Origin of the sequence: Tsuneonella flava, from assembly GCF_002870965.1 — a bacterium.
Taxonomy (GTDB): Bacteria; Pseudomonadota; Alphaproteobacteria; order Sphingomonadales; family Sphingomonadaceae; genus Tsuneonella; species Tsuneonella flava.
Window position 1 is genome coordinate 567,083 of the sequence record NZ_PHSO01000005.1, and the last position, 57,671, is coordinate 624,753.

Genomic DNA, 57,671 nt, shown 5'->3' on the forward strand with positions numbered 1-57,671 from the left:
AAGTGGTCGTCATCCCCGAACAGGATCGACGGGCGCAGGATCGTCGCTTTGGGAAACGCTGCCAGTACTTCGGCTTCGCCAGCGGCCTTGGCCTGAGCATAGCCGCTGGGCGATTCGCTATCGGCCCCGATGGCACTGACATGGACCAGTGCGGCTACCCCTGCTGCGGCAGCGGCCTGAGCGACAGTGCCGGCACCATCGGCCATTGTCGCTTTCAGGTCGCCCTCAAACGCGCCGACGAGGTTGACCACGGCATCGGCCCCGCGCACCGCAAATGCGACTGTGTCCGGCTTGGTCACGTCGCATGGCAGGAACTCGATCTGCCCCAGTTGCGCCAGCGGCTTGAGCTTGAATGCCCGTTCCGGGTGGCGGCTGGCAATGCACAGCCGTGCCCCGCGTTCCAGCAGCGCCTGCGCGACATGATCGCCAAGGAAACCGCTGCCGCCGATGATTGTCACCAGCTTGCCATTCAGGGGATCGCGAGATGCCATTGCTTGCCTCGATAGGGGTATAATTCAGACTGTTGTTATCGCCCTGCCAAAACCTACCGCCTCCTGCAACACCGCATCGTGCGTCAGGGCATGCGCGGTGGGTTTCTGCGGTAATGTGTAGTTCGTCATGCGATCGTCGTTGACAACCCCCCGCCACCCCAGCTATCGGCGCGCCCCTACCCGCAGCTGGCTTCGATGACCGGCTCGATTGTGTGCCCAGATGGCGGAATTGGTAGACGCACCGTCTTCAGGTGGCGGCGCTCGCAAGGGCGTGGAGGTTCGAGTCCTCTTCTGGGCACCATTTGTTCTTCTCACGTTCTCCCAAATAATCTATAAAACCCGCAGAAATCCTAGGGATTTGGCCCTTGGATCGTTCCGGATCGTCCCGCCTGTTCTCGGGGCTTCCAGACACTTTTGTGGGCCTTTTGAGGCCGTTTCGCAAAGGCCCAGATGAAAAGGCCCCCACATGCCGCTGACAGATACTCGCCTCCGCGCACTTAAGCCCAAAGATAAGCCGTACAAGGTAACCGATGAGCGCGGCCTATATGTTGAGGTCACGCCGACCGGCAGCAAGCTTTGGCGATTCCGATACCGGATCGGCGGTGCGCAAAAGAAGCTCTGCATCGGCAGCTATCCCGAAATCAGCCTCAAGCAAGCGCGAGACGTGGCCTACGAGGCACGACGAACTGTTGCTTCTGGCGGCGACCCGGCCTTTGAGAAGCGGAAGCGGAAAATCCGCGCCGAGTTCCTTTCTGCACAGACGTTCGAGGCAGTCGCACGTGAGTATATCGAACAGATGATGGTCCAGAATGGCCGTGCCGATGGCACGATCGTCAAGGCCAATTATTTCCTCGACAAGCTTGCGCCTGCCATCGGGAACAGACCCATCCACGAGATCGAGCCGTTCGAAGTCCTGGCTCCTCTCAAACGACTGGAAGCCACCGGTAAGCACGAGACTGCGAAGAAATGCCGCTCGTTCGCAGGCCGCGTGTTTCGCTACGGTGTCGCTACTACCCGCTGCAAATCCGATCCGACCAGTATGCTGAAGGGTGCTCTCGTAACGCCGAGAGCCACGCATTATGCAGCCATCCTTGAGCCCACCGAGTTAGGCGGGCTGCTGCGCGCAATCGACGACTTCACTGGCTACATGGTGACGAAGTTAGCTTTGCAGATCGCGCCGCATGTGTTCGTGCGCCCCGGCGAACTCCGGCACGCCGAATGGCATGAGATCGACCTTGTCGATGGGGTCTGGAAAATTCCTGCCGGTAAAATGAAAGCGCGTCGAGCGCATGCTGTCCCGCTTTCCAAGCAGGTTAGAGGCTATCTTACTGATCTGGCCGAGATGCTCGGCCGCGAAGGTTATGTCTTCCCGTCTGCGCGCAGCTCCAAGCGTCCTATGAGTGAAAACACGCTCAATGCGGCATTCCGTCGCATGGGATATTCGAAGGAAGAAGTCACCGCGCACGGACTCCGGGCGACAGCATCGACATTCCTGAACGAGTCGGGACTCTGGAATCCGGATGCGATCGAGCGCGCCCTGGCACATGGCGACAGCAATGTCGTGCGTGGCATCTACCATCGCGGCAAACATTGGGACGAGCGGGTGCGCATGGCTCAATGGTGGAGCGACTACCTTGATGAGCTCCGGACAGGAGGAAAGGTCATCGTGGGAAAGTTTGCGAAGGGTTGATAGGAAGAAGGAATTTTTTCTCAGCCAATGCAGGACCGAAGGCTCAGGATTAGCCCTATCAGGGACACTGACGCGAGCAAGGCGAACTCAATTCTGATGCCCCAGACTTTAAGCCAATTCCGCATCGTGCTGAGCCTCAGCTCGTAGAGCTTTGGCAGCTAAGCTGATCGAAGCGCTCAGCAACAGTCTTCCACGTTGCTATGCCTGCCTCGTTCCCTTCGTTGGATAGCCGCTGGATTTGCTGCGCGATATACGCGGTTCCCTCTTCGCCATGGTTCTTTTCGACCCAGAGCGCGACGGCCCACAATTCCTGATCGCGGTTCAGCACCATGGTTCTCGCCTCCCGGTCCAGGTTCGCGCCAGGCCTTCGCTGACCAGCTGATCGCCAAGCGAGCGGCCGCCGCGCGTTACAACCCGCAATTTGCGACCGTACTGATCCTCGTCTCTGCTACCGATGGTCCTCAGTTCAAAGGGCCCGCCATTCAGTAATTCGACAAGGCGGTGCGTCGCGCGCATGCCGAGCTGGTACTCATAGTCGCAACGAGGCTCGCTGATCTCGGGAGTGTCGATGTCGGCAATCCGGATCTTCACGCCATCAAGCCAGAAAGTATCTCCATCCACGACGCATGTGCGTCGGATGGATCCGCAGATGTCGAATTGTGGGGAGCTTGCTTGCTGGAATAAAGCCTGAGGCTGCTGATCGTCGTTAGCAAGGCTGGCATCATGGACTGGCCAGTTGAGTGCCAGCATCCCTCCAGCAAATACGATCGCGAATGCTCCCAAACCCAACGCGATCTCCTTTCTCAGCTTCCGGCGCTTCTGTGCCTTCAACGCCTTGCGAAAGTCGAACGGCTTACCGGGGGTCTCATTCACTAGCGTTGTCCGTCTTCATACCGGCACACTATTTCAGACAATAGCCGGAAATCAGGCAGTTTCGTCAATTGTAGGTACCAATTGCTTGCCAACGTCCCAACACAGACCGGACATATTGCGGCGTTTCACCATTTTTCGGAATACCGCGTGATCGGGAGACGGCACCTGGGCCCGCATTGTAAGCAGCCAAGGCCAGGTGGACCGCGTCGAACCGGTCCAACATATCGCGAAGGTACCTGGCGCCACCGTCGATCGATGCAAGAGGGTCATGACGGTTCCGGACGCCCAGTTCTCGCGCCGTGGCCGGCATAAGCTGAGCAAGCCCGGCAGCACCAGCTGGACTCACAGCCATCGGATTGAAGCGGGACTCAGCCCAGATGAGAGCACGAAGCAGGTTGGTCGGAAGCCCGTACCGGCGCTCAGCCTCGGCTATTGCCGCCATATACAGGCCTTCCCGGTAGGATACGTCTGCTGGCCCGGCCTGGTAGATCGCAGGAAGATACTGCCTTGCTGGCTGCCGGTCCGTCTTCGGCGGAACGATCGCGTGCTCGAACAAGGTGAAATCCTGGGCGCGGACTTGCTGTGAGGTGGTCGCGATCATCCCCAGACAGGCGACCGCTATCGCGGTCCGACGATTGAGGCAGGTCATCTCGAGTGGTGCTCCATTGATTCGAATCGCGATAGAACATAAAGAGAACATATGTCTGTAGGAAAGCCGCGAATGTTTGTCTTTGGGAGAGGAGAGGAACGCTGATGAGGGGCCACTTTGCATGCTGAGGAGCTCGCATGTCCCTGTCTGTCCAAACTCATCCCAACCGGTCGCTTGCCGAGACCGCCCGTCGCATTTGTGAATCGCGAGGGGGCAAATGGTCCGGCACAAAGGGCATGGCCTGTTGCCCCGCGCACGATGACCGCATGCCGTCACTCGGTGTGTCGCTCGGCCGACAGGCCATCCTCTTCCACTGTTTCGCGGGATGCGATCAGCAGAGCGTGCTGGCTGCTCTGGCGCGTGAAGGTTTCGAGGCACCGACGCTCTTTTCAGGTTCTGCGACTACCGAAGGTCCCGAGCAGACCCGAACGCGCAAACCCTCGGCGGCAGCGCTGAGGATCTGGCGTGATGCACAGCCACTGCGTGCCAGCCCGGCAAAGGCCTATCTGGAGAGCCGCGGAATCCTCGCCGCATCTCAGGCGCTCCGCTTCCATCCACAAACGCCACTTGGTCCGAAGGGTCGCACCCGCTTTTTGCTGGCTATGATTGCGGCGGTCAGCCTCGACGAGGGGCCGATCGCCATCCATCGCACGTTCCTTTCGGGCATTGCCAAGGCCGACTTCGACAAGCCGAAACGCGCGCTTGGCGCGCTCGGTGAAGCTGCTGTTCGCCTTTTTGCTCCGGTTTCCGGCAAGCTCGGCCTTGCTGAAGGGATCGAGAGCGCGATGTCGGCCTACGCTCTCACCGGCATTCCTGTCTGGGCGACTCTGGGGAATGAGCGCTTTGGCCTCGTCAGCGTGCCCGAGAGCGTGACCGACCTTCACCTCTTCGTCGATCATGATGCGGGCGGCGAGCTGGCTGCCTCGCGTGGCCTGGCCGCTTATGCCCGCGATGGACGGACGATCCACGTTCGCAAACCATCCTCACGCGACACCGACTGGAACGATGAACTTAAAGCATGGCTGCGCCGCAAAGCGGCGCGGTAGAGGAGAGAGAGCTTCTCGAATTCCTGATCCGGCAGAGGGCGTGTCCCGATGCCCTCATCAGGAGGACGAATTGCCATGTTTCAATCAGACCTGTTTCCCGCTGGCGAGCAGTTGCCGTCAGTGCCATTGGCTTACGCTGTCGGCGCCAAGATTGCCGAGCTTCTTGCTTCGGGACGTCATCTTACTCGTGCCGAAATTTCCGGGCTGTTCGCCGAAGAGACCGGCGTCATGGACTGGGGAAGTGCCTGGACCATCGACGACCACAACAACGCCGTAGAGATCGGCGCACTGCTCTGGCTTCGTGAGTCTTCTCGCATCGATCTGGCGACAAGGGTACACGAAGCCGAAGCGCGGTTCGACTGGCTCGAAGCAGCCTTGCCGCCGCGGCACGTACGCAGTGAAGGACAGGTCGAGCTCCAGCAGTTCTCGACCCCGCCAATGCTGGCCTGGCTGATGGCGAAGGCCGCAGCTGTCTGCGCGCAAGACACGCTCCTCGAACCGTCCGCAGGCAATGGTGCCCTTGCCCTATGGGGCAGCGTCCGGAAGGCCTCATTGGTCCTCAACGAGATCGATCCGGCAAGACGAGACGGCCTCAGCCACATCTTCCCCGCAGCCGCGATCACCAAGCATGACGGGGAACTGATTGCCGATCTGCATCGGGGCCCCGTTCCGTCTGTCGTGTTGATGAACCCGCCGTTCGCCCGCAGCCAGGAACGCGGCAAGGATGGCGAGACGGCGCAGCGCCACCTTCGTAGTGCAATCCGGACCGCCGCCAGTGGCGCGAGGATTGTCGCCATCATGCCCGAAGGCTTCAATGCTTCCACCTTCGCCGAGGCACAGGACGAAGCGTCGCTGCTCCTCGATGTCCGGCTGCAGCAGGCTTTTCGTCGGACAGGAACGGGGATCGTTGTTCGCCTGGTCGTGGTCGACAAGGTGTCGACTGCGCCCTCGTCAGCGATCACCGGAGATACTGCCGACCTCATCTCGCTCCACGAACTTGTCACGGAGCTACCGCCACGAGCGCGAACCTCCGCCAGCCTCCATCGACTGCCAGTCGGCAAGCCAGTGCGCTTCCTTGGCAAGACGTCGACCCAACGCACGCCGGTCCGGCCGGTGGCGCCGTTTGCAGCGAGACCAGCAGCCACAGCAAATGCGGTCGACCTAACCTATTCGGTCCTCGCCGACCCCGCGCCGGTGCCTGAACAGTCGGGCATTTATCTGCCTTACCGGCCAAGCCGCATCGCGTTCGAAGACGCGCCGGTCCATCCCACCCCGCTGGTGGAATCGGTCGCCATGGGTTCGGTCGCGGTGCCCCAGCCGGATGTTAGCCCGCGCCTTCTCGCAAATTGGCGGGCCGATGGCCTTCTGTCCGAAGCGCAATGCGAGACACTGGTCTACGCCGCCCAGGCATTCGCGCGCGATCTTCCGGGCCGATTCAAGGTCAGCCAGGAAGGCACCGCGCTGGAACTGTCCGAAGATGGTCACGAATACCGCCAGGGCTTCTTCCTTGGCGACGGAACCGGAGCGGGCAAGGGACGACAGATCGCCGCGGTTATCATGGATCGCTGGCTCGCAGGCGAGCGGCGTCATGTCTGGATCACCAAAAACGAGGCGTTGCTCGAAGATGCGCGCCGCGACTGGGAAGCGCTTGGCGGGCTGCCGCTCGACATCCAGCCGCTCTCGCGCTGGAAACTCGGCCGCCCCGTAACGATGTCCGAAGGCATCCTCTTCGTCACCTACCCGACGCTGCGCTCGGGGCGTGCCGAGGATACGCGGCTCGACCAGATCCTTGCCTGGGCGGGCGAGGATTTCGATGGCGTGATCGCTTTCGACGAAGCCCACGCCATGGCCAATGCGCTCGGCGGCTCTTCAATCCGCGGCAAGGTCAAGAGCTCCGAACAAGGGATGGCGGGCCTCAGGCTGCAGAACCATCTCCCGCGCGCCCGCGTGCTCTATGCTTCTGCCACCGGCGCTTCGGATATCGCCAACCTCGGTTACACCTCACGGCTTGGTCTCTGGGGACCCGAGACCGCCTTTCCGACCCACGAGGCGTTCATGACCGAGATCCGCGCTGGCGGCGTCGCGGCGATGGAGCTCGTCGCGCGCGATCTCAAGGCCCAGGGGCTCTATCTCGCCCGTGCGCTGTCCTTCGCCGGGGTCGAGTACGAAATTCTCGAACACAACCTGACCGAAGCGCAGGTACGGATCTACGATGCCTATGCCGATGCCTGGGCGATCATTCACCGCAACCTCGAAGCTGCGCTCGAAGCAACCCGCGTGGTCGACGAGGACAGCGGCGATACGCTCAATCGGAACGCCAAGGCTGCGGCGCTGTCGATTTTCGAAGGCACCAAGCAGCGCTTCTTTGCCCAGCTACTGCTCTCGATAAAACTGCCGAGCCTGATCCCCGCGATGGAAACAGCGCTTGGCGAAGGTCATTCGGTTGTCGTGCAGCTGGTCTCGACCGCCGAGGCCATGCTCGACCGACGTCTTGCCGACCTCTCTGACGAGGAACGCGAAGCGCTCGAACTCGATCTCAGTCCTGCTCAGTACGTTATCGACTACCTTGCGAAGAGCTTCCCGGTGCGCCTGATGCAGGTCTTCGCCGACGATGACGGCAATCTTCGCTCCGAGGCGATGAGCGACGAGGAGGGCAATCCCGTCTTCTGCCCGCGCGCCATTGCCGTGCGCGATGCGCTGATCGAGCAGCTTTGCGCACTGCCGCCCATTGCCACCGCGCTCGATGCGATTATCGAGCATTTCGGAACCGACGCAGTGGCCGAAGTCACGGGCCGGACCCGCCGGCTTGTCCTGGGCCGCGATGGTGAGCAGCGCCTCGAACGGCGTAGCCCCAGCGCCAATGTCTCAGAAGCGCAAAGCTTTATGGAAGGGACCAAGCGCATCCTGGTCTTCTCGGATGCGGGCGGCACGGGCCGCTCCTACCATGCCGACCTTGGCTGCCGGAACCAGCAGCGCCGTGTTCATTTCCTGCTCGAGCCGGGCTGGCGCGCCGACAACGCGATCCAGGGTCTCGGCCGCACCAACCGCACCAACCAGGCCTCGGCCCCGCTGTTCCGACCGGTAACCACCGACGTAAAGGGCGAGCGTCGGTTTATCTCGACCATTGCGCGAAGGCTCGACGCCTTGGGCGCGCTGACGCGCGGCCAGCGCCAGACCGGCGGACAGAACCTGTTCGATCCGGCAGACAATCTTGAAAGCGATTATGCGCGCGACGCGCTCAGTCGGTGGTTCCAGCTGCTCTATGACGGCAAGCTCGAAGCCACGAGCTTCGAGAACTTCGTCGAACGCACCGGCCTCCGGCTTGAAAGCCCCGATGGCGGATTGACCGACAATCTCCCCACGATCCAGCGCTGGCTCAACCGTATCCTGGCGCTGCCTATCGCGCTCCAGAACGCCATATTCGACGAATACCTTGGCCTCGTCGAAGCGCGGATCGAGGCCGCGCGTGAAGCCGGGACGCTCGACCAGGGACTGGAAACCGTGAGGGTTGATCGCTTCACGGTCCTTGCCGACGAACTTCTCCGCACCGATCCCGTGACCGGAGCGGAGACCCGCCTCGTCTCGCTCGAAGTAACGAGGCACCTTCGGCCTCTACGCTTGCAGCGCCTATTACGCATGCACGAGATCGGCAGCCCGCACGCGATCCCGATGCGCAATGCGCGCTCTGGCATGGTCGCACTGTCGGTTCCGGCCCGACGCCTCATTGCTGACGACGGGGCCGTGATCGAACGCCGCCGCCTGCTGCGCCCGCTCAAGTCCGCGAACTGGACACTTGAGGCACTCGGTGAGAGCCACTGGGAAGAAATTGGCGTCACCGCGTTCACGAGCGCCTGGCGGGCCGAGGAAGAGGAGGCCGCTGCTTCACCGGTGACCGAGCGCGTCCATCTCGCCACCGGGCTGTTGCTTCCGGTGTGGAAGCGCCTGCCTGGCGATCATGTCCGCGTCACTCGGCTCGTTGCCGAGGACGGCCAGTCGATCATTGGGCGTGAAGTGCTCGATATCGATCTCGCCGCAATCGCCGAGACCTTTGGTCTTTCCGGAGTTAGCGGACCGGCGCCTGAGCAGATCGGCAACCTCGTCATCGCCAGCGGCAAGCCGCTGGGCCTCGCAAGCCACGATGCCTTGACCGTCAAGCGATCTCTGGTCGGCGGCGAACAGCGGCTTGAACTGACCGGGTTCTCGCCCGATCGGCTCGACTGGTACAAGGGCAAAGGCTGCTTCACCGAGATCATCCGCTACCGCACGCGCCTGTTCGTCCCGGTGTCGAATGCCTCGTCGGTTCTCCCCGCGCTTGCCGCCGGAGCCCTCGGGCAGACCCCAATCTCGGAATGAGAGTGGAGGCAGCCCTTTGGGCTTGTGGGCCTCGTGATCCTCACCTGCGCCTTCATTCCATCAGGAGAACACCCATGATCCAGTCGATTCCTTTGAAGAAGCTCGTCCCGAGCCCGCGCAACGTTCGCAAGTCGAGCGACGTGCTGGCCGACCTCCAGCTGCGGGCAGACATCGCCGCGCGCGGCCTGCTGCAAAACCTCGTCGTGCGCAAAGGAAAGCGCGGCAAGTTCGAGGTCGAGGCCGGTGGTCGCCGGCTCGCCGCACTGCAGGCGCTGGCCGAAGAGGGCACCTTGCCTGACACGCACGAAGTCACCTGCCTCGTCATCGAAGGCGAAGAAAGCGAAGTGCGCGAAGCCAGCCTTGCCGAAAACTTCCAGCGTCTGGCGATGAACCCGGCCGACGAGGCGCAGGCCTTTGCTTCCATCATCGAGGCTGGAGCCAGCACTGAAGACGTGGCCCGCCGGTTCGGTCTCACGGTCCGCTTTGTCGAGGGTCGTCTGCGACTGGCGGGTCTCGCGCCTTGCGTCTTCGAAGCGCTCGCCGAAGGAACAATCACGCTTGACATGGCCAAGGCTTATGGCGCGATTTCTGACGTGGAGCGCCAGGCGCAAGTCTATGCCGAGCTGCAGGACGCCTGGTACCAGATCACTCCTGACACGATCCGCCGCATGGTGCTCGATGCCACGGTGCGTGGTTCCGATCCGCGGGCCGTGCTTGTCGGACGCGATGCCTATCTCGCCGCAGGCGGCCGGATTGAGCGCGAACTGTTCGACGATGATGCCAGCGAGAGCTGGATCGATGTCGCGCTGCTCGAAGACCTCGCGCACAAGGCCATGGAAGAGGCGGCGGAAAAGACCGCGCTCGAATATGGCCTTGCCTGGGTGCGCCCGACCCTTGGCACCTATGTCAGCCACGACCTTGTTGAAGGTCTCAGTCGCTTGCCCTGCGAGCCTGCGCCAATGACCGAGCAGGAAGCGCAGGAGCTCGGCGAGCTCGAGGCCGACTACGACCGTGTCGCCGCCGTGCTCGAAGACGAAGACAGCGACGAGGAGGAGATCGCCAAGGCCGAACAGGAACTCGTCGTCATCGACCGCGCCATGCGCGCGCTCAATGACCGGCCGCCGCTACTCGCCGATGAACTGAAATCCGAGGCCGGTGCCTTCCTAGTCCTCTCTCGCAATGGCGAGCCAACATTGGTCCCGCAGTACTACACCAAGACCGAGGTCATCACCGACGAAGGTGTGGTCGAGGCAGTCGAGGAATCCGGAACGGCGAAGCCAAAGGGGAGTTCATTGTCGCAGCGCCTGCTCGATGAACTCGCAATGCAGCGCCGCGACATCCTGGCAATCCATCTCGCCAACGACCCGGCACTGGCGCTCGATTTCATGGTCTTCACGCTCGCCGATGCCGATGGGCATGACTGGCGCGCCAAGAAAGCGTCGACCCTCGTCGGCTCGGTCGCGTCCGGCCCGGTCACCGGGTTCGAGGCCAAGGATGCCCCGGCAAGTGCTGCTATGGCCGAGTTCGCAGGATCGCTCGATGAAAGCTGGCGTGCTGGCGAAAACGACGTCGAGCGGTTTGCCAGGTTCCGGGCACTGTCTGACGAGACGCGCTCGGCCTGGCTCGGCCATGTCGTCTCTCGCACGCTGGTTGCCAGCCTTGCCTGTGACGGTGAGCGCTCGGTGCCACTGCACGAGGCGCTCGGCTCGCTCCTCGAAATCGAGACCGCGCATTGGTGGCGTCCCACGGCGGCGAATTACTTCGACAGGGTGGCCAAGGCCCGCACGCTCGAAGCGCTCGATGCCGCCGGTGGTCCCGATTTGGTCAGTCGCTACGCTGCCTCGAAGAAGGCTGAGCTTGCGAGCGCTGCCGAACGCATCTTCTCGGGCAACTTCATTGGCGAGCCCGAGGTTAAGGAACGGGCGCAGGCATGGGTGCCTTCGATCATGCGTTTCGCCGGTTCGGAAGAAGTCGAATTGGCAGACCACGAAGGAAACGAGGCGGTCAACGGCGAAGGAACTGACGAGATTGCCGAGCAGGCTGCCTGACCCCTCCTGACAGGTCCAGGTCACTCGGCGGGCGGTCCGACCCTCTAGGGACGGGCCGCCTTTTCGTTGCCAGATTATCGGCAGAAAACAGTCAGTCCGCTTGTGGATCAGAAAAAGGGGAGAACGAACTACTCATTGCTGGCAATCGATTCAGGCTGAAGGTCGATGGCCGATCACGCCAAGGGGACCGATCAGGCGCGAGACACCTCCGCTGTTCATATAGCCGCATAATTCTCCGTATCCGGCGCTTAGACCTTCTCCGCCGATCGCAACGGGGCGATGTTTCGAAGAAATTTCGGAGTTTGCCCATGGATATCGAAGCTATCGCACCGTTGAAACGGTGCGCAATTTACACCCGCAAGAGCACTAACCAGCGCCTCGAACATGATGTCAATTCACTAGTTACGCAGCGCGAAATCAGTAGCGCCTATGTCAAGAGTCAGCAGTACAAGGGTTGGGTCGAGCTACCCAACCGATACGACGATGGCGGCCATTCGGGGAGCGGAATGGATCGCCCTGCGCTCTCGCAGCTCATGCAGGATATCGAAGCAGGAGAGATCGACGTTGTCGTGGTGTACAAAATCGACCGGCTGACCCGTAGCCTCGCCGATTTCGTTCGGATGATCGAGATCTTCGATCGCCGTAACATAGCTCTGGTCTCCATCTCACAGGCCTTCGATACTTCCGACAGTATGGGCCGGATGATCCTCAATGTGCTGCTTACCTTCTCCCAGTTCGAACGCGAGCTTATCGCGGAAAGGGTGCGCGACAGCATCCGCACGCGCAAGCGGCACGGGAAAATGCACGGTGGTTTGCCGCCGTTCGGCTATGTTGCCACACCCGAGGGATTGAAGGTTGATGAGCCAGAAGCTGAGATTGTCCGGTTTATCTTCGACGAGTTTCTGCGGACACGGCGATACACTCGCGTCATGACGGCCGTTCGCGAACGGGGTCTTTGCAGCTCGGTCAAGTATTCGCCGCGGGGCAAGTCGCGCGGGGGAACGCCTATATCACCCAGTACCGTCTACGGCATCGTTCAGAACCCGATATATGTCGGCGAAATTCGAGGGCACGATCGGACCTATCCAGGCGAGCACGAGGCGCTCATATCGCGCGAAATCTGGGAGAAGGCGCAAGCGATCTGCAACGAGCGCAAGAAGCGAAAGCCGGACAATCGAGATACTGACCACTTTCTCGCGGGCCTGCTATGGGACGATCTTGGACGCCATATGCGGCTCGACCTGAAATGGCATTGGGGCAAGTTCTACAAGACCTACGTTTCGAGCAACGCCATCTGGTCGCAGAAGCTGTTTCTTCGGCAGTATCGTTCAAGCGCTGACGAGCTCGACGCGGTAGTTCTGGCGGCAGTCGCAGAGTTCTTGTGCGATCGGATCAAGCTAAGAAAGGCGCTCAAAGGGCTTGGTCTGTTCGGCGAAAACCTGGAAACATTGGCCGAGAAAGGGCCGGCAGCCTCCGACCGGCTGATGGCGACCGCGAAGCCGAATCTGCATGAGCTTTTCAGGGCAATCGCGCATCGTGTGGAGCTCGGTGAGGACCAGGTCTCAATCGAGTTTCGTATGCTCGAGGTACGTCGCTATCTCGAGTGGAAGAGCGATATGAGCTTCCGCGGGCGTCCATCGAACTGGTCTTGCAGCGATGCGCGCTACGATCATGTTGTCGCGGTAAGAGCAGTAACTGCCGAGCGTTGGCCATCCTTGCATATTAAACCGCGAAAAGCTTCGTGCACGGGGACGCCCGACAAGAAGCTTGTCGATCTCATTCGCAGCGCCCGAAAAGCGCAACGTCTCGTCGAAGAGAACCGCGAGCTCGACCTCGATGCGCTAGCAAAGATCCAGGGTTGCCGTACGGCGCAGTTCGCACGCCTAGTACGGCTTAATTACCTAGCTCCGGACATCGTTACCGCAGTTTTCGATGGCACGCAGCCCCCCGGCCTCAACAGGAAGGTATTGCTGAATTCCAACGTGCCGACCGATTGGGCGGTCCAGCGCAAACTCTATGGATTTCCAGCGCCCGAGCGTGCGATCGATCCTCGCAATCTGTTTGGTCGCGGGATGTGGCCGAGCGCGTCAAAGTAGAGGCCGTTAGGAGACCGTCAACTATCGAAAATTGTCGAAGAGTTACGGACGCAACAACGTAGGCTGCAGTCTATGCCGAACCTAGACTGTTCCACTGCTTCCAGCTCTGCAAGTGTTTGGCCATGCCCGGAAATGGAACTGCACTCATCGCAGACAAAATTTTATCAACCTGATCCCAACGGGGGTAGGTGGCTGCACGCGCGATTTGGCTCGCGAGTTTGTATGGGGTCATCGGCGGACAATCTTCATCCTTCAAGGCTACGAGCGTTGCCATCGCAATGAACAAGTTGCGATTGATGTCTGCAGACTTCCCAAGGAGGATGTTCAGCGGCTTCTCGACCGAAGAGACGTCGAAATCTGCCTTCCTGAGGGCATGAAGAAGCGTTCGGTTGTCGAGCGAGATATAGCTAAAGCCCGCTTCTGCCATGTCCAGGATGGCCGTTGCATATTGGCCCTCGTCAATGGCCCCTTGATCTCGGGCTCGCATTAGGATTGGCTGGAGCCAAAGGCCGTCGACATCGAGAGCAGCTTTCGCCCAAAGTCGAATGCCGAAATCGTCTGCTAAGATTGGCAGGCCTGCACCGCTTGCAGCCAAGGCTGGAGCGATAGCGTTAAGCCCCACCATATCCGCCATCTGACGAGCTTCTCGGTCCAACTCACGACTGGGTAAGGCGTCAACTATCTCGAGATTTTCCCTAGCCCACTCTAATTCGTCTTTGCGAACCTCGATCACCGATTGGATTTGCTCGTCAGTGTGCTCAGTCAAGACGTACTGACCATCTTGATACCCGAACGTCCCCATTTGGCGTCCGAGCATTCCTTCTGCCTCATGGAAGCGCTCAGTTAAGCGCTCGATTGTTGTGGCGGTTGCCTTCAGTGGTCCGCACACTGCCTTGATTGCCTCCTCCAATTTGAGGCGCTTAATAAGCACGGCCGTGACAGCATCAACCACGACACCATGCTCGTCATTTTGATCTATGATCTCGAACGCAGCTTCGCGCTCATCCGATGTCCCCTGACAAACTCGGAATGGTATCCCCGTTTCAGCGGGGAGACCGATTGAGCATTCAATTTCATCCTTACCTAAAAGCCCAGCCAACCAAACAATCGAAATTGGGTTGTCGCGATATATGTTGATTGTCTCCCGATTCCGCTCGCTTAGGCGTCGGGTCATTCGCTTCATTTCGAAAAAGGGATCTTCTGCTTCGGTGACGATCGACATTTGAAGCATAGCCCCCGAATTGGGAAAGCGATCATTGAAGCGAGAGATGGATCGATGAAAAGTGTCTAGATAGACCGACTTAACCTCGGCAATTGTCAGTTTGAAATTGCCATGAGCTCCCTCGACCTCCACCACATCCCCAGCGGCGTGACCCATCAAAGTCTCAGCCAAAGGATCGTCCGGGGAAAGCCATTCATCTCCAAAGACTGCCGGCTTCTGTTCCTCAACTCGATACCAGCGGTCTTCATTCTTGTCGGTCAGCACACGGCATACCGTAGCGACATCAATTTTTGTCGGAGAGAGGTCTATGCCCGATATGGTGATGTTGGAGAGAAACAGGCCATGATACCCGGTGTGGCAATCCACACTATTCCAGTTTTCAAGCAGCAATCGGTAGGCGAACGGTAGTGATTTCGCACCATCACCGTATGCCGTCGCAAGCCTGAAATACTGCATTCGGGCGAATGGGCTGCCTTCCAGACCAGCAAAGTCAGTTGCTTCGATATCCTTGCGGATTTTCCCCGTCAGACCCGAAGTCTGCCACAAACCAATGCGCAATGTCCGCATCTCAACGTCTTCGGGGAAGCTAGTCAGATACTTATTTAGGAGGGGAAGCGTTCGATCGCTTCCAATCTTGTTGGCCAGCGCGATCCGTACACGTCGGTACCATCTCTCTTCAGCAAGCCCCTCGGGAACGCGATCGAGAAGTTCGGATGCTGTGCGATGCAGGTCGCCATTCATCGCAGCAGCAATGCACAGCGAGAGTGGTTCATTCTCGTGATCAACCGCGACTCGATCTTTGAGAAGATCAACGGCGATTTCGTAATGTTGTCCCCGAAATGCCTCGTCCGCTAGTTCGTGAATTACGCCAAAGGAACTGTTTCCGTCGACAAGCTCAATTGCTGCATCAAGCGCCTCTGAATAAGCCGTCTCATCCTCTGCCAATCGCTCGATTTTGGCTCGAAACAAGAGAGGCAGTAGGTCTCCTGGGTGGTTTTTTGCTAATCCTGAGAAGAAGGCTCGGGCGCCATCAAAGTCGGCTTGCTTGCGGTACCATTCGAAATGCACCCCAAAGAATTGAAATTGAGGAAGGTTCAACTTTTCTGGGTACTGCTGCTCATCGAGTACCGCTTTGGCTTCGGCATAGCGATCGAGTTCGATCAAAGCTGCTGCGAGAGTTAGATCTCGCTTGCTGGACCTTTCCATTGGCTCAAGCAGCGGCACTGCTTTCGCTGCTTCGCCCGTTTGGACATAGTGCATAGCCACTTGCTCAACCAGCTCAACCTCATCTGGGTGGTCTGCGATGGCCCCTTCGAGGATCTCGAATGCCTTGTCGAACCGATCATCTAGCCTGCAGGCAAGAGCAGCATTGTGTGCGAGCGAGACCGGCACCTCGCCTTCGATTTCACGAAGGTTCGCAATTTGCCCGACAAGGACATCTGCCGCATGAGCTATGTCTTCACGGGAGATGGGCCCCGCTGGCTCTCCAACAATGAACTCGGGCGCTTTCTCTAGGCATTCATCGACAATGGCTTCGGCGGCAAATCTCTTGAGAAATTTGTCTTCGTGGTAAGATCGCGCCCCATCAATTGCCAATTTTCTCCACCCTTGGTCGCCCTTCATGCGCGCCACCGTTGATTTGAGGCCGAGCATGATCGATGAATCAAGAAGCTTTGACGGAATGTCAGCGAAGAGATCCTCTTTACCCTGCTGCGCACGCGCCTGAGCTAGAGTTTCGGCCATCTTTTGGTTTTCGGGGTTGCGCTTTAGGGCGCCTAAAGCCGTGGCTTCAGCTTCCTCGCTCTCACCCGACAGGAGAAGGCCTATGGCGAGGTTGCTCTCCGCATTCTTGTGCGCGGGATACTCTCTTGCCGCATCTACAAGAATTCGCCCCGCTTCCTCAAAACGCTCGCGCTTGATGGCTATGCCTGCCTTTGCGACATTCAGGCGATAGATCTCGCTTGGGCTTGCCTGCGCTTGCTCCTTGGCGACCAACCGATCAAGCAAAGGTATCGCGGCTATCACATCCCCTTCATCAATCATGTTTTGGACGAGCGTAATTTGCCCGTGCAGCTTAGTACTCTCATCCTCGTCTTGAACCGCCTCAGCGCTCTCCGTCGCAACGCTGTTGCCACCCGCTCTCAGTGATTGGAGCTCGGCGATAATACGATTGACTCCCTGATCCTGATACTCCCTCAGCTCTTCGACGATTAAAGGCGAATAGGTTGGGTCGAAGGCCTTGATGGCCTCAGGATGCTTGGCAACGTGTCCCTCGATATCTTCCCAGCTCCAAACGTCGACAGAGAAGTCATCGCGTTCCTCCGTCATGAGACGAGCAACCTCTTGAATTTTCGCGTCACGATCAGCTGTGGTGACGAGGATAAATTCCTTAAGCTTCGGCCGGAACTGCTCGGCCTTCTTTACCTCGTCTCGAAGCTCCTTCTCTGTAACCGGCTTCTCAAAATGCTCCTTGCACTGAAAGCCAACTGCAATCTTTCCCGGACGCCATCCGAAAACATCGACACCTTTTTGCCTTTGGCCTGTTCGCCCATTACCTTTAGCGGTCGGATCGCCCAAAACACATTGGGCCAATATTTCGATTTGGCGTTCGAACTCTTGCCAATCCTTTGGTTTTGGAATGCGAGTGGATGCTGTCGACATAAAGCGTTGATGAACCGAAAATCCTTGAATTCACAAGGGTAAGTTATCCCCAAATCGGGGATGGCGTAGAGGTGCTAACGAGACAAAGGAGAGGATTGAGCCCGCAGGGGAACGGTGGGAATATCCATTGGACTATGGAGCTTGTGATTGGAAGCAAGTCAGTGGCAGTAGCTCGGCACATGGTCAGGCCCCTTACAAGCCGAGCAAACGGCCACTCCCGCACTCTGAAAGGCGGCTGCTTTCCGCAAGATTTGATCTGGTCTCGAACGTCCGAAATTGGGGCGCATAACGACCGCCTGTAAAAGAGAGAGGAGGGAGCTTTGGTTTTCCTGAACCGGGACATGTCCGTCCCGGCGATCAGGAGAACTCCCATGACTAAGCCCAGCCGCACTGCATCGACTTCGCCAGCTCAGCGCATCACCGCCGCAATTATAGAGAAGCTAGAGCAAGGCACAAAGCCTTGGGTCAAGCCGTGGCGCGGAGTGCCCGTCTCGCGGCCCTTGCGCTCCTGCGGGACGCCTTATCGCGGCATGAACACTTTCTGGTTGTGGATGGTGGCCGATGGCTGTGGCTACGCCTCGCCCTACTGGATGACCTATCGCCAGTGTCAGGCGCTCGGCGGACAGGTCCGCAAGGGTGAGAAATCGACCATCGCGATTTTCTACAAGAGCTACACCAAGGAGGTCGAAAACGCCGAGGGCGAAGCGGACACCGAGAACCGGCGCGTGCTCAAGGCCTATGCCGTGTTCAATGCCGACCAGTGCGACGGCCTCCCTGCATTCTACCACCCCAAGCCGCTGTTTGCAGCACTTGAGCCCGAAGGACGCGAAAAGCGGCTCGATGCCTTCTTCACCCGGATCGAGGCAGACCTGCGGCATCATGGAGCCCAGGCCTATTACGAGCCGCAGCGTGACCGGGTCACCATGCCGCCAGCCGAACTCTTCGAAGCCTATGACCACTATTACGCAACGCTTGCCCACGAGCTGTCGCACTGGACGGGGCATTCTTCGCGGCTCGACCGCGATCTCAAGAACCGCTTCGGCAGCGATGACTATGCTGCCGAGGAATTGATCGCCGAGCTGTCCTCGGCCATCCTCGGGGCCGAACTGGGTCTTCCGGTCACCCACCTCGACCATCACGCCAGCTACATCGCGTCCTGGCTCAAGATCCTCAAATCGGACGAGCGCGCCATCCTGAGCGCTGCGGCCAAGGCCGAGGAAGCGGCCAGCCTGCTTCTCGAACTGGGTGGTCACCAATCCCTGGAAGGCGAGGCCGATGTCGATTCCGCCGATGCGGCCTGAGGAGCAGTGAGATGGGACGTTCCGTCAGCTATCCGACCGGCTCCGTGGTGGCCTTTCGCCTGCTCGATGACGGCGAAGAGGACGATGTAGACTGGGCCTACGAGTGCCTCGTCGACGAGGTCATCGATACTACGAAGGCGACCTTTCCTTCCTTTCAGCGCTTCGATGGATGGCGCGGCCGCGAGGACCGTATCCTCCTGCGAAACGCCTTCGCTGATTGCGGCATATCGACTTATTGTGGGCTCGCCGCGATCTGGCTCGCCGAACGCGATGATTCCCATTACTGGGAGGCGGACATCTACGTCCCACGAACTGCAAGGGCACGGCATTGGCTCGCCCAAGTGTCGGGAAGGTTCATCGACCTGTTCGGTGAGCTGCGCCTGGTCGGGCGGTTCTCGAATGGCGAAGCGATCTTCGAGCGCTCCCGATCCGCTTGCGACACCGGGTCCTGATCCTGCCTCATCCCAGTCCGCCGGGAGAGGCCCTTGGGCCGGTCGGGTCGAGCCGCAACCTGCGGCCCTTCGGCCCGTGTTGCCCGCGCCAGCCTAGGGCCGCAGGTTTCCCGCTACGCGGTGCGTCTCGCCCCTTTCCCCGGCCCTGATCGGGCTCCGGCGGACAGGCCCGAGGCAATGGTGCCTCCTGTCCTTGTCCCCGCGATCAGGAGACACCCCATGTACGACAGCTTCATCGATCAGTTGAGCGGCCTCGACCTTTCAGGCCTCAGCATCAGGCCAGCCCCTTTCAACGAGACCGACTTTCCCTGCGAGGATGCGATCGACCAGACGCTTGGTGCCGTATGGTCCGACCTCTTCGCGATGTTTTCCGACACGGCCCTGGAAGCTGATGCCGAGGATATCGCCTGGGGCATGGTCAATCTCTTTCACCGTGCTGCAAGTCGGAAGTCCGCTCAGCTCGACCGGGCCAGCGACGAGATCCGGGTCCTCCTCGCATCAGCCGATGGCTCCGAAGTGCACTCGAGCAATCTGGAAGAGCAGGTCGAACGTGCACAGGCTGCCGAAGCCAGCATGCTGGCCTTCGAGCAGATGCGCGAGGCTGCGGCAGCACTCTACCGCGACGAGACCGGTTCCTCGTGGAAGCCCGTTTCCGGCTCGCGCACGAGCCATTCGCGAAACCTCACATCGGCCGTGATCGATGCCCGCGATTTCCTTCGCGCACGCGCCGAGAACCGGCGTCATGCCCTGATCCCGGAGGGAACTCCAATCGTCTTTGCCGGTGGTCGTCAGAGCTTCGAGAGCGCAGAGGATGCGCGTGTCTACGCCGACAATATCTGGGCGACGCTCGACAAGGTTCGCGACGTGGTTCCCGATCTCTTCCTGGTCCATGGCGGCGACGGCAAGGGTGCCGATCGCCTGGCCGCGAGCTGGGCCGAGCGCCGCGAAGTGCAGCAGCTGACCTATTCGCTCGACCGTCGTCTCGGTGCCCGCGCCGGGTTCAAGCGCAACGAGCAGATGCTCTCGCTCAATCCGCGTTATGTTGTCGCCTTTCCGGGCAATGGCGTGACCGAACGGCTCGTCATTGATGCCAAGGTACGTCGGATCACCGTGGTCGATCGTCGTGGTCCGTTGGGCACCTCTCCGGGGTCCTGAGGGGTCATTCATCATCAGCATCTACATTGCCGGGATGTGCATTCGGCGCTGACCCGCCTATGGGCCGGTCATGCAACTTGACGATCTGCTGCAGCGCTACTTTGCCACCACCGACCTCTCCGGGGTTGCCCCCGACACGTTGTCAGCCGGCATCGAGCATTGCCGGGTCGATCTCGGCCTTGAGGAGGACCGGGGCAAGCGCTTTGCACTGTGGTCGTTCCTGCACATGTTCGGGTCAGCCCCTGACCTCGATGTGGCGTTCGAGAACGAGGAAGACCGGGAAGCCGCCCGCAACTTCATGGATCTGCTGGCGGCATCGGAAGGCGATGGGGTACGCTGATTGCAGCAGGGTCACGTGAGCCTTCAAGCCCGCACCCGATACCCATCCGGCTTTCTTCGCGAACAGTCCTGAACCAGGTCAGCTGAGGACAGCAACCCGTTCCTTTCCGGCCGTGTGGTCGCGCTTCGCGCGCCTGCCCGCACCACCCGTCATGAACAGGTTCCCCTTCGGCCCTTCTGGCCTGCGGTGCAGTCCTCCCATGCCCTGCTTCTTCTGGATGTTCGCAAGCCGGAGATGGTCTCCGGTTTGAGGAACTGAAGGACTTACACCATGACCAATATCGCAATCCTCACCGGCCGCATCGCTCGCGATCCGGACACCCGCGAGACCAAGGGTGGCACCAATGTCACCGGGATCACCGTCGTCACCGATCGCCCCGCACGCGACAAGGACGGCAAGACCTACAAGGACGAGAACGGCTACACCGCCAAGGAAAGCGAGTTCCATCGGGTGACCTGCTTCAACGGCCTCGCCAAGACCGTCGGCCAGTACTGCTCCAAGGGCCAGTTGGTCAGCGTGCAGGGCCGCATCCACTACACCCAGTGGGAGGACAAGGACGGGGTCACGCGCTACGGCACCGAGATCCTCGCGGATAAGGTCGACTTCCTCTCCCGCGGTAGTGGTTCGAGCGACGACAACGACAACACCGACGCTCCCGATATCGACTGACATCGATGCCGGTCGTCCCCCTTACGAAGAGGCTCTGCCGCAAGCGGCAGGGCCTCTTCTTCTGTGGTTAATGGGTTCCCGGCGCTGCATTCGAAGCACGGGTTGCACCGCGCCCCGTCAGTTTCTCGATCGCGGCATCCTCGCCGAGTTTCCCGAGTTCTTCGGCAACCTTCCTAAGCCCCTTCTTCGAGAAGCTTTCGAGGCCGCTTCCCAGGATGATTTCGCCGAGTTCCCTGGCCGCTTGCACTTCAAGTTCGCGTTGTTTGGCGTCGAGCGCCTCGCGGTCCGCTTCGAGCTTTTGCAGGGCTGCAATCGCGCTCCTGTTTCGGGGCATGTTTCTTGTCCTTTTGTCCCCCTCGCATCTGCTCCCCGGTTGTTTCCATGCCCGCGTCATCGGGGTGTAGGAAAGGCAATTCGCACCCAGCAGGCGTTCGATATTGGGGCGGAGGTGGTGGGTCCTGGCTCACGGTTCTCCCAGCATGATGGCCTTGCGCCTCCCGCCTCAAGGACGGCGGGGCCCCACCATTTTGCCCGCCACCGGATTGCATCCGGCAGCGATCAAAATCGTTTCCCCCACCGCCGCTATTGCGGTCGCCCATCCGGGCGATCCTTGACCCGGGATGCACAAGACCATCGCGCGCACCTCCTGTCGTCTCACGACAGAAATCAGGAGGATTATCATGGCTTATTCGATGCATTGCGCCCTTCCGTCCCGGAGCTATTTCGAGGCTCTGGAAACAGCCGAGAAGAGAGCGCTGCACAGCTTCTTCGATCAGCACGTTATCGAGGATGACGAGCTCGGGTACTTTGCCCTCGACGAGGGTGACTACAACATGTTGCCAGCACATCTCGCAGCGCGGGTGGTCCACACGATCCACGGTGGCATGCTCGACGAGTTCTGAGACTACCGACAGGGCGGGAACCGGGAACGGTTCCTGCCCTTTTTTCTTGTTCGCCGGGTAGTCCAATCAAGCACAAGAAACCGGCTCGGTCGGTTGCTCTGACGGTCGCCCACCGCAATGCGGCGGCGCCCGATATGTGGAGCGGGGCTGTGGACGCACTCTGTCCCGCGCATCTGGCGATGCGCTCCTGAGGGTGCGGCGTAATTTGTTCTTCGGCCCCGCGCGCACTTACGAACCGGCACCGGGTCGGGCGGCGGGAAGCTAGGGCATGCGACATGCCCCGCTTGCCTTGCTTCCCACGCGCCCTTGGCCGCTGCCTCTTTCGCAGGTGCTGTCTTTGGCGGGAGGAGTTGAAATGCTCTCGATCTGCATCCGAAGAGGTGCCAGGCCTGATTGCTCGCGCTCCAACATGGAGATCGGGAAAGGTCATCCTTGATCAATACCGCTTATTGCCTGGACCACCTCGCGCACTTGGGAACAAGGGAGCACACCCTACCCCGCGATTTCGGGATTTATCTCTATGTTATTGCTAAAGAATATGGTTTTGGGCGGAATCAACCCGTCTGCGAGTAGAGCGGCTTTGCGCTGATCCGCAGACAACTCACATCCATCTATCATGCTGAAATATCGTTCGAATCTTTCGATTGACTGCGAGTTGTTCACGATTTATTCTCATCGTCACCTTCCGCAAGGTGAGCCAGGTTCCGTCGGCCCGACAAGGAACCTGATTCATGACCCGACAAGATCGGCTTCAGACATTCGTATCTCTCTCCGTAGGCAACTGGGTTCGCCAGTGTGCCGCGGACCACGGCGTTAGTGTTAGTGTTTTCATCCGTGACCTCATTGTCGCAGCGTGGCAACGCGATAATGAGGCGAAAGAACGCCCCGCAGGGCTCGATCCCGCGCGCCAGGCAATCTTCATTTCGGTGGCGCTCGATGCGCTTTTAGCCAGCCATTCTGACGCGAGTTTGCGCGACCGTACTCACGAAGCGTACCGGCGACGCCTCGAGCGTCTTGGCCTTCCTGTCAGCGCGAGCATGGGAGGCCAATCCCATGAAGCATAATCTCCTGAACTTCACCCGCGGGAGCCAGCTGCTCGGCCACTTCGGTTTCATGTTTGCAGCGGGCCTGAAGGGTCCTCTGATTGTCACCGGCTTGGTTGCCGTCGGCACCTGCTATTGGGAAGTGCGGTCAGCTCTGAGCGATCACCAGATCTACCTGGTCTGGATGCATATCTACGCCAGTCTTTATGCCTTCATGGAGTTCGATCCGGCCAAACTGGTCAACCTTGAACTGCTTGACGGCGAAAGGGTCGGCCTCCCGTTTGGCATCGTTCGCGAGTTCCCGCCGATGCGCGAGGCGGTCGATGCGTTTCGCACGGCAGTGAAGCAGGGATTGCTGGTCTCGGCAGTACTGCTGATCCCGGCCTTCGTGTTCTTCTGGTGGTTCGCCGAGCGCTTTGGCGGTCGGTCAAAGGAGCGCAAGCACGAGCGCGGCGCGATGCTGGTTTCGCTCGACGAACTCGAAGAAGAAATCGAGCGTCACAACAAGGCATTCCGGGCCGAGGAACTGGGACGCAAGTTCGGCTGGAAGTGGCGGCTTGCGAGCTCGTCGGCGCTCGCCGAAGCGGGCCACTATCAACCCGCACATCTCGCCGGTGTAAGCTGGCCGTGGCGGCTCGAGCAGAGCCACGCCATGCTTATTGGCACAACCGGAACCGGCAAGACCGTGGCGCTCACCGAACTAGTTGCCGAAGCGCGTGAACGCGGCCAGCGCGCGGTCATTTTCGACCTCACAGGGGCTTTCATTGAGGCCTTCTACGATCCCGCGCGCGACATCATTCTCAATCCTGTCGATGTTCGGTGTCCGCTGTGGAGCGTGTTCAACGACTGTACGACGGAAGCTGAGTTTCATGCCGCTGCCGAGGCGCTCGTGCCCCATGACGGGGGTGGTTCAGAACAGTTCTGGGTGCTCGCGGCGCGCATGCTGTTCGTTGAGATGTGTCTCCATCTTGCCCGTAACGGAACTGCAACCAACGAGGCTTTGGCACGGCGGCTGATGACCGCTGACCTGTCCGAAGTGCATAAGCTGATGCGCGGTACCATGGCCGATCCTCTGACCGCTCCGGAAGCGGCTCGCATGGCGGAATCGATCCGCGCTGTGTTCAATGCGAATGCGAAAGTGCTCAAGCTTTTGCCCTCATCCGGACCGCGCTTTTCGGTCCGCGACTGGGTCAAAGGCGACTGCCAGGCGGGCTCGATCCTGTTCCTCTCTGCCCGCTATGTCGACATGAGCATCTCCTCTCAGTTACTCACGCTTTGGCTCGACACGGCGATGAATACGCTGATGACGCTCGAGCGCACACAGGACCTGCGGATGTGGTTTCTGATCGACGAACTCGGCGCCCTTCACCGACTACCGGCCCTCGAAAAGGGGCTGCAAACCGCGCGCAACTTCGGCGGAGCGATCGTCACCGGCGTGCATGCGTTTGCCAAGCTCAAGGAAGTTTACGGCGAGAACATGGCCATGACCCTGTCCTCGCTTGCGCGCACCAAGCTCATCCTGGCGACAGCCGATCGCGAAACGGCGACCTGGTGCTCCGATTTCATCGGCCACCGGCAGGTGCGCGACATGGAAGAAGGCTACAGCTACGGGTACAACAATGCGCGCGACGCAGTCAGCCTGACCCCCCGGCGGCAGATCGAGCCGTTGCTCCTGCCCGACCAGTTCATGAACCTTCCGCGGCTGTCGGCCTACATCAAGTTTCCCGACGGATTCCCCGCTGCGCCGGTATCGCTCATTCCGCGCAAACGTGGTCGTATTGCCGAGGGATTCATCGCCCGCGAGAAACCGCTCATAAAGCCTGACCAGGGTCCTGCGGCAGCGACGCTCCAAGCAAAACCGGGTTTGAAACCGAATGACGAACATCCCGCCTCGAATGACGACGGTGCCGGTAAGCCTGTCGATACAAAACAGCTCAAACTCGACTTGGAGGGGCAGCGCCGTGTCGCCGATCAACCGCAGGACCGGCAGGAGCCTGTGCCACTTGAAAAGCTGAATGCAGGGCGCGTTGCTGGTGATCTCGGTGCCGAAACCCGGTCCGATACGCATCTGGATGCAGGTCCAACACTACCTCTCGCCGCAGTGCAAACCGGTGAGGATGCACCAGCAATGGGCGCGGAACAGCATCCCTCCGAACCGGGAACCGCCGGCGATGACGCAGCTGGAAAGGGCGGTTCGACGCCCCAAGCTCGCGCGGTGACCAGTGGGCACCAATCTCTCACGCCGGTCGAGAAAGACCTGCGTGAAGGTGCGGTCGCAGATCCTCCGGAAAAGGATTTCGGCGAGTTCGAGCCCGACATGTGAAAGGCAAATGGGGAGGGATTACCCGGCGGCGAGGGGAGCCGTGACGAGGACCAAACTGGATGCTTTCCGTCGCCAATGTGCGCTCCCCTTCGGCTGCCGCGAGCTATTTCGCGGCAGACAATTACTACACCGGCGCCGATGCCGATCGTTCCGGAACCTGGGTCGGGAAGGGAGCGGAACGACTTGGCCTTGAGGGCCGCGTCAGTGCCGAGCAGTTCGATGCCTTGCTGCGGGGAGAACTTCCCGGTGGCATCCAGGTCGGCAACGCGGGCCAGGCCCACAGGCCGGGAACCGACCTCACATTCTCACTCCCGAAAAGCTGGTCGCTGCTCGCGCTGGTGGGCGGCGACCAGCGGATTATCGATGCCTATCGCGAGGCCGTCATCGAGACCTTGCGCTGGGCAGAAAAGAACGCGGCGCAGACCCGGATGGGCAGTCAGGCTGGTTACGGGAAGGTCGCGACAGATAACCTGACGATTGGTCTTTTCCAGCACGACACCAACCGCAACCAGGAGCCAAACCTGCATTTTCACGCGGTCGTGGCAAACGTCACGCAAGGCAGCGATGGGAAGTGGCGCGCGCTTCGCAATGACAAGCTTTGGTCGTTCAACACACTGCTCAACTCGATGACCATGGCGCGCTTTCGCTTGGCGGTCGAGAAGATGGGCTACGAGGCCGGGCCGGTTGGAAAGCATGGCAACTTCGAAGCCGGAGGCATTTCCCGCGAGCAGTTCATGGCCCTTTCGACGCGGCGCGAAGAAGTCCTCGACGCGGTACGCCAGCTGGGTGAGAACACCCCGAAAACCCGTGACATTGCTGTGCTCGATACAAGGAAAAGCAAGGCGCCCGTCAGGGACCGGGAAGGCCTTCTCGATGCATGGCAGCAGAGAGCCCAGAAAGCCGGGATTGACCTTGCCGGTTTGATCGATGCGTCGCAGATGCGTGCCGCAACGAAGGACATTCCCAGCGCGAATAAGGGCAGCCTTCTGCAGCGCGGAATTGCGAAGCTGAGAGAGTTCGCGCAGCGGATCAAGGGCGATCCGGCCGATCCACTGATCCCTGCCCATGTCCTCAAGCAGGATGCATCGACCATCGCGGCCGCGCAGGCTGTTGCTTCCGCGGTGCGCCATCTCTCGCAGCGCGAGGCAGCCTTCCCGCGTGAGGGATTGCTGAAGGCTGCGCTCGATTTTGGGCTTCCGACGACGGTCGACCACATCGAAACCCGTGTGAACGCATTGGTCAGAAGCGGCGCACTCGAAGCCGGCAAAGGCGAGCACAAAGGCTGGCTGGCGAGCCGGGAGGCGCTGGACCTTGAAAGCACAATTCTCGCGAATGTCGACCAGGGACGTGGTGCGGTGTTGCCCATCCTGGATCGGGCGGACGCTGCAGAGCGGGTTCAGGCTGTTGCTGCGCTCAACCACGGAATTTCGCTCAACGAAGGGCAGGAGAATGCGGCGAGCCTTGTCCTTTCGTCGCGCGACAGGATCGTAGCGATCCAGGGCATAGCCGGGGCGGGCAAAAGCAGCGTTATGAAGCCGGTTACCCAGCTGCTCCGCGAGGAAGGCAAGCAAGTGCTAGGGCTCGCCGTGCAGAACACGCTCGTCCAGATGCTCGAGCGCGATACCGGCATCCGTTCGATGACCACCGCCCGCTTTCTCGCGCAATGGGGCAGGCTGCTGCACGAGCCGGGAAATGCCACGTTGCTGAGTGAGGCTCGGAGCGCGCTCGGATACCATGTCCTGGTGCTCGACGAGGCCTCGATGGTGTCGAATGAGGACAAGGCCAAGCTGGTACGGCTGGCTAACCTTGCCGAAGTCCAGCGCCTGGTTCTCGTCGGCGACAAGCGACAACTTGGTGCCGTCGATGCCGGTAAGCCGTTCGACCTCGTCCAACAGGCCGGGATCGAGCGCGCCAACATGGATGTGAATTTGCGCGGCCGCGATCCCGTCCTGCGGCGAGCCCAAGCAGCCGCGCAGGAGGGACGCATCGACGATGCGCTCCGGGCTCTTGCTCCTTCAACCATCGAGGCTCGCGGGGACAGTGCGATTGTTGCTGCCGAAAAGTGGCTTTCGCTCAGCCCGGCAGATCGGGATCGGACCTCGATCTACGCTTCGGGACGGGCCTTACGGTCTGCGGTCAACGAGGCTGTTCAGCGCGGACTCAAGGCCAATGGCGAGCTCGGCCCACGATCGGGCCGGCTGACCGTTCATTCGCGGGTGAATGTGACACACGAGGAGCTGCGCTATCTTCGCACTTACCAACCAGGCATGGTCCTCAACTTTCGCTCGCGCGACAGCACCCAGAAACTCTCCAAGGGCGACTACACCGTCAAAACCATCGACCATGCGCGCAAGCAGCTCGTGCTTGAGGACAGGAAGGGGCGTCTTCGCAAGTTCAATCCCGCGCGATTGCGGCCGGGCGCAGTCGATAGCCGGCTGTCGCTCTTCGAACGCAAGGCGCTTTCCATCATCGAGGGTGACAAGATCCGTTGGACCGACAACGACCACAAGCGCGGGCTATTGAACGCCGACCAGGCCAGGATCGTGGCCATCGACACAAAGGGCGTCTTGGTGGAGACATCAGCGGGCAAAGAGCTCCGCCTGAGCCGCGGCGACCCCATGCTCAAACGCTTGGACCTCGCCTACGCCCTCAATGCGCATATGGCGCAGGGACTTACTTCGGATCGCGGGATCGCAGTGATGGACAGCCGCGAACGCAATCTCGCCAATCGGCAGACCTTCCTGGTCACGGTCACCCGGCTTCGCGACGGCCTTACGCTGATTGCAGATAATGCCGAGAAACTCGGCCGGGCCATCAAGTCCAACAGCGGCGAGAAAGCATCGGCCCTTGAAGTAACGCAAAGGCTCAAAGCGGCAGCGGCCAAGGGCCTTTCACAAGACAAGGATGTTGGCAGCGCTTCGCCTGAAAGTGACAAGCCCGAACTCACCAAGGAAAGGGTAAAGCCTTTCGAAATCGGCATTTGATAACCGACAGCCTGGACGATTTCCGCGTTACCAGGCACGATGCCTGTTCGAGAGAAGTGCGGAGCGTTGCCGGTGAAGGGTGTTTTCGAGATCAGCGGCAACTCGCGCTACGACGACTTCATCACCGAGCGGTATCATTTCCCCTCGCAATATCTTCCTCAGGCCCGCCAGCTCGAGAGCGACTGGATCCTTTACCGTGAAACCCGGGTATCGGGCGGCCGGATGGCTTATATCGCGACCGCCTTCGTTGAGCGGATCGATCCCGATGAGGCTGATCCAACCCATTACTATGCGCGCGTCAGGGACTATCTACCCTTCGATGATGCGGTCTCCTACCGCGACAAAGACGGACGCTTTGCCGAACGCTTCCTTCGCGAGATGGCCCGTCCTGGCGATGCCGGAAGGACGCTGCGCGGAAAATCGGTGCGCACGCTCGATGGCGATGATTTCGTCGCCATCGTCAATCAGGGCCTGAGCGAGACGCTCGACCCGGACAACCGGATCAGGCTCGAGCTCGACGAGCGGTACATCGACGATGCAACTGCCGCGCTCCTTGCCGATGATTTTGGCGAACGCCGGATCGAGCAGATCCTGGTGAACAAGAAAATCCGTGCCGCCAGTTTCCGCAATCAGGTTCTCGACGCTTATGACAGCACCTGCGCCGTCACGGGATTGCGGATCATCAATGGTGGCGGGAAAGCGGAGGCACAGGCGGCCCATATCTGGTCTGTCGCTGATGGCGGACCTGACGTTGTACCCAACGGCGTGGCACTCTCGGCTACCGCCCATTGGCTGTTCGACCGGCATCTCATTACATTCGACGACAACCTGTGCCTGCTCGTATCGCACAACAAGGTGCCGTCCGATCTGTTGAAGCTCTTCCCGCCTTCAGGACAGAAGATCAGGCTTCCGATCGATCCGCGGGATCACCCCCGGCCGGACTTCGTTGCCAAGCATCGCGCGCGTTTTGCAGGATTCTGATCAGGTCGGATCAGACCGCGCGCCCGAACCAGATGACACGGCCGACCACCTGAATTTCGGACCGGTCGACATCATCCCAGCTGGGATAGGCCGAATTATCGCTGCTAATCGTGATCTTGCGGCCACCTGGCTTGAGCGTCACGCGCTTGACGACCAGCGCATCGTCGGCGCGCAGGACGTAGATGCCGTCACGTAGCCGCGAACCCTGGTCCGACGCATCGACGAGCACTTCGTCGCCATCGCTGAGTGTCGGCTCCATGGAGTCACCCAGGACGTGGATGATCGAAAGGCTGGCACTCTTTGCTCTGGTGAGCCTGGCAAGCCAGCGTTCGTCGAAACCGAAGCGGGTATGGGCAGTCTCGCTTTCGGCAATCGCTCCGAAGCCTGCCGACGCATCGACATTGAGCACGGGTATTTCGATCAACCCATCACGCATGGGTGCAGGCGGTCCGCCAAGCACTTGCTCGTCGACCCCGAAGAAGCTGGCAAGCGTACGCCGGTCATCGTCATCCAGCTTGCGCGGCGAGCCGCGCTTGATGAACTGCTGAATATAGGACGAGTTTCGTCCGATCATCCGCGAGATCGAGGAATATCCGAGCCGTCGCTGCTGGATCAGGCGATCAAGCTCCTCTCTGACATGTTCCATCGTGTAGTTCCTTCTGGCGGTCTCAGGAGAGAAGGAAATCTCCTAGACTCGATGGAACCTTCCTACTAAGAACAAAACAGGAACACAAGTGCTGAGTGAGTCGAGGAAGGCCATGAAATTGCTGGATCGCATTGAGCGTCATTTGAAAGAATCGCACATGTCGGCGACACGGTTCGGTCGTCGGGCGGTTGGCGATCCGCGCTTCGTGCTTGACCTACGAGCTGGTCGCAGGCCGCGTAGAAGGACTATCGAGAAGGTGGAGTACTACCTGAAAACAAGAAATCCGCTTCAATAGTTCTTCGAAATTCACGAAATTCTCATGGGTTTGTCGCAACCTGCCTTGGCGCGAGCTCTGCGGTCCGATACCGTCTGGCTCATTCAGGGTTTCTCCGTCCGGTTGCATTTCGCAAGCTTGGCCTGCTTCCGCACCGGTTCGCAGGAGCCCGTTACCTTTACGGGCTTCTGGGGGCTGCATGGAAATTACCGAATGGCTTGGCCATGGGCTGATCTACTTCTTCACGGAAATCCCGCTCATCGGCGATGCGATGGCGGCATTTCTGGCAATTGTGCTGATCGGAACAGCATTCGCAATCGCGTACCGTTACAAGCGGCAATATCATGCCCCTCTTGCTGATGCGATCGACGCCCGCGTTCGCCTGCTCGACGAGATAACCGGCGGCAGCACCGCCGATGTCGATCAGGCGCGCCTCGAGTTCGCGCGCCGCTTCAATGATATCGATGCCCAGATGATGGAGGCGAATGACGCTGAGGCGCTTCCGCTGCGCAGAACCTGGGAGGAATATCGCGAAACGATCGTCGATCCCTCGGCCGATGTTCTCCAGAATTCCGCTCGTCCCGAACACTTCTTCGTCAATCTCGGCGACCGTCATCGGGGGCTGAACTGGTTTGCGAATACTTTCATCGCCATCGGCCTGTTGATCACCTTCCTGGGCATCATCGCAGCTCTCTCGACACTCGACTTCAGCGGCGGTGTCGATGCGATGCAGGAGCGGCTCAATGATCTCATGAAGGTAGCCGGAGCGAAGTTCTGGGCCTCTGTGGGGGGCATCGTGGCTTCCATCGTGCTTCGATCCTATGACTACCGCTTCGGCAAGCGTATCAATGATGGGCTGTCCATGCTGTGTGACAAACTCGAGCATGGAATGGCCTATCTGCCGCCGCAACGGATTGCGAGCGATCAGCTGGCACAGCTCAAAGAGCAGACTCCGGCACTCCGCACCTTTTCCGAACAGCTTGCCGCCGCCCTCGACGGGGCCTTGGAAAAGCAGATGGCGCCCATGATCACGCACCTGGGGTCGATCCAGCAGGGCATCGACAAGATCAGCGGTGGCGGGGGTGAAGCCGTCCGCGACGCGATCGCTTCAAGTGCCGGTGCCGAGATGGCGGGCCTCGCAGATGCCATTGGCGCAATGACCGTCTCGATGGCCACGATGTCCGAACGTATCGAAAAACAGACCGGCGAAGCTGACCGCCAGATCGAGGAAGCTGTCAGGCGCTTTGGCCAGGCTTCAGAAGAGATGCGGTCAGCATTTGGCGAGCTCAACCGCAGTTTCGGCGTCGTAGCGGACCGCATGCGCGAAGAAAACGAGCAGGCAAGCGAGCTTGCCAGACAGCGGATGGACGAGTTGCTGAGCAATCTTGGCAATACGCTCGACGATATGAAATCCGGCCTCGCCTCGGCGGCCAGCCAGATGGGTGAAGCCTCGGCACGCGCGGCGAATGACGCGGCCCGGATCGGCCAGGAGGCAATGGAAAAGTCATTTTCCGAGTTCGTCGAACGGTTCAACCAGACCGGCGGCCCGCTGGTAGGCAGCATGAAAGACGCGGGCGATGCCATTTCTACGTCTGCGGACCGTCTCTCGACCGCACAAAGTGCTATCGGAGATCACGCGCGAGCGATCGAGCAAGTCGCCGCTCGCTCGAGCGATCTGGCGACGGCGTTCGGAACCGTTGCCAACGACGTTGAGGCGGCAACCGCGCCTGTACGCCAGTCGGCAGTCTCAATAGCCGAAGCAGTCAAATCGGTTGAGACCATCGTTTCCCGAAATGCGCAGTCATCCGAGAGCGCTCGTGACGAAATGCGGCAGCTTGCGGCAGCGCTAAGCGAAACCGCGAGTGCGGCCTCCTCTGCATGGTCGGAATATCGTGCTCGCTTCGAGGATGTGGACCGCGCTCTTGGTGACGCAATCGAGAAGATCTCGGATGCTGCCGGCAACCATGCGTCGAACCTCAACGAACGGGTCGGCCAGATCGATAAGGCTTTGGGCGATGGTGTGGCGCAGCTCGCCGGCGCACTCGAACCCCTCACGACCCTGCGGGATACCGTTGAGGAACTTGCCGGCATCCTTGCAAACCAGAACAGGGAAGCCGCTGAATAATGGAAGGCGTGGTTCGCCGGAAGCCGCCTGAAGAGGGCGAAAGCTATTTCATGTCTATGACGGACATGATGGTCGGCCTGCTTCTTATTTTCATCATCCTGTTGGCCTACTTTGCCCTCAATCTGCAGACCAAGACCGAAGAGCTGACCGGCGCGAACAGGACCCGCGCCGAGATCCTCAACGATCTGCAGCAGTCCTTGAAAGACCGAGGGCTCCAGGTAGAAATCGACACAAAGACCGGAGTTCTGAGGCTCCCTGACGATGTCCTGTTCGACAAAGGCCAATGGGAACTGACGGAGAGGGGGCAGGCCGCCATCAGCAAAGTTGCCAGCGCCATGGTTGAGGTCCTGCCGTGTTATACCGCCTCCGATCTTTGCGAAGGCGAACGCTCGCCGCATTTGATCGATGCTGTCTTTGTCGAGGGGCACACGGACTCCGACGTCATGTCTGGTGGCATGAACAACTATGGACTTTCGGTGCGCCGGGCAGAGACGACCTTCACCATGCTCCAGCGCAACCAACCGGCCCTTCGCGGTTTTCTCAATAGACCGGCGGGAGAGGACGGCTCGGCACCGATCCTAAGTCTGAGCGGCTACGGTCCCGACCGTCCCGTCGATCGTGGAGATTCCGAAGAAGCCAAGAAGCGTAATCGTCGGATCGACTTGCGCTTCCTGATGACGACGCCAAGCGCCGGCCTCGACCGCGATATTTTGAGGCAGGAGCAATGAGTTCGCTGCGGTCTGCAATCGCGAGAATGGAGGCCCTGGCATCGGCTGGACTGGCTAAACCTCCGACGACACAGCCTGAGTTGCAGCGACAATTGGCAAAGCTCGATGCATGTGTGGGCGAAGCAGAGCCCGTCATTGAGCTTAAGCCATTCCTGCGAGGAGCGGCCGATACCGGCGCAAACGGGTTAGCGCGGTTTCAGCTCAACAGGGTCCTGCGCGGCGCATGGTGCGACCCGGAGTTCGATGAGCTGGGTGTGGCGGCGCTCGAACGGGCCGATGTCGATCATCGGCGCAGTTCCGACCAGGCCGTGATCGATGGCTACCTTACCTATTTCCCGACAGGCCGCTCGATCATGCCAATGCTAGCAGAAGCTGCATCCCGCGCTGCCGTTCGGCATGACTGGGCATGGCGCGAGCGCGGCGCACGGTGGCATCTGTTCAAGCCGCAGATGGGACCAGCCAAAGTGGCGCGCGATTTTGTTACACGCGATGCAGACGGCATTTTCCATCTGATGCGCGAGACAGGTCTTGGCGCAAACCTTGCGGCGAGCGGGTTTGGTCAGGCAACTTTCGCCGAGACCTGCAAGGCAACCGCACAGCTTCAGCCTGCAGAAGCAGTCGGCCCGCAGCGCAGTATCCTGCGTATGTTTGATACAGAAGCGCAGGCGGGACAGTTGGAACTGGTTGTCCGCGCCCTGCTAGAACCCTGGATCAGGACCAAACCCGAACCCGAGCATCGAAAGGCAATTTCCGAGTTTCTGCTCGATCAGGTGGGTGATCCGCGTCTCCAGCGTACCCGGTGGGGCAGGATCGTACGATCGCTCGCCGAGTCGATCGGTGAAGAGCGTGCGCGCGAGGTCACTCAGGTGTTCAAGCGCTGGCTTACCGAAGTCGCCATGCGCGAGTTCTTCCGCGCCATCGCGAAGACCACGGATCGGCCTGATCAGTGGAAGCAACGAGAAGCGTTTTGGATTGCATACCTTGATGAAGGATTGGTCACCGACGCATGGCCCGCGCTGGGATCACGCGCGAAATATCAAATCGATTCTCTTATTCGCCAGAGTGGCGAACGACCAGAATACGGTCAAATTCGAGGAGGTCCCTCCCAGTCTTCATCCATCATCATGCAGATAGGCGATCTGCGCATATCGGAATGGAGCGATAACGGATCCTGCCGCTTCTGGAGTGACACCGATCCCGGAGCTCCGAAACTCTACGCAAAGGTCTACGACGGCGGGAAGCTGCGGACCACCAGCGGACGGTCGGATTTCGAGTATGAGTCCCATATCCCAGCGAGTCCTGGATGGGAAGGCAAGTTCGCCGGTATCATCCATCGCCGGACATCAATCGCGCATCCTCGTTTCGGGAGAGGCCGGGGCCGCAACTGGAATGATCGATGGTAACGACCAAGTTCATTGCCACACAGAACGAGGACGGCGGTGAGACGATTGCGCTTCTCCGCGAGCAGCCAGGTGGGCTTTTCCGGCGAGCATCAAGCGAAATTGTGCCGGTCTCGGAGTGGCCTAGAGTAGCCCCCGAAGCTGGGCAGGCCGCTCTGGCGCTGGCCCGAGCTCTCGATAACGATGGTCAGATCAGCGAGGAGGCGGAAGGCATAGTCCTTCCACCGCAGATCGTTGCACGGCTCGATGAAGCCGACGCATTCGCCCTCGGCCTTCCTCCGGCTACATCAATAACCCTTCAGCTCAACTCGGGAGGTTCGCTCGCTGAAGGAACAATCAAAGTCGATACGAAATGGGTCCGCCGCGGTGGTCTGCCGGTTCGAGCCGACATCGCTGGCGCGCGTCTGCGAGAGGGCGGGCGTGTGGGACGAATTCCCGAGCCGATCTATTCGGCCTTCCAGGCCGCACTTGCAGTCAATGCGGCTGATGATCCCGATCAGCGCCGTGCTGCCTTTGCCGAGCTACGTTCGACGCTCGGAGATGACATCGGCACCGGCATCGAGGCAGATGGCTTTCTCGAGCGTGTCCGGATTGCCTATGCCGCCAATTTTTCACTCAACGCAAAGACCGACCATGGACGTTTCGACTTCGACCCCGTCCTCTTCTCGAGAAACGTAAGCGAGAGCGCTGAGGGTGACCTGGTCGACGAAGAAGAAGCGTCGCTGCTTACCCCGCAGGACAATCAGCATTTTCAGCGCCGGTTCCGGGGTCAGGACGGCGGGCGGCGAAGCTATCTGCTTTCCGACGGAACGCTCCTTTTTCTTGACCCGATGCTGGGCAAGGCCCTCGACATCGTGCGCGCAAAGCAGGTGGGCACCTCACAGGAAAAGCGCGAATTCCTGCGTTCGCCGCAACGTATCCTGCGTGAGGAGCTCAAGCTTGACGCGGCAGGCGATGACGAGGCAGCTGATCGTCTCTTCATCGAGACTCAGCAGTTTTCCGAGAGGGTCAGCGGGATCGAGGTCTGGCAAAAGCCGGTCCTACCCTGGATCAAACCCAAGCCGAACAGCTGGCTGCCCGAAGGGTTTGGATTGCGGATCGGGGATCCGCCCGACGCGCGTCATGTCGAGTTGGCTCCTGGTGAAGCTGAAACGATCGCAAGCGAAGTCGAGACAGCGATTGACGCAGGCAAGGAGACGATCGCCTGGCGCGACGAAAGCATCCCCGCGACGCCTGCAACCCTGCAGGCCGCGCGAGCAATTGCAGACCTCGAACGTGAGATCGCTGATGAGGTCGAGGGACGCGCCTCGGACAGAACCGAACGCGAGAGCGTCGATATCTTCTTCCTTCAGGTCGGAGAGAATTTTGAGCAGCTGGACTACGCGCGGCTGCCTCGTCCCGACGCTGAAGTGCAAGATTTCGCTGCTCCCGAGCTGCCCAAGGGACTGAGATCGGAACCCAAGCCTCACCAGGTGCAGGCGTTCGCATGGTTTACCGAGGCCTGGGAGCGCCGCATGCCGGGCGTCTTGCTCGCCGACGATATGGGGCTCGGAAAGACCTTCCAGGCGCTCATGTTCCTCCTGTGGCTGCGCAGCAAAACGCCTCACCCGAAGCCCGTCTTGATTGTCGCGCCCACAGGTCTTCTGCGGAATTGGCAAGCCGAGCTTTCTCTGCACATCGAAGCAGAGCTCATGGGGCCTGTTGTCGAGGCGTTCGGTGCCAACCTGCGCAATTTCCGTCTCGAGGCTGGGAGCGACATTCGCGGGGGAACCTCGCGTCTCGACGTGTCCGAATGGAATGACGCCGGGATCGTCCTGACGACCTACGAAACAATGCGCGATTATCACATGAGCTTCGCGCGCATTCCGTTCGCTGCAATCGTTTACGATGAAATACAGAAGCTCAAGAATCCTGCCAGCCAGATGACCCGCGCCGCAAAGGCGCTGAACGGCACAATCCAGATCGCTATGACGGGCACACCGGTCGAGAACCGGTTGCAGGACCTGTGGTCGATTGCCGATACGGTCTATCCAGGTTTTCTTGGCTCGAGCCGGGAATTCGAAAGCAGCTTCCCTGCGAACGATCTCGAGCGCCTTGGCGATCTCCAGCACCGTCTGATCGAGCGCGACAAAGAACTTCCGCCTTTCATGCTGCGCCGGATGAAGGACGAAATCCTGACCGGGTTGCCGGAGAAGAAGGCCCGCAAATATCCGGTCGAGATGCCAACCGCGCAAGCGCAGGCCTACGACCTCGTGCTGGCCAGAGCGCGAGCGCTACGGGAAAGTGGCGAACAGGGTGCGATGCTCAAAGTGCTGCATATGCTGCGCGGTACATCGCTCCACCCGTCACCGCCGCGCGGAATTTCGAACATCGACGAGTACATCGGGCAATCTGCACGGCTGAAGAAGACCTTCGAAATCCTTGAGGAGGTCAGGCAGCGCGGCGAAAAGGCCCTGCTATTCTGCGAAGATCTCGAGATGCAGGCCTTCCTCGCGATGGCAATTCAGGAGCGCTTCGCGCTCGAGCGCCGCCCGATGTGCATCAGCGGGAAGGTTGCGGGCCATAAGCGCCAGGAGATGGTCACTGCCTTTCAGAGTTCGCCAGCCTCATTCGACGTTCTCATCCTGTCTCCCAAGGCTGGCGGCGTGGGGCTCACGATCACCGCTGCAAACAATGTGATCCATCTGTCCCGCTGGTGGAATCCGGCCGTTGAAGATCAGGCGACGGACCGCGCCTACCGGATCGGTCAGACCAGGCCGGTGACCATTCACATCCCTATGGCTGTCCATCCGGACGAAGCGATCGGACCTTCAAGCTTCGACCAGCGTCTCGACGCCCTCATGGAGCGCAAGCGCTCGCTGAGCCGGGGTCTGCTCATGCCGCCGGAGAGCGATCGCGATGTAGAAGACCTGCTTTCCGATGTGCTCGACGGGCGCCCTGCAGAGAACCGTGATCGAAGTAGTGCGTATGCCGCCGCAGGGCAGGTGGACAAGGATATTCAGGACACCGATTACAGCGCGAGTGTTCGACAAGCAGAACCGCCTGCCCCGCCAGTCGCACAGCAGGAAATCGAAGAGCCGACGGGAGACGAGGAGAGTGCTCGCTCCCGCGGACCCGCGAGCGACAACACAGCGAGTTCCGCAAACCTTGATCCGGCTGCGGAGCACGCGGCAGAACCAGGATTAGAAGAAGCGGCGCGCTCACAGTCTCACTCTGATCCTGGCGAGACAGCATCGAGCAATGCCGAGCGCAAAAACCGGCGCCCCATCCTCTCTGTGCGTACTCCCGTCGAGGCGGCTGAAGCGCGCGTTCCTTTCGTTCAGCGGGTCGTGTTCGAACAATATGGACAACGCGACTGGACGATTTTCGAGCAGTACGCGCGCGACGCACGAATTGAACGGCTCGAAATCCAGGACCCCTATTGTTGCGCTGACGAGCAGGCTCGCGGGCGCCTCATCAATTTCATCGGTCGCTTTGAACAGCTCGCTTCGGAAATCGCGGCCGTGCAAATCGTGACATTCGACGCCGATTCCGTGCAGACTCGTGACCCTGAAAGTACGCGTGACCAGCGCCAGGACCTTGAAGATCGGTGGAACCGTATGCTGGCCTCCGTCCCCCTCCACCTCGCACAGAAGTCACGGCGGTCGGGCGGGGACCTGCACGATCGTTTCGTGAGGGCTAAACTGGAGAATGGCGATACCGTCATCTGGGATCTTGGACGGGGTATTGACGGTGTCATGAACGCGCGCTGGTCTTGCGTTGTGAATGCTTTTTACGAGGGCTCGATTTCGACCTCTCGGGCAATGCACTGAAAAACCTGACCTTCATCATTGATTATGAAGTAACGTTCAGAGATGTTGAGGTAAGTGAGGGTGTTGTCTGGCATCCATGATTGCGAGAGGTGCCGGGGGTGAGTGCGGGGATGGAAGGACGCGATTTCAAATCTGAAATCGACGCGGCGCAAAACGACCCGGTTCGACTGCGCAAGATTGCCGATGACATTCACGCTAGCGGCGGCTCGCGTATCCTGATGATCCGCGCGATCCAGCTGGCCAGGGCAGCAGATAGCGGACCGCATCCTTTGGGTAAGACTTGCGGGGATCTTGGTTTACCTCGCCCCACCGGACTGCCGCTTTACCGCTACAAGCTCGCACCGGGAATTTTTCAGCGGATCGAAGCGAAGCTTGCTGCCAATCTCGCATCTGACTTGCTGCGACCGTCACTAGCACCAGCTTTCGTCATGTGGGCGGCAGACTGGTTTCGGCGCTCCTACCAGGGCGGCATGCAGCGCTGGGCCGATATCGAAGCGGTTTTGAAGCTCCAACTCCCACAATCGGAATGGCGGGCACTTGCAGACCGCGGTTTCGATGCCTGGGGCGTTGAACCTCTTATCACGGCGCACGGAAACCAGCGTCTCTCCAATCTCGCGCGGCATGGGGGCTTTCCTGCAGCAGCAATCGCAGGCGGTGCGAGCTGGCCGCGTCGCTTCCTAGAGCGGGCAGTCGGTGAGCTGCTCGGGGCAGACATCCAGGACATCGCTAGCGCTGTCTCGATCTGCGAACGCAACGAATATTTGCTTCCCTCAATCTGGCGCAGTCCGGAAATGCACGCAATCTGCGGGGAACTTGCCCTCAAGATCGTCGAGCTTCGTGCATTCATCGACAAGGAAGTGCCAGTTGACGGTCGCCCTTATTCGGCCCGGCTGGACCACGCTTACGAAGACTGGCGCGATGAACTGCCGATGACGCTCGACGGGGCAGCTGCGGGCCTCATCGATACGCTCCTTGAAGCCAGAAAGCTGACCGGAACAGGGAGCATCCGGGTCGGACGGTTGATGCGTTCGCAGGATGGTGAATGGCGCGAAAGTCTGGATTTCCATCTCGAAGGTCGCTGGGACGACAAGGATCGTGTGCTGTCCGCAGGTGAATATGTCCGGGTGTTTCTTCAGCCCTCGGGTGCCTTGGCGGACCGTATCTCCGGTCGGCTGGCTTACCTGGAGGTTGAATCAGGCAATTGCTGGATCGCGCGTGCTATGCGCAGCGAAGCTGCGATCGATTTTCCCTTGGACCTCTCCGTCACCGCCGAATTCCATGCCCGCGGCGAAAGACTCGCCCAAAGCTTTGTCCTGCCGGGCGGCAAAGCGGTTGGGGATGGACTGCGGATATTCGAGCGGCGGACCGGAGACACGGAGCTAGGCACGTTTTCCCTTATCGGTCAGGGGTCAGGTGGTTATCGCGCCGAACCAGTCTTTGTCGATGTTCCGCAGGATTGGATGCTTCGCGGCAAGGACAGCAATACAGAGATCGAAGCCGAGGATTTTGCTTTTGCACCTGGTCGTTCGCTCTACCGCTGTGCTGGCCAGATCATCGCCGAGAAGCCCAATGGCGACGCATTTCTGGTGCGGACGGGGCAGAGTGCAGATCGTAAGGATCGCCTGACCATAGTCGCCCAAGAGGCGACCGGTGTGCAGGCACCCGGCGGCGAACGGTTGATCAAACATCCGCTGCATGCAGAGGTCGAAGACGGGGTTTCCCGGCGCACTGCAATGCGCGGAGAGGTCGGCTGGCGGTTTGCAGGGGAAAGCGCCTGGCGCGATGATCTTGTCAACGCGGGCCCTGGACACTGCGAGTTCGCCTGGCTCGATGGAACGACCAAGCATGTTCGGGACCGGACGAGTGCACTGGTTCTGCCGGTTGAATTCGCACTCAGCCAGCGGATCAATGCGGCCCATGCGGAAATCCTTTTGGAAGGTTGGACCGGAGAAGCGGTGCTCAGTGATGAAACGCCGATTGCGGACCATCGCTGGCGGGTGCGGATCGATCCGCCCCGACGCGCGCTGCTCGGCTTGCGCCTCACCCCAAGGCATGGCTCCACTTTCGACCTCAATGTGCCTTTGCGATCGAAAGAATGGCTGACGACCTGGGATGGCGAACTTCTCAGGCGCGATACTGTCGTAGGCCTCGCCGATCTTCGTGACACCGTTGCCCGCGCGCCGGGCCGTGCGATGCTGATGGGCGAAGTTGCCCATCACGCTGGAGCGTCGCTAGAGGCGAGTTGGAAGGTCGATGTCGAACTGGGCCTGTCGGCTCTGCGCAACGATATTGCCGCCTTGATGCGGCCGCTCGGCATCGATGCCCAGGTCCGGCTCGACTTTCACAACGGCAGCAATGACAACTGGTACGTCACGGAATTCGGCAATTCTCTTGAGTGGGAACCTTCGGGAGGGCTGCGCCCGAAAACGGCCATTGTCGGCGAGGATGTCCGCGTTGGCGGCCGCTTTCTTGGTGCTCCCGAGAAAGAGGTGGATTTCGGTCCGTTTGACGGATTGCTTGGCGGCCTCGGAGGGCAATTGATCCAACTGCCACGATTGCGCGGTCCATGGCTCGTCTATCTGCGCGAAGGTGCTCGCGTCCTCACGAGGCCAAAGTTTATCGACGGCGATCCGGTTCACGACGTTCCGCAACACCGGCTCGGCCGGGCAATGGCACAGCCTCTTTTACAAGCGCGCGAGGACCTGGTGCGGCTGGCGGAGGAACTCGCTGCTGAGCCCATGTCTTCTGAAGCGACTCAGACCATTCGTGCAGTCATGGATTTGGCGCTGTCGCTCAATGGCTTGCCTCCGCAGACGTTCGAAATCTTCAGCAAGTTTGAGATTACCGGTCCGCTTGCGCCGCTCCTTCTTTATCGCTGCGAGGAGCAACACCTCTCGACGATCCTCGAGCTGTTTGATGGCCTATGCTCAAGCTGGTCTCTTTTGCCGATCAAGGCCTGGGACGCTGCCTTTCAGGCTCAAGGCAATTATCTGGTCAGCCGGCTCGATGACCCTCAGTGGGCGTTGGCAAACATCACGGAACGTCAGAACGAAATCGCGGCGCGTGCGCCGCAGCTTGCGCCACTCATTTGCCGGGACTTCTCGCCGCTCAGCTGGGAAGAGCTGCGCAACCACTTCACGAGCCACACAAGCGAGGGCATCAATATGGATGCCGGCGGCTTCAACCCTTTTCGGCCTGCTTACAGCGAGCTACTGCCAAGAGAGAACTTCGTCGAAGCGCTGATGCGGGTCTTCGATGCTCCTTTCGCCGCTGCACTTTCCGCTACCGGACGTGCTTCTCTCGAGAAGGAGCAAGTCCTGACCGTCAAGGACGTCGAACGACGTCACCCCAACTACTTTGCCAAAGCCTTTGGCTATGCCCTTTCGGAGCTCAAGAATGGCCGCCAGTGATCCCCTCCCTACATCCCGATTGTCGCCGATGGAGGTGCATCAGCGGCTGAGGACCGGCCTCGCGGAAGCGGTCGTCTCGCGCGCAGGCATCCGGCACGAAGGGCTCAACGCTTTTCTCCGGAGCACTCTTGCCGGCACGGACCCAGCAAACGGTAGCCTCCTTTCCGAACAGCTTTTTCAGGCTGCTCCCGGCTATGTATCCTCAGGAAAGAGCCCCGACCAACTTCAAGCGCTGCTGCATCAGCGCACAATCGACGCGATCACCCAAACATCGGATACTGATCTACGCTTCGATTACCCCGCCTACGCGCACCAGCTGGCGACGTGGGAACTGCTCGGCACGCAAGAGCCGCAATCGGTTCTGGTTTCGAGCGGCACGGGGTCGGGCAAGACCGAATGTTTCTTGGTCCCGATGCTTGATGATCTGGTCCGGGAGTCCGAAGAGCAAGGTCCTCTGACAGGGGTTCGGGCCCTGATGCTCTACCCTCTGAACGCTCTTATCGCGAGCCAGGAGAAGCGCCTTACAGCCTGGACCAAGCCGCTTCGCGGCGATGTCCGCTTTGCCCTCTACAACGGATTGATGGGAACGGCGCGGAAGTCTAATCGCGACAAGGCCGAGCACGAGATACCGCATCAGGTTCTTTACCGCGAAACCCTCCGGGCCAACCCACCACCAATCCTCGTTACCAACCAGACGATGCTCGAATACATGACGATCCGGCGCGAGGATCGTCCTATCCTCGATGCATCAAAAGGGAAGTTGCGCTGGATCGTGATCGACGAGGCGCATAGCTACATCGGCTCGGCAGCGGCGGAGCTCTCGCTCCTGCTTCGCCGGGTGATGAACGCATTCGATGTGACGCCGGATCAGGTCCGCTTCGTTGCGACGTCGGCGACCATCGGCTCTGCGGACGACCAGAAGGCCCGCGAAGACCTTCAGAGATTCCTTGCCGACATTGCTGGCGTTCCGCTTGAGCGGGCGCATGTCGTTGTTGGAAAGCCGCAGCCGGTCGATCTCTCGAAAGTCCTGACAGCGTCCGATGATCCGGCAGCATCATCGGTTGCCGAGAGGCTGGAAGGTGAGCCCCAGACCCTGGCCTCGCTCAAAGCGCTCTCGCCGGACGCCGAAAGGATTTTGCTCGATCTGTCGGCCCATAATGCAAGCGAAGCGAAGCCTGTCCTGCCGATGCGAGCGCACAGCTTCACGCGGGCAGTTGCCGGGCTCTGGACCTGCATCAATGTCGATTGCCCGGGTGAGATGCGGCCCAAGGATTGGCCATTTGGCGCTGTGCTCTTCGACCATCGGGACCAATGCCCCCAATGCCAGTCGATGGTGTTCGAAATTCAGAACTGCCTCGACTGTGGCGAGCCCTTCCTCCCGGCCGATGACATGGGCGACAGGATCGTACCGCGGCGAAGTGATCATGATGCAGATGAGTTTCGTGAAGATAGCTATCGTGACCGCGATCATGATGATGACGATGAAGAAGATGAGCATGAGGGGATCGGCCATCCGCGGCTGATTGCCATAAACCCGAAATCCGAAGCGAGCGCGACCGCTTTCGATGTATCCAGTGGAGAGTTCACTGGCGAGGCGGGGCATTTTCATCTGACCCAGCTCGATGAGGGACGTTGCCCGGCCTGTCTCGGAAACAAGCGGCGCGGGCGACCGGCCATCTTTCCCTTTCGCTTTGGCACACCGTTCCTCACCCAGAATGCGGCACCGATCCTCCTTGAGGGTGTGTCGTCACATCAGGCGGAGCACGCCCTGCCGTTCGATGGCCGTCAGCTGATCAGCTTTTCGGACAGCAGACAGGGAACTGCTCGCTTCGCCGCCAATATTGAAACCAACGGAGAGCGGGGCTTTGTCCGCGGCTTCATCTATCATGCCGTTCAGAAGGCTGCCCAGGGTAGCGACCTGACCGATGAGCGCAGGGAAGAGCTGCTCAAGAAGAAGGCTGCTCTAGCGAACCTTGTGGCAGACATGCCTGCCTTCAAAGATGATATCGCCAAGATTGACGCGGAGCTCGCGGGTGGCGCTGCAACCGGAATACGCTGGAAGGACTTGGTGTCAGCGCTCGCTTCTGAGCCGGCGATTGGCATGATGGCCAAGGTCTGGGACCTCGATCGCAGCGAACGTTTTCACGATAACCGGGAAGCACTGGCTCGCTTCATGCTCTTGCGCGAACTCGCCCGTCGTCCGCGGAACGCCAATGCGATGGAGACCCTTGGCCTGGCACGGCTCCGTTTCCCGGATATCGAGCGGATTGGCCCGGATAAGCTACCCGAGCTTGTCGGCCAGAAGGGCTATTCCATCGAAGACTGGCGCGATTTTCTGTATTTCATGGTCGACTATTTGCGGAGCTATTTCGCGCTCGACGTCGATGATGGGGACGCCCGCTGGATGCCAGGGAGGGCACGTCCTCGCAATGTAATAGGGCCCGATCAACCTCCTGGATCAAAGCGTGATATCAGCTGGCCCTCAGTCAATACCAAGGGCACGCAGCCCGCAGCAGTCCTGCTCCTCGCGACAGCGTTGAAGCTGGATGTCGGTGAGCCGCGTCATAGACACGAGATCAATCAGCTACTTCGAACTGCTTGGGAACAGCTCACGCCCGTGCTTGCAGGCGTCGGCGGTACATTCACCCTGCGGCTCGAGCAAAAGGCCGAGATCGAGGCGGTTGATCGAGCTTGGCAATGTCCCCTAACGCGCCGCGTTCTACCGCGACTTGTATTTGGTAGGTCACCCAATCTTGTTGGGTCTGGAAGCAGGATCGACGGCAAAGCGGTCTTGCCGGTTGAGTTTCCTAAGATTCCACGCACGCGACCGCTCTCTTTTGCCGATAAGAAGGAGATCAGCGGTTGGCTAGTTGAGGACAAGCTAGTCCAAGCCCTTCGACAGCTGCATCTTTGGACCGATCTTCATGATCAGGCGGCGCTCGCCACGCCCTACCTTCGAGCCGAGGAGCACAGTGCCCAGCAGCCCCCGCACCGGCTGCGGGAGTTCGAGGAGCAGTTCAAGGAAGGCGATATCAACCTGCTCGCCTGCTCGACCACCATGGAAATGGGTGTCGACATCGGTTCGATCGAAGCCGTGCTGATGACCAACGTTCCACCCTCGATCGCCAACTACAATCAGCGGGCCGGTCGCGCGGGGCGCCGCGGACAGGGCTTTTCGACAAGTCTCACAATTGCCCGCAATACACCTCTCGATCTCGAAACGTTTGCCGATCCTGCTGGCTATTTGCGCCGCAAACTCGCATCGCCGCGCGTATCGCTTGATTCAGATCGGATCGCGCAACGTCACGCGAACGCCTATCTTCTCGCTCAATGGTTCCGCGAGGTTGAGGGGGAGTTTGCCCGGACCAAGACTGGGGATTTCTTCGGCTGTCGTGCTGACCTTCGTCCTTTCGAAGGTCTCGCTCCCGTGGACGCCTTTTGCGAATGGCTCGATCTACCAACAACGGCATCCGCAACCGAAGAAGGTCTGTTGCGGCTCCTCAGGGGAACTGGTCTCGAATACGACACCGAAATCCGGGGGCATACGGCGGAGATGTTTGGGCAGGAAGCTGCGAATTTCCGTCGCACATGGCAGCGCCTAAAGGAAGACTCGGACGCGCTCGAAGGGCCGGCAAAGAAGGCGATCGAGTTTCAGGCACGGCGATTGTGCAAGGAGTTCCTCCTGAAGGAGCTCGCCAATCGCTCGCTTATCCCTGGGAGCGGTTTTCCGACATCAGTTGTCCCGTTCGATACCCTCTGTGCCGAGACGCAGAAGGCGCAGGAGCGCAATCGTTCGGAAGAGGAAGGCGCGCGTGATCGGCGCTATGAATGCCCGACGCGCAACGCCGATATCGCCATCCGAGAGTATGCCCCAGGGGCAGAGGTCGTTGTAGACGGGCTGGTTTGGAAATCGGCCGGGGTCACCCTCAACTGGCTTAGCCCGATCGACAGTGGCCAGCGTGAGCCGCAGAACCTTCGTTGGGCCTGGTGGTGCGACCATTGTGGTGGGGCGGGCAGCGATCACCAGATGCCAGACCAGTGTGCCCATTGCGGCGAACGAAGCATTAGCATCGAGCAGTTTCTTGAACCGGCTGGGTTCCGGGTCGACTGGAGCGCTCAGCCGCATGCCGACACCGATCAGGCTGTCTACATCGAACCCAAGTCCCCGAAGGTCAGTGTCGGTGATGCCCTGTGGCAACCCATGCTGCAGCCTGAGACCGGCCGGATCCGCGCTTCGCATGAAGGTTACATCTACCATCACTCTCGCGGACCCAATGACCAGGGTTACGAGATTTGCCTGGAGTGTGGGCGTGCAGGGGATGCCGGGACGGACGCTCTCAAAGACCATCGGCCGCTCTCGCCGAGGGACCGAAAGGCGATAGACCGCTGTCCGGGCAATGACGAAGGTTATGCGATCACGAGTGCTCTAGCGCTGGGCCATGAAGTTCTAACCGATGTGGTTGAGCTGCAATTGCCTGGGCTGGAAAGTGACGGTGCGGCCTGGGCGCTTGGCGCAGCCATGCGCGAGAGTCTTGCACGCTGGCTTGGAATCGAGCCGCGCGAGCTTGGAATTTCCGTGGCAGCTCGAGACAGCAAGCTCGGTCGCAGAGTGCCGTCGGTCTACATCTTCGATGAGGCATCTGGAGGTGCCGGATACGCTCCGAGACTTCTCGATGACATCTATCATGTCTTCGAACGGGCGGCCCGTGTCCTCGATTGCCCCAAGGAATGCGAGATGGGGTGTTCGGCCTGCGTCCTCGCTGCCGATCTCTACAAGCAACAGGGACGTCTCGACCGCCGGTCTGCTCTCCTCGCGGTCCAGGCGTTTCTTGAGACGAATGCTGAACTGCCGCAGGAAGATCGTGCGGTCCCCGATGCCAGAGCAATCAATGACGCGGCAAACACACTCCTTTTGAGAGCGCGAAGCGGAGACAGCATTTCCGTCTTGTTGCCGACCGTGTTCGATCTGGCAGAGCTGACTTCTACTAAGATGCGCACGTTCTTTTCTGCCGCCTCGGCCCGCGGCGTTCCGGTGACGCTCGTGCTTGATCCAAGTTCTTTTGATAAGCTCGAAGAGGTCGAACGGCGCTTTTTGCGCGATGCCTCGGTGCGGTTCGAATTCTCTTTGGCCCTGGGTAAAGGGGAAGACGCGCCTTTCGAGAGCAAGCGGCTGGCCGAATTGATTTCGACTGATCGCGCCACAGGGTTCTTCTCCCGCGATATGTCTGCGACGCAGCCGGGTGAGCGCTGGGGCATGGGTGAGACGCATGCGATTGTTGCTGGCACTCTCAGCGGCCCCACCGCCTACAGCCCGATCAACCCTGAAGATCTAGAGCGACAGGGTGCGGCTGGTGATCAGGTCGAGCTGATGCAAGGTTTCGGGCAATGCCCGGTTGGCCAGTTTGGCAAACGCTTTGGCTCGAAACTGAAACAGCAGATGGAAGCGGCTGGTGTTTGGAGGCCTGGCAGTCTTGTGCGGATCACCTACGCCGACCGCTACCTGAACTCTCCGCTGACCATGCTCCTCTTCCTGCGGACGTGCGAAGCTCTATCCGCTGACTTGAAGGTGGATAGTCCCGTTGAAGTCGATATCCTGGTTCAGCCACTAAAGAACGATCGTAGTCCTTATCAGATCAAACACGATTGGACTTATGAGGATGACCGAGCGGAAGTAGCCGAGCTTTTGGGCGAAAAATTTGGCCTCGATGTCGACCTGCAGGTCACGGAGAATTCGGACCACGGCCGCAAGCTCGAGCTTGAATACGCCGATGGTCAGAAGGTCCTCGTGCTGCTCGACCAAGGGTTTGGATATTGGCGCATAGCGGGTAGCCCGCCGCGACATGACTTTCGTTCGGCACCCGCTGCCCAGGCAAGTGAGCTTTTGCGCTCATCGGCTGCGGTTTCCGGCGTGGGAGAGAGCTACTACGCAGTGAAGAGAGGTGCGAAGTGAACCATTTTGGCCTCGCCGCGCGGTCGCGTTGGTCGAGCCTTACGGCAATGGCACTCAGAGCGCTCGCTTGGATCGACTGCTACAATCGCGACGCCTTCAATCTTGAAGCCAACCAGGGCAGTGGGGCGGATCGGACGGCTTCGGGCTACGGCGAAGATGGATTTGATATTTTTTGTGAGCCCGCGAGCTCCCGCTTGTAAGAACCAATCAGAACGAGACCTGAGCATTGAACACACAGACATCAACGACTGCAAAAGCCAACAACACCCACTCGTCACTCGCTGACTTCATTTGGAAGAATGCGGATGATCTTTGGGGCAATTTCAAGCACGTCGATTTCGGCAAGATCATTCTTCCCTTCACTCTTCTTCGACGCCTGGAGTGTGTTCTTGAGCCCACTCGGGAAGAAGCCGCCAAGATGCACAAAATGGCCATCGAAAACGGTCTCGATGTCGACGTCATCCTCCGTCAGGCAACTGGCTACCCGTTCTACAACACATCAAGCTACAGCCTCGAAACATTAGGGGCTGGCCGCACACGTCAGAACCTTGAAGACTATATCGCGAAGTTCTCCGGCAACGCGCGGGTAATCTTCGAGCAGTTTGATTTCATCAACACAATCAGTCAGATGGACAAGAAGGGCGTTCTCTTCAAGATCTGCCAGAACTTCGCTGCCATCGACCTCCATCCCGACGCCGTTCCAGAGCGGACCATGTCCAATGTCTATGAACACCTGATCCGCCGGTTCGGGGCCGAGGTGAACGAGGCGGCCGAGGATTTCATGACGCCCCGCGACGTTGTTCACTTGGGCATCGAGCTTTTGCTCGAACCGGATGATCAAATGTTTATCGACAACCCTGGCATCATCCGCACGCTCTATGACCCAACAATCGGCACTGGCGGCTTTATCTCCGACGGCATGGAGCACGTGCAGTCACTGCAGGATCGCTATGGTACCGCCCCGACACTAGTCCCCTACGGACAAGAGCTAGAATCCGAAACCCACGCGGTTTGTCTGGCAAGTATGCTCCTGAAGACGCTCAAGTCGGATCCCGGTCGCGATTTGTCCCAGAACATCAAGCTCGGCAGTACGCTCTCAGCCGACAAATTCCGCCACGAGAAATTCCATTACTGCGTCTCTAATCCGCCGTTTGGCAAGAAATGGGAATTGGACCAAGCCGAAGTCGTGCTCGAACACCGCGACCAGAAATTCGAAGGGCGCTTTGGCCCCAAGCTGCCGCGCGTCAGCGATGGCTCGATGCTGTTCCTGTTGCATCTGCTCAGCAAACTCGAAGACCCTGAAAAGGGCGGCGGGCGGGCGGCAATCGTGTTGTCGGGCTCTCCCCTTTTCAACGGTAGTGCCGGCCAGGGTGAGTCCGAAATTCGTCGTCATCTGCTTGAGCAAGACGTGGTTGAGGCGATCATTGCCTTGCCGACCGAGATCTTCTTCCGCACGGGGATTGGCACTTACATTTGGGTTTTGTCCAATCGCAAGTCAGAGGAGCGGCTGGGTAAGGTTCAGCTGATCGACGCGACCGAGATGTTTGAGCCGCTCCGCAAGAGCGAGGGCAACAAGCGGCGCAAAATCGGGGACGATCAAATCCGCGATATTGTGCAACTCTACGCCGACTTCGAATCGACGAAAAAGAGCCTCATTCTCGACGCGGAAGAGTTTGGCTATCGCCGAATTCGGGTGCTGCGCCCCCTGCGCCACAAAATCGTCGTCTCTGACCCCGGTTTTGAGGCGCTTGCTGAACACAAGGCTTGGGAGAAGCGCACCGATGATCAGCGGCAAGGCTGGTGCGAGGTGTTAGTGGAGCATGCCGGCACAGCCCATGACTGGCACTGGATCGACAAATTTGCCAAGTCGGTGGCGAAAAAGGACGCGAGCCTCGGCAAAGCCGATGCGGCGCTGATCAAGGCATTTCAAAAGGCCTTTGGCGTGCGGGACGAAGATCTTGACCCAGTGAAGGACAAAAAGGGCAACCTGATCCCCGACGAAGATCTGACCGATTACGAAAACGTACCCATGGGCACCGACATCCATGACTACCTCGAAACCGAGGTAACTCCCCACGTCTATGATGCCTATATCGACGAGACATACGTCGATGAAACCGATGGAGGCATCGGGATCGTTGGCTATGAGATAAACTTCAATCGTTATTTCTACGAATACGTGCCGCCGCGCGATCTGGACGCGATTGATGCGGAGCTGAAAGCAATCGAGGCTTCCATTGCTGCAGTTTTGGCTGAAGTAACGGAATGACTTTGCCCACGACCAAACCCACCCGCAAAGCAACGTGGATTGAATCGATTCCAGAACATTGGAACGAGGCACCCTTCTTCGCCCACACCATAGAGCGAAAACGCAAAAATACGGGAATGAAAAGCGATAATCTGCTTTCGCTGAGTTACGGCCGCATTGTTCGTAAGAGCATGGAAGCGAACGATGGTTTGGTCCCTGAATCATATGAGACATATCAAATCGTGGAGCCCGGCGAATTGGTATTCCGTCTAACCGATCTGCAGAATGACAAGCGTAGTTTGCGTTCTGCAATCAGCCTCGAGACAGGCATCATTACATCGGCATACTTGGCCGTTTCCCCTGTTGGAATATTGCCTGAATTCATGTCCTACTTGATGCGCTCCTATGATCTTCAGAAGGTCTTCTACGCGATGGGCGGTGGCATGCGTCAATCACTCAAGTACGACGATATGCGCCATCTGCCACTAGTATTTCCGCCACTCGAAGAACAATCATATATCGCCGAATTTCTCGACAACGAGACCGGACGGATTGATGGGTTGATCGCGCAAAAAGCGCGCTTCATTGCCGTTCTAGACGACAAAGAGAAAGCGATGATCTCGCATTTCGTCCGAAGGGGTATCGATCCTGGCGCACCAACGAAAGACAGCGGCGTAGAATGGCGTGGCATTGTGCCCGCGCATTGGCGGCGCGCGCGGATCAAGAATCACTTCAAGCAGGTAAAACGTCAAGGCTACGATGAGCTGACCGTGCTGTCCGTTTATCGTGAGTTTGGCGTAATTGAGAAAGCGTCGCGGAGCGATAACATCAACAAGACTCCAGAAGACCTCTCCAAATATCAATTGGTCGAGCCAAATGACTTGGCGATCAACAAGATGAAGGCCTGGCAGGGCTCAATGGGGATTTCTCCACACCTAGGTATCACATCACCCGACTATGTGGTGATGACGCCAATTGGCGAGCACAACCCCAAATATATGCACCATTACCTGCGTGCTCGGCCAATGCCTTGGGTTTATCGCTTGATTTCCAACGGTATTCGGACCGATCAATGGCGTATGGAGCCAGAGAAATTCTTAGAGCTGCCGATTTTCCTGCCTCCAATGGATGAACAGGAAGCGATTGCAAACCGAATTGACCTCGAATTGGATCGAATTCGGGATCTTATTGAAAAGACGGAAAGCACTATCGCGCTTTTGAAAGAAAAGCGCGCGGCGCTCATCACTGCAGCTGTGACCGGTAAAGTTGAGGTGAAGGCCGAAGCATGAGCGATTTGCACCATGAAAAACACCTTGAAGCCTATGTCGTCAAAAAGCTGACTGAACAGGGCTGGCTGCTCGGCGAAACCATAGGCTTTCATCAGGATACCGCCGTCTACACCGAGGATGTGGAGGCCTGGATCAAACAGACCCAAGGCCCCAAGTGGGAAAAGCTCGTCGCATTGAATGGTGAGCGTGCCCGCGAAACGTTGCTCTCGCGTCTGGATGCGGCTTTGGCGAAACACGGTACCATCCAGGTTCTGCGTCGTGGCTTTTCCATTGCGGGCTGCGGGCAGATCGATATGTCCGAGGCTGCACCCGAGGACCAGCGCAACGAGACAATCCTCGAACGCTATGCCGCCAACCGACTGCGTGTGGTGCCGCAGCTGAAGTACCATCCCGGTCGCGAGCTTGCGATCGATCTAGGCCTTTTCATCAACGGGCTGCCCGTCGCGACCGTCGAACTGAAAACTGATTTCACCCAGTCTGCCGAAAGCGCGCGCGAGCAGTATAAGCGCGACCGCCTGCCCGAAGACCCTGCCACCGGGCGCAAGCACCCGCTGCTCACATTTAAACGCGGTGCCATCGTGCATTTCGCGATGTCCGATAGCGAGATTTGGATGGCTACGAAGCTGGCGGGGGAGAATACCTATTTCCTGCCCTTTAACCGTGGCCATAACGGTAAAGGCGGCAATCCCCCTCGTGACGACGGCGAATACCCTGTCGCCTATTTCTGGGAAGAGATTTGCCAGCCGGATGCCTTCCTCCGGATCTTCCATAGCTTCGTCTATGTCGAGAAGAAGGATGTGGTGGACCTAAAGGGCAATTGGTCGGTCAAGGAGACGCTCATCTTCCCGCGCTTCCACCAGCATGACGCGGTCAACAAGATGATCGCAGATGCCAAGGAGAAGGGACCTGGCCAAGCTTACCTCTGCGAACACAGTGCAGGTTCGGGCAAGACATCTACGATAGCCTGGACAGCGCATGACTTGACCAAACTGCGCCATGACGACGGCAAGGCAGTTTTTGACACGGTGGTCATCGTGACAGACCGGACTGTGCTGGATGGCCAGCTACAAGACGCCGTCCAGCAGATCGACCATCGCAAGGGCATGATCGCTGCGATTGATCGAGAGACAAGCTCAAAGACAAAGACCGCACAGCTGACGGAAGCCATGCTGAAGGGCGTCCCGATTATTGTGGTGACTCTCCAAACCTTCCCGCATGCGATGGAAGCAATCCTGACGGAAACATCGTTGAGGGACCGCAGCTTTGCCGTGATCATAGATGAGGCACATACCTCGCAAACTGGCAGCACAGCCTCGAAGCTGCAGGCGACCCTCGCACTTTCGTCGGCAAAAGACACCGCAAATATGACGGTCGAAGAGCTTTTGACCGAGATTCAGAAAAGCCGCGCCCGCCCGAAAAACTTGTCGCATTTTGCGTTTACTGCGACGCCAAAGCACTCGACCTTGATGCTGTTCGGACGGCCGCAAGACCCATCCCGACCGGCGGCCCCAGATAATCTGCCGCGTGCCTTCCATAAATACGAGATGCGCCAAGCCATCGATGAGGGTTTCATCCTCGACGTGCTAAAGGGCTATGTTTCTTACAAGACGGCCTTCAACCTGGGGAAAGAACTAGAAGACAAGAAGCGCGTGGACGGCAAGGCAGCCAAACGGGCGCTCGCCAAATGGATGAGCCTGCATCCCACGAACGTCACCCAAAAGGTGCAGTTCATCATGGAGCACTTCCGGCACAACGTATCACCTCTCCTTGATGGAAAGGCGAAGGCAATGGTGGTGACGAGCTCGCGTGCAGCAGCTGTTCGCTACAAGAAATCTTTCGATGTCTTTGTCGCGGCCAATCCTCAATACAAAGACGTCCGCGCGCTCATCGCTTTCTCGGGGAAGCTCAGCGGCAAGGACGTCATGCATTCCGACGACGCACAAATTGCTGGTGAGCTGTTCGTATGTGACGAGGATGCGGAATTCACCGAAAGCAACATGAACAGGGGCGTTCAGGTCAAAGACCTTCGAATCGCATTTGATCGTCCAGAATTCAGGGTCATGTTGGTGGCCAACAAATTTCAGACGGGTTTCGATCAGCCGAAGCTTGTCGCCATGTATGTCGACAAGAAGATCGCGAACGAAGTTGAGATCGTTCAAACGCTGTCGCGCCTCAATCGCACATTCCCAGGAAAAGAAGAGACCTTCGTCGTAGACTTCGTGAACGACCCAGAAGCAATCCGAGCGGCCTTCAAGAAATACGATTCAGGCGCGCAGATCACCGAAGTTCAAGATCCCAACGTAATCTACGATTTGAAGGACACACTCGACGCGCAGGGTCTTTACTCGGATGAAGACATCGAAGCCTTCAAGATAGCTCGCTTCGAAACGGCCAAGACTTTCGACACCGGAAAAGAAGATCACCATAAGGCGATGTTTGCGGCCACCCAAAGGCCGACCGACAAGTTTAACGCTCGCCTCAAAATGCTGCGTGAGGAAGCCGAGCGGTGCGAATCTGAATTTCAGAAGGCAACCGAAGCGGGAGATGATGCCACCGCGAAGAAAGCCGAGCATGAAAGGGTGCAAGTAGAAGAAAGCATTGGTGGATTGCTAGAGTTCAAATCGGGCCTGTCGAGATTCTCCAGAACATACACATACATTGCTCAACTGCTCGATCTCGGGGATCCGAGCATGGAGAATTTTGCGGCCTTCACAAAACTTCTCGCAAACCGCCTTAATGGCGTCCCCCCTGAGCACGTCGACTTAAGAGGTATTTCCCTAACGGGCTACGACATCAAAAAGAATGATGCTCAAGGCGAAGGCGGAGATGATCCCGATCCGAATTTAAAGCCCGTGGGAGCCGGTGGATCGAAATCGCCAGGGAAACTTCCTGTCTACCTTCAAGACCTTATCGAACGACTGAACGGGATCTTTGGCGAGGCTGCTCCAATCAAGGATCAAGCGAGCTTCGTGAACCAAATCGCGTCGATCACTCGCGAAAACAGTATCGTGAGGGCCCAAGTCAAGGAAAACTCCAAAGAGCAGGCTTTGAAAGGAAGCCTTCCAGGAGCGGTTCAAGGAGCGGTGGTGCGTGCGATGGGCTCAAACAATGCTCTGGCCACGCATCTCCTCAAAGAGGACAGGCAGGGCCTAGGTATCCTTACCAACCTTATTTACGATCTGATCAAAGAGGGCAGAGACATCGATCTTGGAGATCTCGATGGTGCATGAACCGCACAAAAAGCTCTGAATAAAACGTCCGGATGGCCAGGCAGTTGGAGCCTGATAAGAGATACAGTGTGTTGGGAATTTAGGAACACTAGATGAAGATTTCTCAGGCCCTAGACAAAATCGACGAGAAGCAGCTCTTTGTGCCGGCCTTTCAACGCGAGTACGTTTGGAAGCGCGACGATGCGAAGCAGTTGGTGGACTCCCTTATCAAGGAATATCCAACGGGGACGATGCTGACCTGGGAGACTAACAACCCTCCCGAATTGAAGGGGCCTCACAAATACGATGAGAAGCAGGGCGCTGTAAGGATCCTTTTGGACGGGCAGCAGCGGCTGACAACCTTGTATATGCTCATTCGTGGAGGTTTGCCGCCCTACTATACTGCTCCGGAAATTCTCAACGACACGCGCGGCCTTTATGTGAATGTCGAGACCAGAGAGCTGGAGTACTACAAGAAGCTCAAGATGGAGAACGATCCGCGCTGGCAGAATCTGACCGATATTTTTCAGCGCAAGATCCGAGCTAAGGATGTCGTCCGCGCTTTGGAAGACAAGGGCGAAGAGGTGACTCGCGAACGCGACGATCTGATCGACGACAACGTGAAATCCATCGAGAACATCCTTGACCGGGAGTTCCCCGAGCAAACGATACCGGTGAAGGCGACAATTCGCGAAGCGATCGACATCTTCTATAAGGTCAATGCGAGCGGCGTCTCGTTGACCGAGGCCGAATTGGCTCTAGCCCAGATTTCAGGTTATTGGCCTCAGGCGCGTGACACGTTCAAGGCAAAATTGACCGAACTCGAAGGCAGGGGTTACGTCTTCAAACTTGATTTTGTCGTCTACGCCCTGCTCGCTTGTTTGCACCATTCCGGTTCGAATATGCGACTTCTGCATGACCAGGCCAATGATGCGCCCATCCGGGCGGCTTGGAAGAAGCTCGAAGAGCAAACTCTCGATTACGTTGCCAATATCATGCAGTCCCATGCATTCGTCGATCATACGGACGAAATCAACTCGGTGTATGCACTGATACCGATTATTGCTTATTGCTATCAACAGGATAGCCATCTCTCAGGGATGCAGATTAAGAAGCTGGTCAAGTGGTTCTACTATTCCCAGATCCGCTATCGCTACATCTCTCAGCTGCCCCAGAAGCTCGATCGTGATCTCCGCGTGATCAAGGAATCCGATCAACCATTCGATGAGCTGCTGCAGGTCATAAAGGACGAACGGCCCCTAGAGATTGTCGCCGATGAGTTCGTTGGGCGCGCGATATCGCATCCCCTATTTCCGATGATGCGATGGTACTTCAAGAGTCAGGGCGCAACTTGTCTGACGACAGGAGTCAAATTGGCTCAACCCATGGGAAAGAAGTATCAGCTCGAAAACGATCACATTTTCCCGTTCTCGAAACTGCGCGACGCTGGATACGGCAAAGAGAACCGTTTGAAGTATTCCCTCGCGCAAGAGATCACCAATCGCGCCATTCTCACACAGATCGCCAATCGAGCGAAGAGTGCGACGAACGCAGAAGATTATCTTGCAGAAATCGACGATAAGAATCCGGATGCGCTAGCCAAGCAATGCATCCCTTCAGATCCAGAGCTCTGGAAAATCGAAAATTACGAGAGCTTTCTCCACGCTAGGCGAACGATGCTGGCGAATGCATTGAATGGGTTCTTGAGCTCGATCACCGAAACCAAAGAGGCGGAGGCACCCATCACACTGGCTGAGATGATTGCCGAGGGTGAAAGCGAAGAGTTGGAGTTCAAGCAAACTTTGCGTTGGGATATCAAGGAAGCCAAGGTCAACAAGGGTCTCGAGCAGGTCGTTGTCAAAACTATTGCCGCATTTGCCAATAGTTATGGTGGCGGCACACTGCTCATCGGCGTTTCCGATGTCGGTGAAGCAGTCGGTCTGGATCATGATTATGCGTCGCTGGGCGATGCCGACAAAGACCGGTTTGAAATTCACCTGCGCAACCTTTTTGCCGATGCATTCGGGCAAAATTTCACCGCTTCGAAACTGAAGATTGCATTCCCCGAAGTGGAGGGCAGCGAAATTTGTCAGATTGATGTTAGGCCAGCCGATGCTGCGGTGGTCATCAGCGTTGCCGACAAGAACGGGTTAAAATCCGAAAAGCTGTACGTTCGGAGTGGCAACTCTTCACCGGAAATGCCCATGAGCGAAGTGCAGGCCTTCCTTGGAAAGCGCTTTGGTTCAACCGCTTTGCTTTAGGCGCGCAAACCATTCGGGGCAGGATCAGCTCATCTCAGAGGAATGTCGCGGAAGCCGTTCTGAGCCTTGAGTGCCATTTTTGGGGGAACACCGGCAGTTCGCGTCAACTCGCTCCACTTCGCGAGGGCTGAACGAATGTCTGAGGCAATGGATTTGATTTCGGCTGTCTTGAGATCGGCAAATTTCCCGAATTCTAGAAGATCGTCGAACTCGAAACCGTCCGTTTTGCCGGCCAGAGAAATCTGGTGCTCGTTGGTCCAGTCCCCGTCAGGATTGTAGGCGTAGACGACATCGAATGCGGGCGAGAGGCTCCAGTGACCCGAGCTATCCATGAGGAAGGCGATGTTCTTGGTGTGGTCGTCCTGGTTGCGAATGAAGACATTGAGCAGCGCGCGGCGCACCTGCTCCTTGATCGCTTCGCGTCCGAGACCGAGCATGCGGATGGTCTCGATCGCCTGCTCGTAGCTATAGGCCCGAGCGAGGTTGAAATCGAAATGGCGCATCGCGCAAAGCGACTGCATGTGGAGCTTCTTGCCGTCAGGCGTGCGGTCGAAGCGCTGGGTCATGAAATGCGCCCGCCCACCTTCTTCGTGCAGGCGAGAGCGAGCCATGTCGATGCCAGCCTCTCGGGCTAGCAGATAGCAGGCGTACTCAAGCCGGCCGAAGCCCATCGGGTCGGCAAGTTCCTTGTCAGCATTGCCCGACACGCCGTCGAACTTGACCAGCCATTGCGTGTAGCCGGGCCCGGCAGTCAGCTGCCCTGAATGGAATTCTCCGGTCGCCTCGTTCCAGGCGAGGACGGCCTTGGCCCGGGCGCCGCCGGCGGAGGTTCCGACGCGCAGGATCTCCTGGAGTGCGCGGTGATCATCCTCTCCCTTGAGCACACCGGCCAGTTCTTCACGCGCGGCAATGACCCTGTTGGCGAGCTCGATAAGCGGAGCGATATCGACCGGCCGGCCCTGTTCACGGCGCTCACCGGTAGCAGGCTCGAATTCGAGCGCGCCCATGCCTCGGCGACCAGTATAGCAAAGGCGCTCGAC

General features: G+C 59.0%; 33 protein-coding genes and 1 tRNA gene (2 of these 34 running past the window's edge). 26 read left to right on the forward strand and 8 right to left on the reverse strand.

Going from position 1 to position 57,671, the window contains the following annotated elements; translation table 11 throughout:
• A protein-coding gene (locus CV013_RS09690) for an NAD(P)H-binding protein (protein ID WP_102155035.1) crosses the window boundary here: on the reverse strand, positions 1–491 show its 5' portion. The gene continues 454 nt to the left of window position 1, outside the view; the window shows 491 of its 945 coding nt (coding positions 1–491); its start codon is at positions 489–491; its stop codon lies beyond the left edge, outside the window.
• A 214-nt stretch (positions 492–705) separates the two neighbouring features.
• On the opposite strand from CV013_RS09690, the gene CV013_RS09695 reads away from it, so the two are divergent.
• A tRNA-Leu gene (locus CV013_RS09695) sits at positions 706–792 on the forward strand.
• Between the two features lie 165 nt (positions 793–957).
• Positions 958–2,181, forward strand: a complete 1,224-nt coding sequence (locus CV013_RS09700) for a tyrosine-type recombinase/integrase (RefSeq protein ID WP_102155036.1) — start codon at positions 958–960, stop codon at positions 2,179–2,181.
• Between the two features lie 136 nt (positions 2,182–2,317).
• On the opposite strand, the gene CV013_RS09705 is transcribed toward CV013_RS09700, so the two are convergent.
• The 3 genes from CV013_RS09705 to CV013_RS09715 form a co-directional block, all read right to left on the reverse strand.
• Complete coding sequence (locus CV013_RS09705; protein ID WP_102155037.1) at positions 2,318–2,512, reverse strand: DUF6961 family protein; 195 nt, start codon at positions 2,510–2,512, stop codon at positions 2,318–2,320.
• A complete protein-coding gene (locus tag CV013_RS15695) occupies positions 2,503–3,054 on the reverse strand; it encodes a thermonuclease family protein (RefSeq protein ID WP_198591847.1) in 552 nt (183 codons plus the stop codon). Before CV013_RS15695 ends, CV013_RS09705 begins: the two co-directional genes overlap by 10 nt.
• Positions 3,055–3,118: 64 nt before the next feature.
• Positions 3,119–3,703, reverse strand: a complete 585-nt coding sequence (locus CV013_RS09715) for a lytic transglycosylase domain-containing protein (RefSeq protein ID WP_102155038.1) — start codon at positions 3,701–3,703, stop codon at positions 3,119–3,121.
• Between the two features lie 266 nt (positions 3,704–3,969).
• Here CV013_RS09715 and CV013_RS09720 point away from each other — a divergent pair, with 266 nt between their 5' ends.
• The 4 genes from CV013_RS09720 (at position 3,970) to CV013_RS09735 (ending at position 13,246) form a co-directional block, all read left to right on the forward strand.
• Positions 3,970–4,749 carry a DUF7146 domain-containing protein gene (locus CV013_RS09720; RefSeq protein ID WP_232806579.1) on the forward strand — a complete coding sequence of 260 codons (780 nt, stop codon included), beginning with the start codon at positions 3,970–3,972 and terminating at the stop codon, positions 4,747–4,749.
• Between the two features lie 75 nt (positions 4,750–4,824).
• Positions 4,825–9,102, forward strand: a complete 4,278-nt coding sequence (locus CV013_RS09725; protein ID WP_102155039.1) for a strawberry notch family protein — start codon at positions 4,825–4,827, stop codon at positions 9,100–9,102.
• A gap of 74 nt (positions 9,103–9,176) precedes the next feature.
• On the forward strand, positions 9,177–11,150 hold the full coding sequence (locus tag CV013_RS09730) for a ParB/RepB/Spo0J family partition protein (protein ID WP_102155040.1): 1,974 nt from the start codon (positions 9,177–9,179) through the stop codon (positions 11,148–11,150).
• Positions 11,151–11,458: 308 nt separating this feature from the next.
• Positions 11,459–13,246, forward strand: a complete 1,788-nt coding sequence (locus CV013_RS09735) for a recombinase family protein (RefSeq protein WP_102155041.1) — start codon at positions 11,459–11,461, stop codon at positions 13,244–13,246.
• 70 nt (positions 13,247–13,316) lie between these two features.
• Here CV013_RS09735 and CV013_RS09740 read toward each other — a convergent pair whose 3' ends face one another.
• Entirely contained in the window at positions 13,317–17,129 is a 3,813-nt protein-coding gene (locus tag CV013_RS09740) for a PIN domain-containing protein (protein WP_102155042.1), read from the reverse strand.
• Positions 17,130–17,500: 371 nt separating this feature from the next.
• Here CV013_RS09740 and CV013_RS09745 point away from each other — a divergent pair, with 371 nt between their 5' ends.
• The 5 genes from CV013_RS09745 to CV013_RS09765 all read left to right on the forward strand — a co-directional run bounded on the left by CV013_RS09745 (position 17,501) and on the right by CV013_RS09765 (position 21,046).
• On the forward strand, positions 17,501–18,430 hold the full coding sequence (locus CV013_RS09745; protein ID WP_102155043.1) for an ArdC family protein: 930 nt from the start codon (positions 17,501–17,503) through the stop codon (positions 18,428–18,430).
• Positions 18,431–18,441: 11 nt separating this feature from the next.
• Positions 18,442–18,882, forward strand: a complete 441-nt coding sequence (locus CV013_RS09750) for a hypothetical protein (protein ID WP_102155044.1) — start codon at positions 18,442–18,444, stop codon at positions 18,880–18,882.
• A gap of 219 nt (positions 18,883–19,101) precedes the next feature.
• Entirely contained in the window at positions 19,102–20,037 is a 936-nt protein-coding gene (locus tag CV013_RS09755) for a DUF2493 domain-containing protein (protein ID WP_102155045.1), read from the forward strand.
• 70 nt (positions 20,038–20,107) lie between these two features.
• On the forward strand, positions 20,108–20,377 hold the full coding sequence (locus CV013_RS09760; RefSeq protein ID WP_102155046.1) for a hypothetical protein: 270 nt from the start codon (positions 20,108–20,110) through the stop codon (positions 20,375–20,377).
• A 270-nt stretch (positions 20,378–20,647) separates the two neighbouring features.
• Entirely contained in the window at positions 20,648–21,046 is a 399-nt protein-coding gene (locus CV013_RS09765) for a single-stranded DNA-binding protein (RefSeq protein WP_067695865.1), read from the forward strand.
• Between the two features lie 67 nt (positions 21,047–21,113).
• On the opposite strand, the gene CV013_RS09770 is transcribed toward CV013_RS09765, so the two are convergent.
• Positions 21,114–21,440 (reverse strand): DUF6437 family protein, encoded by a 327-nt coding sequence (locus CV013_RS09770; RefSeq protein ID WP_232806580.1) that lies wholly within the window; start codon positions 21,438–21,440, stop codon positions 21,114–21,116.
• 286 nt (positions 21,441–21,726) lie between these two features.
• On the opposite strand from CV013_RS09770, the gene CV013_RS09775 reads away from it, so the two are divergent.
• The 5 genes from CV013_RS09775 to CV013_RS09795 all read left to right on the forward strand — a co-directional run bounded on the left by CV013_RS09775 (position 21,727) and on the right by CV013_RS09795 (position 29,279).
• Positions 21,727–21,948: a hypothetical protein gene (locus CV013_RS09775; RefSeq protein WP_102155229.1), complete on the forward strand. Its 222-nt coding sequence runs from the start codon at positions 21,727–21,729 to the stop codon at positions 21,946–21,948.
• Between the two features lie 731 nt (positions 21,949–22,679).
• Positions 22,680–23,012 carry a hypothetical protein gene (locus CV013_RS09780; protein ID WP_102155048.1) on the forward strand — a complete coding sequence of 111 codons (333 nt, stop codon included), beginning with the start codon at positions 22,680–22,682 and terminating at the stop codon, positions 23,010–23,012.
• Complete coding sequence (locus CV013_RS09785; protein ID WP_102155049.1) at positions 23,002–25,314, forward strand: type IV secretion system DNA-binding domain-containing protein; 2,313 nt, start codon at positions 23,002–23,004, stop codon at positions 25,312–25,314. The genes CV013_RS09780 and CV013_RS09785 overlap by 11 nt, the downstream gene beginning before the upstream one ends.
• A 59-nt stretch (positions 25,315–25,373) precedes the next feature.
• Positions 25,374–28,298, forward strand: a complete 2,925-nt coding sequence (gene mobF, locus CV013_RS09790) for a MobF family relaxase (RefSeq protein WP_102155050.1) — start codon at positions 25,374–25,376, stop codon at positions 28,296–28,298.
• A gap of 72 nt (positions 28,299–28,370) precedes the next feature.
• On the forward strand, positions 28,371–29,279 hold the full coding sequence (locus CV013_RS09795; RefSeq protein WP_102155231.1) for an HNH endonuclease: 909 nt from the start codon (positions 28,371–28,373) through the stop codon (positions 29,277–29,279).
• Positions 29,280–29,289: 10 nt separating this feature from the next.
• Here the strand turns inward: CV013_RS09795 and CV013_RS09800 are convergent, their stop codons facing one another.
• Positions 29,290–29,925 carry a S24 family peptidase gene (locus CV013_RS09800; RefSeq protein ID WP_006832465.1) on the reverse strand — a complete coding sequence of 212 codons (636 nt, stop codon included), beginning with the start codon at positions 29,923–29,925 and terminating at the stop codon, positions 29,290–29,292.
• Positions 29,926–30,398: 473 nt separating this feature from the next.
• On the opposite strand from CV013_RS09800, the gene zorA reads away from it, so the two are divergent.
• The 10 genes from zorA to CV013_RS09860 all read left to right on the forward strand — a co-directional run bounded on the left by zorA (position 30,399) and on the right by CV013_RS09860 (position 56,631).
• Positions 30,399–32,324, forward strand: a complete 1,926-nt coding sequence (zorA, locus tag CV013_RS09810) for an anti-phage ZorAB system protein ZorA (RefSeq protein WP_102155051.1) — start codon at positions 30,399–30,401, stop codon at positions 32,322–32,324.
• On the forward strand, positions 32,324–33,052 hold the full coding sequence (locus CV013_RS09815; protein WP_006832463.1) for an OmpA/MotB family protein: 729 nt from the start codon (positions 32,324–32,326) through the stop codon (positions 33,050–33,052). The genes zorA and CV013_RS09815 overlap by 1 nt, the downstream gene beginning before the upstream one ends.
• Complete coding sequence (locus CV013_RS09820; protein ID WP_198591848.1) at positions 33,049–34,455, forward strand: EH signature domain-containing protein; 1,407 nt, start codon at positions 33,049–33,051, stop codon at positions 34,453–34,455. The genes CV013_RS09815 and CV013_RS09820 overlap by 4 nt, the downstream gene beginning before the upstream one ends.
• Positions 34,449–38,264: a DEAD/DEAH box helicase gene (locus tag CV013_RS09825; RefSeq protein WP_102155052.1), complete on the forward strand. Its 3,816-nt coding sequence runs from the start codon at positions 34,449–34,451 to the stop codon at positions 38,262–38,264. Before CV013_RS09820 ends, CV013_RS09825 begins: the two co-directional genes overlap by 7 nt.
• A gap of 218 nt (positions 38,265–38,482) precedes the next feature.
• Positions 38,483–41,674: an STY4851/ECs_5259 family protein gene (locus CV013_RS09830; protein ID WP_232806584.1), complete on the forward strand. Its 3,192-nt coding sequence runs from the start codon at positions 38,483–38,485 to the stop codon at positions 41,672–41,674.
• Positions 41,661–47,624, forward strand: a complete 5,964-nt coding sequence (locus tag CV013_RS09835) for a DEAD/DEAH box helicase (RefSeq protein WP_102155054.1) — start codon at positions 41,661–41,663, stop codon at positions 47,622–47,624. The genes CV013_RS09830 and CV013_RS09835 overlap by 14 nt, the downstream gene beginning before the upstream one ends.
• 226 nt (positions 47,625–47,850) lie before the next feature.
• Positions 47,851–49,893 (forward strand): type I restriction-modification system subunit M, encoded by a 2,043-nt coding sequence (locus CV013_RS09845; RefSeq protein WP_102155056.1) that lies wholly within the window; start codon positions 47,851–47,853, stop codon positions 49,891–49,893.
• Between the two features lie 2 nt (positions 49,894–49,895).
• Positions 49,896–51,161: a restriction endonuclease subunit S domain-containing protein gene (locus CV013_RS09850; RefSeq protein ID WP_157935756.1), complete on the forward strand. Its 1,266-nt coding sequence runs from the start codon at positions 49,896–49,898 to the stop codon at positions 51,159–51,161.
• Positions 51,158–54,391: a type I restriction endonuclease subunit R gene (locus CV013_RS09855; RefSeq protein WP_102155061.1), complete on the forward strand. Its 3,234-nt coding sequence runs from the start codon at positions 51,158–51,160 to the stop codon at positions 54,389–54,391. Before CV013_RS09850 ends, CV013_RS09855 begins: the two co-directional genes overlap by 4 nt.
• A gap of 92 nt (positions 54,392–54,483) precedes the next feature.
• On the forward strand, positions 54,484–56,631 hold the full coding sequence (locus CV013_RS09860) for a GmrSD restriction endonuclease domain-containing protein (RefSeq protein WP_102155063.1): 2,148 nt from the start codon (positions 54,484–54,486) through the stop codon (positions 56,629–56,631).
• Between the two features lie 29 nt (positions 56,632–56,660).
• Here CV013_RS09860 and CV013_RS09865 read toward each other — a convergent pair whose 3' ends face one another.
• Positions 56,661–57,671, reverse strand: partial view of a type II toxin-antitoxin system HipA family toxin gene (locus CV013_RS09865; protein ID WP_102155066.1) — the 3' portion only. 294 nt of this gene lie beyond the right edge of the window; the window shows 1,011 of its 1,305 coding nt (coding positions 295–1,305); the start codon falls outside the window, past its right edge; the stop codon is at positions 56,661–56,663.

Bases quoted from the DNA above. Each gene is read 5' to 3' on its own strand.
- CV013_RS09705 (WP_102155037.1), bottom strand. From the start codon at position 2,512: ATGGTGCTGAACCGCGATCAGGAATTGTGGGCCGTCGCGCTCTGGGTC.
- CV013_RS09730 (WP_102155040.1), top strand. From the start codon at position 9,177: ATGATCCAGTCGATTCCTTTGAAGAAGCTCGTCCCGAGCCCGCGCAAC.
- CV013_RS09800 (WP_006832465.1), bottom strand. From the start codon at position 29,925: ATGGAACATGTCAGAGAGGAGCTTGATCGCCTGATCCAGCAGCGACGG.
- CV013_RS09765 (WP_067695865.1), top strand. From the start codon at position 20,648: ATGACCAATATCGCAATCCTCACCGGCCGCATCGCTCGCGATCCGGAC.
- CV013_RS09700 (WP_102155036.1), top strand. From the start codon at position 958: ATGCCGCTGACAGATACTCGCCTCCGCGCACTTAAGCCCAAAGATAAG.
- CV013_RS09720 (WP_232806579.1), top strand. From the start codon at position 3,970: ATGCCGTCACTCGGTGTGTCGCTCGGCCGACAGGCCATCCTCTTCCAC.
- CV013_RS09785 (WP_102155049.1), top strand. From the start codon at position 23,002: ATGAAGCATAATCTCCTGAACTTCACCCGCGGGAGCCAGCTGCTCGGC.
- CV013_RS09835 (WP_102155054.1), top strand. From the start codon at position 41,661: ATGGCCGCCAGTGATCCCCTCCCTACATCCCGATTGTCGCCGATGGAG.
- CV013_RS09755 (WP_102155045.1), top strand. From the start codon at position 19,102: ATGTACGACAGCTTCATCGATCAGTTGAGCGGCCTCGACCTTTCAGGC.
- zorA (WP_102155051.1), top strand. From the start codon at position 30,399: ATGGAAATTACCGAATGGCTTGGCCATGGGCTGATCTACTTCTTCACG.
- CV013_RS09745 (WP_102155043.1), top strand. From the start codon at position 17,501: ATGACTAAGCCCAGCCGCACTGCATCGACTTCGCCAGCTCAGCGCATC.
- CV013_RS09830 (WP_232806584.1), top strand. From the start codon at position 38,483: ATGATCCGCGCGATCCAGCTGGCCAGGGCAGCAGATAGCGGACCGCAT.
- CV013_RS09750 (WP_102155044.1), top strand. From the start codon at position 18,442: ATGGGACGTTCCGTCAGCTATCCGACCGGCTCCGTGGTGGCCTTTCGC.
- CV013_RS09760 (WP_102155046.1), top strand. From the start codon at position 20,108: ATGCAACTTGACGATCTGCTGCAGCGCTACTTTGCCACCACCGACCTC.
- CV013_RS09860 (WP_102155063.1), top strand. From the start codon at position 54,484: ATGAAGATTTCTCAGGCCCTAGACAAAATCGACGAGAAGCAGCTCTTT.
- CV013_RS09735 (WP_102155041.1), top strand. From the start codon at position 11,459: ATGGATATCGAAGCTATCGCACCGTTGAAACGGTGCGCAATTTACACC.
- CV013_RS09825 (WP_102155052.1), top strand. From the start codon at position 34,449: ATGGTAACGACCAAGTTCATTGCCACACAGAACGAGGACGGCGGTGAG.
- CV013_RS09715 (WP_102155038.1), bottom strand. From the start codon at position 3,703: ATGACCTGCCTCAATCGTCGGACCGCGATAGCGGTCGCCTGTCTGGGG.
- CV013_RS09820 (WP_198591848.1), top strand. From the start codon at position 33,049: ATGAGTTCGCTGCGGTCTGCAATCGCGAGAATGGAGGCCCTGGCATCG.
- CV013_RS09740 (WP_102155042.1), bottom strand. From the start codon at position 17,129: ATGTCGACAGCATCCACTCGCATTCCAAAACCAAAGGATTGGCAAGAG.
- CV013_RS09770 (WP_232806580.1), bottom strand. From the start codon at position 21,440: ATGACGCGGGCATGGAAACAACCGGGGAGCAGATGCGAGGGGGACAAA.
- CV013_RS09855 (WP_102155061.1), top strand. From the start codon at position 51,158: ATGAGCGATTTGCACCATGAAAAACACCTTGAAGCCTATGTCGTCAAA.
- CV013_RS09815 (WP_006832463.1), top strand. From the start codon at position 32,324: ATGGAAGGCGTGGTTCGCCGGAAGCCGCCTGAAGAGGGCGAAAGCTAT.
- CV013_RS09775 (WP_102155229.1), top strand. From the start codon at position 21,727: ATGGCTTATTCGATGCATTGCGCCCTTCCGTCCCGGAGCTATTTCGAG.
- CV013_RS09725 (WP_102155039.1), top strand. From the start codon at position 4,825: ATGTTTCAATCAGACCTGTTTCCCGCTGGCGAGCAGTTGCCGTCAGTG.
- CV013_RS09780 (WP_102155048.1), top strand. From the start codon at position 22,680: ATGACCCGACAAGATCGGCTTCAGACATTCGTATCTCTCTCCGTAGGC.
- mobF (WP_102155050.1), top strand. From the start codon at position 25,374: ATGCTTTCCGTCGCCAATGTGCGCTCCCCTTCGGCTGCCGCGAGCTAT.